This window comes from Mesorhizobium sp. GbtcB19 (assembly GCF_019091085.1).
Taxonomy (GTDB): domain Bacteria; phylum Pseudomonadota; class Alphaproteobacteria; order Rhizobiales; family Rhizobiaceae; genus Mesorhizobium.
This window is the reverse complement of record NZ_JAGXJY010000003.1, coordinates 344646-400887: the sequence shown is the minus strand read 5'-3', so window position 1 is coordinate 400887 and position 56242 is coordinate 344646. Positions and strand designations below refer to the sequence as shown.

Sequence of the window (56242 nt, the reverse complement as noted above, 5' to 3'; positions counted from 1 at the left end):
TTCGCCGCGAACCATTCGACGCCGATCGTCGCCTCGATCCTGGCGATCTTCGGCCTTGGACTGCCGGCCTTCGTGCTGATCAAAGCCTTCACGCCCGGCTATTTCGCGCGCGAGGACACGCGCACGCCGATGATCTTCGCCGCCATCTCGGTCGGCGTGAACGTCGCCACGGCGCTCAGCCTGTTCCCGTCGATGGGCGCGCCGGGGATCGCGGTGGCTTCGGCGATCGCCGGCTGGGTCAACGCGCTGATGCTGCTCGCCATGCTGATCAGGCGGGGACATTGGGGCCGCGACATCCCGCTCTTGAAGCGCATCCCGCGTCTGGTGCTGTCGGCGGTGATCATGGCCACGGCGCTTTATTTCGCGGAGCACTATTTTGCCGCGAGGCTCGGCCCCGGCTCGCCGCTGGTGGTCAAGGCGACCACGCTGTTCGCGCTGGTCGGCGGCGGTGCCGCGCTCTATTTCGTCACCGCTTTCGGCACCGGCGGCGCGGACTTCGGCATGATCCGCAGGAACGTCAAGCGCGGTTCAAAGGTGACACCGCCTGTCACGGAACAGCCTCCAAATCCGTAAGCCGAACTAAGGCGGCACCGTCGACGGGCGCCCGGATTCACGTCAAAGCTGATCATATACTGAGCGGGGCAGCACTTCGCGCGCTTGCTCGCTCAACTCGATTCCAAATTCAGCCCTAAGCCGCGCAGCGGTTTCCAGGGGCGTCTCGGCAACGCGCCGGCATTCAAGCGCCTCCCGCATCGCGATGATCACCGCTTCCGTAAGGTTGACGCCCTCTACCGCTGCGAGGGCTCGTGTCAGCCTATCCGCTTCCTTGCTTTTGATATTGAAAGCCATTCTTGCATCCCCACTCCATCTTCGCAGCCGCCTATCCTTGTCTCACCCACGCTCCAGAGCCAACCTCGCGCCAAACAAGATGAGCAGGCCGCCGGCCACGCGGTCGATGGTGCGCCGCAGCTTTCGATAGCCGTTCGAGACGGCTTCAGCGGCAAACAGCCAGACCACGCAGGCATACCAGCCGACCGAGATCGCCACCATCAGCGCGACCGACGCGGCGCCCAGCCACAGCGAAGGCTGCGCCGGCAGGGCGACGGCGAAGATGCTGGCCACCGAAAGCGCGGAACGCGGGTTGGCAAGGCTGGTCGCGAGACCGATCCAGAAGGCCCTGCTTGCCGGGAAAGCCCTCGCGCCGGCAGGCAATGCGGCATCGGCCGCGCTGCGCTTCTCAGCCAGGACGATCAGCCTTATGCCCGAGTAGATGAGATAGCCGGCGCCCGCGAGCTTCAACGACGCATAGGCCCAGGGCGCGGCGAGAAACAGCGCCTTGACGCCGGCGAGCCCGCAGACGCCCCAGACGGCGGTGGCGATGCCTATGCCGCAGACGGCGGCAAGGCCGGCGCCGCGCGAGCGCGCCACGGCAATGCGCGCCGTCATCAGGAAGTTCGGCCCTGGCGAGACGGCCGCGACCAGCCACACGGAAGCGACGGCAATCAGATGTGAAAGCATGATGAAGATTCCAAGCGAGACCACCATGCTAAGGCAGATCGACACATGCTGGCTAGGCCACTCCAGGTTCCGGAACGAGCTGACCTCTTGATCCCGAAATCGCCTTCGTCCATAAGCGCGCCGTCGAAAGACTTTCGCCGCGCGCGGTTTCCAGCCGCATGATTGGCTCCAAAAAGTCAGCAACTTTTTGGAATCATGCTTAGACGGCCCTCCACAAGCCATGAGGAACTCATGTCCGCCTTCAAGCCACTCGTCTTCTCGGGCGTCCAGCCGACCGGCAATCTGCATCTCGGCAACTATCTCGGCGCCATCAAGAAATTCGTCGCCCTGCAGGAACAGTCCGACTGCATCTATTGCGTCGTCGACCTGCATTCGCTGACGGCGCAGCTCGTCCATCAGGACCTCGGCGACCAGACGCGCTCGATCACCGCGGCGTTCCTGGCCTCCGGCATCGACCCGAAGAAGCACATCGTCTTCAACCAGTCGCGGGTCATGCAGCATGCCGAGCTCGCCTGGATCTTCAATTGCGTGGCGCGCATCGGCTGGATGAACAAGATGACGCAGTTCAAGGACAAAGCCGGCAAGGACCGCGAGAACGCCTCGCTCGGCCTGCTCGCCTATCCGAGCCTGATGGCGGCCGACATCCTGCTCTACCGCGCCACCCACGTGCCGGTGGGCGAGGACCAGAAGCAGCACCTGGAGCTGACCCGCGACATCGCGCAGAAATTCAACAACGACTTCTCCGAGAAGATCGAAGCACTTGGCGTCGGCGTGAAGATGAGGATAGGCGAGGAGACGGTGAACGGCTATTTCCCGATCACCGAACCGGTCATCGGCGGCCCGGCGGCGCGCATCATGAGCCTGCGCGACGGTTCCAAGAAGATGTCGAAATCCGACCCGTCGGACCTGTCGCGCATCAACCTGACCGACGATGCCGACACCATCTCGAAGAAGATCCGCAAGGCCAAGACCGATCCGGAGGCGTTGCCGAGCGAATTGGACGGACTTGAGAGCCGGCCCGAAGCGGAGAACCTGGTCGGCATCTATGCGGGCCTTGCCGAAATCTCGAAGGAAGACGTGCTGAGAGAATATGGCGGGCAGCAGTTTTCCGTGTTCAAGCCGGCGCTGGCCGATCTTGCCGTGGAGAAGCTGGCGCCGATCGCTTCCGAGATGCGCCGCATCGAGGGCGACCGCGCCTATGTCGACGCCGTGCTCAAGGATGGCGGTGACCGCGCCCGCACGATCGCCGAGGGCACGATGAAGACGGTGCGCGACATCATCGGCCTGCTGCAGGACTGATCCCTCCTGTCTCGCTGACCTTCCATCACCACGCCGGCGGCTTGCCGCCGGTTCATGGCGGTGGCAGATTGCGGCCGAATTGATACCGAGCAGATAGACATGGTCTCCAAACGCCTCAGCCGCGAAGCCGGCCATCGCCGCAAGTTCCTGGCGATCATCGACGACACGCCCGAATGCGAGCGCGCCGTCGCCTATGCCTCGAAGCGGGCGCAGCACACCAGCGGCGTGCTGGTGCTGCTCTATGTCATCGAGCCGGACGACTTCCAGCATTGGCTGGGCGTCGAAAAGATCATGCGCGAGGAAGCAAACGCAACGGCGCGCGGGGCGCTCGACGGATACGCCAACAAGGTGCGCCAGAATGTCGGCATCGAGCCGGAACTGGTGGTGCGCGAAGGCAAGCCGACCGAAGAGATTCACAAGCTGATCGAAGACGACCAGGACATTGCCATCCTGGTGCTCGCGGCCGGCGCCGGCAAGGAAGGCCCGGGACCGCTGGTCAGCGCGGTTGCCGGCCGAGGCGCGGCATTTCCCATTCCGGTCACAGTCGTCCCGCAGAATCTGTCGGATGAGGAGATCGACAGCTTAGCTTGATCTGCCTCGGTCGCGACGCCGCCGGCCTGATCGCCCAGAGCACTTCAAAAGGCGCGGCGGACGCTGTAAAAACATTCCGCCAGCCAGCCGTTCCTAGCGACGTGTTTCGCTTGAATGTCCAGCCGATAGAGCCTATTTAGAATTATTCCAAACTATCGGCCCGAGAAGGGCCTGGAGATACCCATGTTCATCCAGACCGAATCGACGCCGAACCCGGCGACGTTGAAGTTTCTTCCCGGCAAGGAAGTGCTGCGCGAAGGTACCGCCGATTTCCGCAACGCCGAAGCCGCGGCGGAAGTCTCGCCGCTGGCCGGTCGGCTGTTCGAGATCCCGGGCGTCACCGGCGTCTTCTTCGGCTATGACTTCATTACCGTGACCAAGGACGGCCCGGACTGGCAGCATTTGAAGCCGGCGATCCTCGGCGCCATCATGGAACACTTCATGTCCGGCGCGCCGGTCATGGCCTCGACCGCCCCGGCGAGCGAAGCCGGCGAGACCGGCGAGTTCTACGACAAGGCCGACGAGGAACTCGTGCTGACCATCAAGGAACTGCTCGACACGCGCGTGCGCCCGGCGGTTGCCCAGGACGGCGGCGACATCACTTTCCGCGGCTTCGAGAACGGCACCGTGTTCCTGCACATGAAGGGCGCCTGCGCCGGCTGCCCGTCCTCGACGGCGACGCTGAAGCACGGCATCCAGAACCTGCTTCGCCACTTTGTCCCAGAGGTCCAGCAGGTCGAACAGGTCGCCTGACACTTTCCAATCGCCTGCCGCACAACCGGCAAATCGCTGATCGCAAAAACAAAAAACCGGGCCCCAACAGCCCGGTTTTCTGTTTTTGGACGTCTTGTTGTTGCCTAGACGGTCCGCTTGCGAAAGCTTTTCGCCGCGGCCTTCGTGATCACATCACGATGACCTTGGCGCCGACCGACGTGCGGTCGTAGAGATCGATAATGTCCTGGTTCATCAGCCGGATGCAGCCCGACGACATCGCCTTGCCGATCGAGAACCATTCCGGGCTGCCATGCAGGCGGTAGCCCATGTCGCCGCCCTTGTTGAAGAGATACATGGCGCGCGCGCCGAGCGGGTTCTTCAGGCCCGGCTCCATGCCGCCGGCGAACTTGGCGAGCTCGGGCTGGCGCTTGATCATCTGCGAGGGCGGCGTCCAGGTCGGCCATTCGCGCTTCAGCGCGATATGGGCGGTGCCGTGCCACTCGAAACCCTCGCGGCCGACGCCGATGCCGTAGCGCATCGCCATGCCGTCGCCCTCGATGAAGTAGAGGAACTTGTTCTGGGTATCGACGATGATGGTGCCGGGCTTCTCCGGGGAATCATACCGCACTTCCTGGCGGTGATACCTGGCGGGAACCTTCTCGATCGGGATGCGCGGCAGCTGATAGCCGGCATCGGTCATCGCGCCATAGTTGTTGGTGAACAATTGCCCGCCGATGGTGCTGCACCCGCTGATCGCGGTCGACAGCGCAAGAGCGGCGAGGATTGCAAGTGACTTCAAGCGCATGAAAAAGGTCCGACGCCCTGTCTGTGTATCAGCGGCACGAGTCGGCCGCTTTCTCGCCATCATTCATGCTGGCATTTCTTTTGCTTGCCAAGCGCGCACTGCCTATATGCAAGGCCTTACGTGCCGGTAAGTGCCGAACTGCGGCATTTCCGCAACAGGCCTCACAGGATTGTGAAGCAAAATCAATGGGGCAGCCCGAAGGCTGCCGGAAACCAGGGAGAACGCCATGAATGTCGGTGATGCCGCCGAGCGTTCCGGCCTGCCGGCCAAGACCATTCGCTATTACGAAGAGATCGGCCTGATCCGTCCGGCGCGGGCCGAGAACGGCTATCGCGATTACTCCGGCGACGACGTGCACCGGCTCGCCTTCCTGCGCCGCGCGCGCAATCTCGGCTTCTCAATCGACGATTGCAGGCAGCTTATGGCGCTCTACCAGGATCGCGACCGCGCCAGCCACGACGTGCGCGAGATCGCCGCCGCCCATGTCAGGGCGATCGAGGACAAGGTGCGCGAATTGCAGTCGATGCGCTCGACGCTGCAGAAGCTGATCCGTGCCTGCCATGGCGACGACCGGCCGGACTGCCCGATCCTGGATGACATGGCGGGAGCGGCGGACCAGGTATCCGCCTGACAGGGCCGGGCCGCCCCCGCTAAGCTATCCGCCGCGATATTGCGTGGGCGAAGCACCGAAGCGGACCCGGAAGCGCCGGTTGAAATAGGACACGTCGTTGAATCCCGCGGCGAGCGCGATGTCGCTTACCTTTGTGGCGTCGTTGCGGATATCCGACAGCATGGCGCATGCCTTCTGCAGCCGGAGTTCCAGGACACGTTCGGCAAAGGTGCGACCGCTTTCGAGCAGAAGGGTGTTGAGGTAGCGGCGCGAAAGCCCGACCGCCCGCGCCACCATCTCCGTCGACAGCGCCGGGTCCGCGAAACGAGCCTCGATCACCGCCAGAGCTTCGCGCAGCCGCGCCGCGCGCAGGCCGCGGCCGGCGGCGATTTCCGCGGCATCGCCTTTGGCGCCCAGCGCCAGCACGATCAGATCGGAAAGAGCCGCTCCGGCCTGGCGCGCGAGAGCAGGCTCCGCGTCCACCTCCTCGGATTGGAGCAGAAAATCGATCGTGCGTTCCAGATGGCGGACGGCGGGGCTTGCCGGGTCGAGCCGCGTCACCGGGCGATCGTCGGCATGCGGCACCATGCTAAGCAACGCGGCGCGGGGGATCGAGGCCAACACCCAGGAGGTCACGCCGTCCGTGAAACTGCGGCAGGGTTGGGCGACGTTGTAGGCGATGCCGTTGCCGCGCTGCAGCGACAGATCGCAATCCGCGACCGTCCAGACCTGCGGCTTGGGGCTGCGGTAAAATCCCACGAAGATATCGTCGCGATCGTTGGCGACGTGCCGGCGCGTGCGCACATAATATTCTGTCGTGGTCTCGAACAGGCCGACGCGAAGGTCGCCAAGAAACCGCATCTTCGTTGCCGTGGCGAAGCGCTTGTCCTCGGCATGCCTGATCTCGGCTGCGCCAAGCTGCTCCATCCACATGTCGCGCCAGAGGCGAAAGCGATCCTTGTCGCTCAGATGCGCTGGTAGGCTGTCCGACGAAAAATCGATCTTCTGCATTGGCCTGACCGGCCGCCCCCAATCAAACCCTCGCCGGACGCGACGCGCGCCACAGGCCCCGAAGCCCATCCAACACGGAAATCATCCTTTTTCTCAAGAGGAAAATCGTCGATGGAGCCCGCCAGTCCTAGGATAAGGCTCCCGGTTCCAAGTCGCGATCCGGCGAGCATTCAACCGTTGCTGATACGCCACATTCGCTGGCGTTTTCCAGCTGCGCCCGCCTGTCCAATGCGAAGGCCCATGCTTCCAAGACGAGGGGCGAGAGATCGGCCACCAGTGCGGAAAACCAACCGAACCTGGGATTTCGCATGAAACTTATCTTTGCCGGCTGTATCGCGGCCATCCTCTCCTCGCCAGCCTTTGCCGACGATGTGAGCTCGGGTGGACCTGCTCCAGCCGCCACGTCTGGCTATGACTGGAGTGGATGGTATGGCGGCGTCAATGTCGGCTATGGCTGGGGCCGGCCAAAAGCGGCTTTCACCGGCGATGGCCTGTCCGACTATTGGACGACCGGCACAGGCCCCGGAGCGGGTACGGAATTCATTCAGAACCTGATGGCCTATGCCTATAACCTCGACCCGGAGTTCGATCCGTTCAGCCGGCCGCTGGTCTATTCGCAATCCTCCACCGCTTCTGGCGTCACCGGCGGCGTGCAACTCGGACACAACTGGCAGGTCGGCTCCAACTGGCTGATCGGCCTCGAAACGGACCTTCAATTGTCTGACATCGAGGGCGGCACGGACTATGTGGAACCCGACAAAGGTCCCCAGGGAGTCAGGCTGGGCGCGAGCTCGTCACAGCGGCTCGACTGGTTCGGTACGACGCGCGCCCGCGTCGGCTATCTGCCTGAAGAGCGCCTGCTGGTCTTCGGGACCGGTGGCTTGGCCTACGGCCAGACCAGATCCGCAGCATCGGTTTCTATCGTTGGCGATGCGGGTTGGACGATCGACGGTCCGACATGGGCCACCAAAATGGATTGTCCAGGTCACACCACCTGTTTTGCCGGCGAAGCATCACGGGTGACCGCCGGCTGGTCCGCGGGCGGAGGACTTGAATATGCGCTTTCCCCGCGCATCACCATCAAGGCCGAATATCTGCATGTCGATCTTGGCCGCCAGAAAGTCCATTTCACCGCGCAAAGCCCAGCCGTCGGCGATGCCTTCATAAACGTAGCGTTCAAAAGTGCCTATGAGGTGGTTCGGCTCGGAATGAACTACCGCTTCTAGCTTTCTCACAGGCGCGGTTTGGCGCGATGTGCCGGCCACGATTCGGCATCGCCCGTCTTCAACGAAGCGGGAAACGCCTGCTTCCGAGACCGCGTCAGCGTTTCCAGAAATCGCGGTGCGGAGCGAGCATCTCGTCGGCGATTTCGGGGAACGGGCCAAACACCTCGATCTTTTTCTGGCCGGAGGCGAACACGGTGCGCGAGGGCAGGCTCATCGTCGGATTCTCCGCGTGATCCCCGGTGAGGGCCAGGAGATCGGTCTCCTCGAAACCGTAGACCAGCCGCCCGATATTCGCCCAATACATCGTGCCGGCGCACATCGCGCAGGGCTCGCCGGTCGTGACCAGCGTGCATTGCCACAGGAACTCCGGCTCGTAGGCCGCCGCCGCGCGGCGGGCGAGCTCGGTCTCGGCATGACGCACCGTGTCGAGATTGCCCTGCCGCATCAGCACGCGATCGTCCGGCCCGACCAGCACGCAACCGAACGGATGATGCCCGTGCGCCGCCGCCTCGCGCGCGACGGCGTCGGCGGACCGAAGGTGGGCGAGCATCTGGTCGCGGGTCATGGCAAGTCCCTCTCGCGCCGAGATTGCTGCCAAGGAATATGATTAGCAAGAACCAACCTTCGCCGAGCTATCATTCGAGCGTCCGCTTGGCTTTGCACTCCACCTGTTTGTGGTTTTGATGCTATTTTGACGTGCAACACAATGAGATTGCCGGGCATGAGCATCCAGGAAGATATCGAACGTGTCGAGCAGCACATCCGCGAGATCGAGCAGCGGATAGAGCGCCAACGCGCGGTGATCACCCAGGCGGAGGAAGGCGGCTTGCCGACGGATGGCCCACGCAACTTCCTATGGTTTTTGAAGGAAACGCTGAGCCTGAGCCGGGATCACCTGGCGAGGCTTCTGGCGGATGAATTTCGAGCGAAGGGCTCGCCATCCAAGTGATCGCCATTGTCGCCATAATCATAGTGCCGATATTGGGGCTGGTTGTCTTCCTATCGCGCAACCTCGAGACACATCAGCGCCTGTTCGTATTCATCTTGTCTGCCGTTTTGAGCGTCCCGGCTAGCTTCGCGCTCTATCTGTGGTTCATCCTGATGCTCTTTAACCACAATCCTCTATGAGCCGCGTTCATCCGAAGAGGCTTTGAATGGATCTGCAAGTCCTCAAAAACGAATTCGACGCGGGCGATGGGTCGTTTTTGATTTCCATCAAAGGCGACATGGTTTGGGATGTCGAAGCCTTCGACCGCCTGTGCAGCGCCATGGCGCAATATTGCCGGGAGACACCCGGCACCAGTGCCCAACTAGAACGATGGGCAGCACAAGGGTTTTGGTATGTCCCGTGGTTTGTCCGCGATTGGACAAGCCACCCCAAGTTTCCACGCGATTTGCCGGCGACGTACTACGAAGACGCATATCGTCTTCTGGACGATTTGGCTTTGTCGTTTTTCTTCGGCTTTGGCGACCCTAGAGACAGACAGGGTTTGTCAAATATATAATTGCCCTCGCTTCCCGGGTTCAAACCGTGAACAAAATCTGGCATGGTGCCTGCCATGCCACTCGTTTCGCCGATTCCCCTCAATCCGCTGATCGACGGCCGCCAGTCGGAGCGCGCCATGCTGGTGCGGCGCGGCGTGCAGCGGCTGCTCAGCGAAATGGGCGCGCATGTGCTTCCGGAGCTATCCCTGGCCACCGGGCGGCGCGCCGACCTCGTCGCGCTGACCAGGCAGGGCGACATCTGGATCATCGAGATCAAATCCTCGATCGAGGACTTTCGCGTCGACCGCAAATGGCCTGACTACCGGCTGCATTCCGACCGATTCTTCTTCGCCACCCATCCCGGGGTTCCGCAGGACATCTTTCCCGAGGAGTGCGGCTTCATCCTCTCCGACGGCTATGGCGCCGAGATCCTGCGCGATGCGCCTGAGCACCGCATGGCTGCCGCGACGCGCAAGGCGCTGATGCTGCGGATTGCGCGGGCGGGCGCCGCGCGGCTGCTGGCAGCCGAGCTTGCCGGGGTCGCGGTGCCGGCGCTGGATGGCGAGAGCGAGTAGATTTTTGCGACGGCGTGCCGCGCCTTGCCGTTGACTGCGGCATCAGGCCGGGGCCTCGAGCCCACCCCCGTCCAAGGCCGGCGAGAAATTTTCGGCCCGCACCGATGATTTCCAGTGATCCCGATTGTCTTCACCAGCAGGCGCGTCCGGATGGCCGGCGCCCTGGAAAAGAGGTGAGGTATGAAATCGTTGCACAATCAGAATGTGGTCGTCGTCGGAGGCAGCCGCGGCGTCGGACGCGCGATCGTGGAAGCCGCGCTTGGCGAGGGAGCGACCGTGCTTGCCGTCGCCCGTGGCGCCGCCGACCTGAAGCAGTTCGCCTGGGAACGCCCGGGCCTGAAAACCCTCAGCACGGATGCGACGGCGGAAGCCGCGCCGGAAGCGGTTTTCGATGCGCTGACACCCGACGTGCTGGTGGTCTGCGCCGGCGCGCTCGCCCCCGCCGCGCCGATACAGGAGCAGAGCTGGGAGGTCTTCTCGGCGAACTGGGAGATGGACGTCAAGGCGTCGTTCCTGTTCTGCCGCGAAGCCCTCAAGGGTCGGCTCAAACCCGGCAGCCGGGTGGTGCTGATCGCCAGCGGCGGAGCTTTTACCGGCGGGCCGCCGAATTCCGGCGGCTATGCCGGCGCCAAGCGCATGCAGGTTTTCCTGGCCGGCCATTGCCAGAAGGAATCGGACCGGCTCGGCCTCGGCCTGCGTTTCATGGCGCTTTCGCCGGCCCGCATCATGCCGGGCACTGGGGTCGGCGATCGCGGCATCGAAAGTATTTCCGCCTATATGGGCATCCGCCCGGCCGACTTCCTGGCCAGCATGAGCGACATGCAGACGCCGGACGATGTCGGACGGGCGGTGATCGAGCTCGCGACGGGCAAGCTGCAAGGCAGTTCGTTCACCGTGAGCGGCAGCGGCCTTGCGGCGGCGGCGTGAGGCGCGCAGGATGCCGGCCGACTTCAGCGCCCGGGCTTCCCATGACTGACGCCTTCGGCCCCATCGAACCTTTGGGTCGACCAGGCCAGCCGGCCCTCGACCGGCTGACTTTCGAGCGCCTGAGCGTCGCCCACCGCCGCGCGCTCAAGCTTCATTGCTACCGGATGATGGGCTCGCTCAACGAGGCGGACGATCTCGTCCAGGAGACGTTCCTCAGGGCCTGGCGCGGTCGGGCGCAATTCGACGGACGCGGCTCGGCGCGCGGCTGGCTCTACGCGATCGCCACCAACAGCTGCCTCAACGCGATCAAGGCACGGTCGTCGGCGCGGCGCATTCTCGAGCAACCCGGGCGGCCACCCGCCGAAGGCAGGGCGGCCGGCGGGCCGACCGCCGAATTCGCCTGGCTGGAGCCATATCCCGACGCGGAACTGCCCGACATTGCCGATGACAGGCCTGGCCCGGAAGCACGCTACGAGGCGCGCGAGGCGGTGCGGCTCGCCTTCGTCGCAGCGATCCAGCTTTTGCCGCCGCGGCAGCGCGCCGCCCTGCTGCTCCGCGATGTGCTCGGATGGTCCGCCATCGAGACCGCGCAATTGCTGGGTGGATCGACAGCCTCGATCAACAGCGCCCTGCAGCGGGCCCGCGCAACGCTGGGCGGGCACTACACGCAAGGCCGCCCACAGCGGCGATCAGAGCCCAGTCCGGACGAAGGCCTGCTGCTCGAACGCTATATGCGAGCCTGGCAGGCCGACAATCTGGACGGGCTCGTCGACCTGCTGCGCGAGGACGCCGTCTACCACATGCCGCCATGGCGGGAATGGTACCGCGGACATCAGGCAATCGGCGCTTTCCTCGGAACCGTCTGGGGTAATTTTGCCGGCTATCGAGCGGTCGCGATCGGCGCCAACGCCCAGCCGGCCGTGGGCGTTTACGCGCTCGGCCATCAGGATTCGATATGGCGGCCGCATTCGCTGCATGTCATCGAACCCTCGGACGGCAAGATCGCCTCGCTGACGATCTATGTCCCGCCGCTCGGCCCTGCCTTGTTCACGGCCTTTGGCCTGCCACCGGAGCCACTTGCTTGAGGGGTTAGTCCAAGTCCTCTTCCGCCCCGCCGGCAGCCGGCGCCGTCAGCAGCACGGCGGCGCCCAGCAGCGCGGCGATCAGCGAACCCGCGAGGATGCCGACCTTCACCGCGTCCTGCAGCGCCGGATCGCTGGCGAAGGCGAGCAGGCCGATGAACAGGCTCATGGTGAAGCCGATACCGCAAAGCAGCGAAATGCCCAGCATGTGCAGCCAGCCGGCATTGACCGGCAGGTCGGCGAGGCCGAACCGGATCGCAAGCGCCGAGGAGCCGAAGACGCCGACCAGCTTGCCGAGCACCAGGCCGGCGGCGACACCCAGCGTCAGCGGCTCGACCAGCGCCGCGAAGCTCAGCCCGCCGAGCGAGACGCCGGCATTGGCGAAGCCGAAGATCGGGATGACGATGAAGGGTACCAGCTTGTGCAGGCCGTGCTCGAGGCGATGCAGCGGCGAATGTTCAGTATCGTGGCTGATGCCGGGAGAGCGTTCGAGCGGAATGGTGAGCGCCAGCGCCACGCCGGCCAGCGTGGCGTGCACGCCCGACTTCAGCACGAGCACCCACAGCAGCGCGCCAAGCAGCAGATACGGCCAGAGCTTCATCGCCCGCATGCGGTTGAGCACGACCAGCAGGGCGATGACGACGAAGGCGGCCGCCAGATAAGCGAGCGACAGGCCGCTGGTGTAGAACAGCGCGATGATGATGACGGCGCCGAGATCGTCGATGATGGCCAGGGCGGTGAGAAAGACTTTCAGCGAGGCCGGCACACGGCTGCCGAGCAGCGAGAGCACGCCGAGCGCGAAGGCGATGTCGGTGGCGGTCGGGATCGCCCAGCCGCCCAGTGCCGCCGGATTGTCGCGGTTGACGGCGACATAGACCAGCGCCGGCACAACCATGCCGCCGGCGGCGGCGATGCCGGGCAGCACGCGGCGCGGCCAGGTCGAGAGCTGCCCGTCCAGCATCTCGCGCTTGATCTCCAGCCCGACCAGCAGGAAGAACACCGCCATCAGTCCGTCATTGATCCAATGCGAGACGCTGAGCGGCCCGAGATAGGCGTGGAGAACGGCGAAATAGGTGCCGGCCAAAGGCGAGTTGGCGACGACGAGCGCCAGGGCCGCGGCGACCATCAGGATGATGCCGCCGGCGGCCTCGCCATCGAGGAATTCGCGCAGGATCGATTTTGGCCGCTCGTCTCGCATGGATACCCCTCCAAAACCCTGGCCTGTCGGCTGGAACCTGTTGTCCAATGATGCGCAACGTCAGTGGCGATGCAAGGCCGAACGTCCGTCTCTTCGTCATCCACGGCGAAGCAAGGAGCGAAGCGACGCAGCGCAGACCCGAGGATCCATTCCGTTACATCGGAGCGGAGCCAACGGTGCAGAATTCTGCTCCGCTGCATCCTTCGGCCAAGGTCACGGCACGGATCCTCGGGTCTTCGCGCCGCTTTGCGGCGCTACGCCCAAGGATGACGACGTCGGTTCAGCGCGGCGCCCGCTTGGCAAGGATCCGCTGCAGGGTCCTGCGATGCATGTTCAACCGCCTCGCCGTCTCGGAAACGTTGCGGTCGCACATTTCGTAGACGCGCTGGATGTGCTCCCAGCGCACGCGATCGGCCGACATCGGGTTTTCCGGGGGCGCCGCGCGCTCGCCGGAGGTGCGGGTGAGCGCGGCGAAGACGTCGTCGGCATCGGCGGGCTTCGACAGATAGTCGACGGCGCCGAGCTTCACCGCCGTCACCGCGGTGGCGATATTGCCGTAGCCGGTCAGGATGATGGCGCGGGCGTCGTCGCGCTTCTCGCGGATGGCCGCCACGACATCGAGGCCGTTGCCGTCGCCGAGCCGCATGTCGACCACCGCATAGGCCGGCGGGTGGGCGCGCGCCTTGGCGACCGCCTCCTCCACGCTCTCCGCCGTCTCGACCACGAAACCCCTTGTTTCCATGGCCCGGGCGAGCCGGGTGAGGAAGGGCTTGTCGTCCTCGACGATGAGCAGCGAGGTATCCTCGCCCTCAACCATTGCGCCAGTCGTCTCGTCTCCGCTCATCTTATCGGTATCCTGCTGACCAAAAGCACTTCGCACCAAAAGAAATTCTGCCGAATACGCCTTAAGTCCTTGTTTCCGGGCATGTCGCTTTCCCAAACGCGGCAGGATTTTAAGCGAAATGCCTTACTTTTACGCAGATACAGTCCCGCAACGGCAATGTCCAATTTTTACAGCCGGCAACAGAGCTGCCCTGCGACAATTGCAGGGCTTCGTTCGCTGTTCCGCAATCATCGGACGGACGGCTACTGGGAACTGCCAGCCTCCAAGGTGTGTTGAGATTCAGGTCAGGCCGAGTCGAAAATGGTGGCTTCCGAGAACCGGAGCGGAGCGTACTCAAAGTACGTGAGCACCGGAAGCGCAGGAAACCGCCATTTGCAGGCCGGCCTCACCTGAATATCGACATACCTTAGGCATTGTCGAACATGGTGGCTGAGGCCTGGTCCTGGTTGAGGAACAGGCCGCGCGGCCAGGCGATCTGCACCACCGCGCCCTCGCCGAGCCCGCTCGAATTGCGGAAATCGATGGTGGCGCCGGAACGCTCCAGCAAGGTCTTGGCGATGAACAGCCCAAGCCCCAGGCCGCCGCCGGCCTCCGTGCCCTGGCGCGTCGACATATAGGGCTCGCCGATGCGGTCGATGATCTCGGCCGGAAAACCCGGCCCGTCATCGATGATCGCGAAGATGACCTTGTCACTGTCCCAGCTCCAGCTGACCGTCACCGACTTGCGGGCGAAATCGACGGCATTCTCGACCAGATTGCCGAGCCCGTAGATGACGCCGGGGCTGCGCTGGCCGACCGGTTCGGGACCGATGCGCTCGCCGGGACGCAGCCGGATCGAGATGCCGAAATCGCGATGCGGCGCCGTCACCTCCTCGACCAGCGAGGTGAGCGGCATGCGCGACAGATGCGCTTCGCCTTCCGAGGAAAGGCTGGTCAGGCGCTTCAGGATCTCGCGGCAGCGTTCGCTTTGCGAGCGCAACAGCTTGACGTCCTCGCCGAACTTCGGGTCCTTGCCGAGCGCCTTTTCCATCTCCTTGGCGACGACGGTGATGGTGGCCAGCGGCGTGCCGAGCTCGTGCGCGGCGGCGGCCGCCAACCCGTCCAGCGCCGACAGATGCTGCTCGCGCTGCAGCACCAGCTCGGTGGCGGCGAGCGCGTTGGCGAGCAGGCGCGCTTCCGCCGCGACGCGGAAGGCATAGATGGCGGTGAAGGCGATCGAGGCGAAGACCGCCATCCACATGCCGGCGACATAGATGAAGGGCATCGGCAGCGGCGAGCCCTCATACCAGGGCAGCGGCAGGTGGAAGAACACCAGAAGCGTGGCGGCAATCATGACCAGCGCGCCCAGCACCGCGGTCATGCGCAGCGGTAGCGAGGCGGCCGAGATGACGACCGGCACCGAAAGCAGCACGCAAAACGGATTGGTGAGGCCGCCGGTCATGTAGAGCAGGCCGGTAAGCTGGATACCGTCGAAGGTCAGAATGGCGAAGGCCGAGGGCGGCGTCAGGCGGTGCGCGGCGGGGTAACGGAAGGTGAGCCACAGATTCATCCAGGCCGAGCAGGCGATCAGCGCAAAGCACATCGAGACCGGCAGCGGGAATTTCAGCCCGTAGGCGACGACGAGCACGGCGACGCTCTGGCCGACGATGGCCAGCCAGCGCAGGCGGATCAGCGTGTTGAGCCGCAGCCGCTGGCTTTGCTGGGAATCGGGCGCGCGCAGGATGTTGATCATCGACTTACGATTATAACCGCAGGAGGGTAAGCGCTAGTAGCCAGTGGGGGCGACTTGACCCGGTTGGCAGCAGCCGGTGTTTCGGTTCACCATTATGAGCGCGACTTTGTCATCCACGGGCGGAGCGACGCGAAGCGGAGCGCAGACCCGAGGATCCATTCCGTTACCTCGACCGCAGAATGCAGCGGAGCAGAATTCTGGATCGCCGCGACACTTCGCAGTCACGGAATGGATCCTCGGGTCTACGCGCGTCGCTTCGCTCCTTGCTCCGCCCGAGGATGACGACGTGGTGGGCGTTTGCGCCAATCGCAAAGGTACGCGGTTCGCGACTGTGAGCCCGTCACTACGTTCCCCGCGGCTTGGCGCGGCTGGTGGCGGCCGCCAGAAGCGGGTTTTCCGGCCAGACATGCCTGGGATAGCGGCCGCGCATGTCGGTGCGCACATCCGCCCAGGAGCCGCGCCAGAAGCCGGGAAGATCACGCGTCGTCTGGATCGGCCGGTGCGCCGGCGACAGCAATTCGAGCGTCAGCGGCACGGTGCCGTTGGCGATCGCCGGATGCTTGTCCATGCCGAACAGCTCCTGCACGCGGATCGCCAGCACCGGCCATTCGCCGTCATAGCGGATCGGCACATGGCTGCCGGACGGCGCGTCGAAATGCGTCGGCGCCAGCGTGTCGACCTTGCGCTGCAGGTCGTGCGGGACCAGCGCCATCAGCGCCGACGACAAAGTCGCCGGCTTGATGGCCGCGAGAGAGGCGTCGCCGGAGAGAAACGGCAGGAGCCAGTCGTCGAGGCCCTCGACAAGCGCTTCATCCGAAACGTCGGGCCAGGGCGCGCCGAGGCCACGATGCAACCAACCGAGCCGCTGGCGGAGCACCTCCGCCTCCTTGCCCCAGTCGAGCAGCGACAGGCCGTGCTCGCGCAGCGCATCCAGGATGGCGCGGTCGGCATCGGCACCCGACGGCGGCGGCAGCATGCGCTCGGAAAGCGTGATGGCGCCGAGCCGCGCGGTCTCGCGCACCCGCACCGCGCGGCGCTCGCGGTCGAAGCTTGTCTCGCGCCTGGTCTCGATTCTGTCGGCAAGGGCGGCGCGGATGTCGGCTTCGTCGACCGGCGCGGCGGCGGTGATGCGGGCGTTCTGCGCCTTGCCCTGCAGATCGGCGACGACCAGCCAGGTTTCATTGGCGAGCGGATCGGCGGCATCGACCATGGCGCCCGAACCGTTGGCCAGCACGAAGCGGCCGCGCTCGCCGCGCGCCCTTGCCACACGGTCCGGCCAGGCATGGATGAGCAGCGAACCGGCGCCGGCTGGGGTGTCGTTCCTCTCTCCGCCAGCCTGCCTGGCCAGGCGCTCCGCCAGTTGCCGGGCGGCATTGGCGCGTGGCGATCTTTCACTGGCGAAACGCATCAGCCGGCGTTCGAGGTCGGCACTGTCGCCGCCGAGCCCGCGCTCGGTCAAAAGCCCGGCGAGCGTCGCCGCTTCCCGCGCATGGCCGGTCTTCGCCGCCTCGGCCACCATATGCGCCAGCCGCACCGGCAGCGCCAGCTTGCGCATGGCGGCGCCCGCCTCGGTCAGCCGGCCGGCATCGTCGATGGCGTGCAGCGCCTGCAGCAACGTGCGGGCCTCGTTGAGCGCCGGCGCCGGCGGCGGATCGAGGAACGACAGGCTCGACGGATCGGCAACGCCGAAGGGAGCGCAGTCGAGCAACAGGCCGGAAAGATCGGCCTCGAGGATTTCCGGCGGCGTGAAGGCGGGCAGCGACGCCGTCTGCTCGGCGCGCCACAGGCGCACGGCCAGGCCGGGCTGCGTACGGCCGGCGCGGCCAGCGCGCTGATCGGCCGAAGCCCTGCTGACACGCACCGTCTCCAGCCTGGTCAGGCCGCTCGCCGGCTCGTAGCGCGGCAGCCGCGACAGGCCGGAATCGATGACGACGCGCACGCCGTCGATGGTGATGGAGGTCTCGGCGATCGAGGTCGCCAGCACCACCTTGCGGCGGCCGGCTGGCGCCGGCTTGATGGCGGCGTCCTGCGCCTTGTTGTCGAGTTGGCCGTAGAGCGGAACGATGTCGGTGTCGGCACTGAGGCTGCCCGCGAGCCGCTCGGCGGTGCGCTCGATCTCGCGCTGTCCGGGCAGGAAGGCGAGCACGCTGCCCTGTTCGGTGCCCAACGCGGAGCGGATGGCCTTGGCCATGGCGTCCTCGATCGCCACGCCGGCGGGACGTTCGTCGTAGCGGATTTCGACCGGGAAGGCGCGGCCCTCGCTTTCGATCACCGGTGCCTGTGACAGAAGCCTTGCGACGCGCGCGCCGTCGAGCGTCGCCGACATGACCAGCAGGCGCAGATCCGGCCTGAGCGCGCCCTGCACGTCGAGCGCCAGTGCCAGGCCGAAATCGCCGTCGAGCGAGCGCTCGTGGAATTCATCGAAGATCACCGCCGAGACGCCTGGCAATACCGGATCGTCGAGGATCATGCGCGAGAGCACGCCTTCGGTGACGACCAGGATTTTCGTGCGCGCCGAGGTGCGGTTCTCCATGCGCATGGCGTAGCCGACGATGCCGCCCGGCTCCTCACCCAGCAATTCGGCCATACGGCGGGCGGCGGCGCGGGCGGCGAGCCGGCGCGGTTCGAGCAGCACGATCCGGCCCTGCCCCAGCCATGCAGCGTCGAGCAGCGCAAGCGGCACCAGCGTCGTCTTGCCGGCGCCGGGCGGCGCCACCAGCACGGCGCTGTTGCGCCCGGCAAGTGCCGCGCCAAGCGCCGGCAGCACGGCTGTGACCGGGAGGTCCGGCAAGGGTTTTGTCGTCATGTCGCCCGCATATCAGCGGTCACGGTCATCACGCAATGTGAGACCAGCCGCTCAAAGCCTTGTGCGCGAAAACGGGTTCCAGCGCACGGTGCCGAGCCTGACTTCTTCGCGCACCATCGTCAAAAGGCCGGACGCGCCGACCACCGTCAGACCGACCAATGACAGCCAGTCGGGATATTCCTGGAAGAACAGCGCGCCGAGGATGACCGCCCAGACGATCTGCGAGTAATGCGTCGGCGCGATGCGGTTGGCGGGCGCGTATTTGACCGCGAGCAGCTGCAGCAGCTGTCCGCCGGCGGTGAAAATGCCGGCCATGATCAGCCAGACCAGTTGCCCGAGGCCGGGGAGCGTGAAGGATGTCGCGGCGGCGCCCACCCCGTTGAAGACCAGGCCGTAGCCGACCAGCGCGCCGAGGATCGTCGTGCGCTTCTCCTGCTGGGCGAGCGAGCGCATCAGGATGACGCTGGTGGCGGCGAGGAAGGCATTGGCAAAGGCGGCGAGATGGCCGAGATGCAGTTCGCGAAAACCCGGCCGCACGACCAGCATGACGCCGATAAAGCCAGCGACCACTGCCAGCCAGCGCCAGGGACCGACCCGTTCCTTCAGGATGAGGGTCGACAGGATGGTGACCAGCAGCGGCGCCAGAAAGATCAGCGCGTAGACTTCCGCCAGCGGAATGGTGGTGAAGGCAAAGACGCTGAGCACTCCCGAAGCGATGCCGGACAAGGCGCGCGCTTGCACCGCCCAAGGCCTCTTGGTACGCCACGCGTCGCGCCAGCGCTCGTCCCTGGGCTTGGTGAAGAACAGAAAGCAGGCGGCAAACAAGGTCGAGAAGAAGCCGATCTCGAAGACGGTGAACTGCCCGCCCAGGCTCTTGATGACGGCGTCGCTGAACGAATAGCTTGCATAGGCGATCAGGGCGAGCAGGATTCCGTTCGGCACAGTTCCATTTCCGGGAGAATTGACGTGAAAATACTGGCGCTGGGGGCGCATCCCGACGACATCGAGATATTCATGTTCGGTACGATGGCCGCCTATGCCGCGCTAGGCGCAGAACTGACATTTGCCATAGCCACCGACGGCGCAAAGGGCGGCAAAGGGGATCCGGCGGCACTTGCCCGCCTGCGGCGCGAGGAAGCGGCCGCGGCAGCCGGATTGCTCGGCATCGAGCCGCGCTTCCTCGACTTTCCCGACGGAGCGCTCATCGCCGATGCCGCGTTCATCTCAGTGCTGAAGACGCTGATCGGCGAGGTGAAGCCTGACCTCGCCATCACCCATGCGCCCTATGACTATCACGGCGACCATCGCGCCTTGTCCGACGGCGTGCGCATCGCGGCGTCCTTCGCGCTACCGGTGCTGCATGCCGACACGCTCGGCGGCACCGGCTTTTCACCGACGCATTATGTCGAGATTTCCCACCATTGGGACATCAAGGCGAAAGCGATCCGCGCGCACCGCTCGCAGGGCCCGGAGCATTATGTGCACAGGGCGCGCCTCCAGAACGAGTTTCGCGCCGGACAGTGCAATGGCGCCTCCGGCGCGCTGGCCGAGGCCTTCCGCTTCGAGCCGACTTTCCCCTTCGCCGACATTCGCGCGCTGCTGCCGCCGGCGCCGCCGGTTAGGCCGGTGACGGCGAGCACTGGACGGGTCGACTGAGCCACATTGATTTTTCCTGGGCAACGCCATCTGTGACTGGCGGGACTGATCAGGCCGAAGGCTTGATTGCCAGGTGGTTCCCCCAATCCGTCGCTGCTTCGCAGCGCCACCTTTCCCCCCTCCGGAGGGAAAGGAAGGGAGCGTTGCAGGACGAGCGTTGACGCAAAAAAGCTCGGCGCCCTTCCTCTACCCCGTCGATCGGGGGAGAGGTGGCTCGGCGAAGCCGAGACGGAGTGGGGGTCGACCAGCGCCACGGTCCGTGCCATGCGGCGTAACAGCCGACGCTTTTCCCGAACGATTTCAATGACCCTTCCCGCCATGCTGCGACGCAGCAACGAATTCGCTTGCGTTGTTTAGTAAAAAGAGCATCACTAAACAAATTACTAAACATTGGCCGCGCGTCGCGCGCCATGTTTGGGCCCTCGGAGGAGCGAGGGTTGAGGGCTCTTGAAACCGTCATCCGGACGCGTTTCGCAAATGGGAGGTAAGGCATGAAATCGACCTTGAAACTGGCGTTGGGACTGGCCTCGGCGATCTTTGCGTCGACAGCCGTCTCGAATGTCGCGCATGCGGAAGACCTGACGCTGTGCTGGGCGGCCTGGGATCCGGCCAACGCGCTCGTGGAACTGTCCAAGGACTTCACCAAGCAAACCGGCATCGGCATGAAGTTCGAGTTCGTGCCGTGGACCAACTACGCCGACCGCTTCCTCAACGAGCTCAACTCGCACGGCAAGCTCTGCGACCTGATCATCGGCGACAGCCAGTGGATCGGCGGCGCCGCCGAGAACGGCCACTACGTCAAGCTGAACGACTTCTTCGACAAGGAGCATATCAGCATGGACGACTTCGTGCCGGCGACCGTGGTCGGCTATTCCGAATGGCCGAAGAACACGCCGAACTACTGGGCGCTGCCGGCCATGGGCGACGTCGTCGGCTGGACCTATCGCAAGGACTGGTTCTCCAAGCCCGAACTGCAGAAAGAATTCAAGGAGAAATATGGCTGGGAGCTTGGGCCGCCCAAGACCTATGACCAGCTGATGCAGATCGCCGAATTCTTCCAGAAGCGGCAGATCGACGGCAAGACGGTCTATGGCGCCTCGATCTATACCGAACGCGGCTCGGAAGGCATCACCATGGGCGTCACCAACGTCCTCTACGACTATGGCTTCGACTATCAGAATCCAAAGAAGGCCTACGAAATGCAGGGCTTCGTCAACTCTGCGGACGCGGCCAAGGGCCTCGAATTCTACAAGAAGCTATATGATTGCTGCACGCCTCCCGGGTCGTCGAACGTCTACATGGGCGAATCGGCCGACGCCTTCAAATCGGGCCAGGTTGCCCTGCATATGAACTTCGCCTTCACCTGGCCGGGTCTCTACAAGGACGAGAAAGTAGGTGGCGACAAGATCGGCTTCTTCGCCAACCCCGCCGGTCCGAAGGGGCATTTCGCCCAGCTCGGCGGCCAGGGTATTTCCGTGGTCTCCTATTCCGACAAACAGGAATCGGCGCTGAAATACATCAAGTGGTTCGCCAACAAGGACGTGCAGGCCAAATGGTGGGCGCTGGGCGGCTACTCCTGTCTCAATGCGGTGGTGAACGACCCCAAATTCCCTTCCAGCCAGCCCTACGCTTCGACCTTCCTGGAATCGATGGCGATCGTGAAGGATTTCTGGGCCGAGCCGAGCTACGCCACGCTTTTGCAGGCGATGCAGAAGCGCGTTCATGACTATGTGGTGGCCGACAAGGGTACCGCGCAGGAAGCGCTCGACAGTCTGGTCAAGGACTGGACGCAGACCTTCCAGGACGATGGCAAGATGTAAGGCTCCTCCCGAGCCGTGACCCGCGCGTCCCGTGCCGCCCTTGGCACGGGACGCAGTTCAGATAAATTCCATTGTCGAGACTTGACGTGACCGAAGCAGGACTCACCATGCTTGATCGGACTGCGGACAACGTTGCCCGGGCGACCCCGGAGCCGTTGGCCAAGAAGATCCGGGGCATCAGCGATAAGGGCCTCGCCTGGCTGTTCATTTCGCCGACGATTCTTTTGTTGCTTGCCATCAACATCTTCCCGCTGTTCTGGGCGATCTATCTGTCGTTCACCAACTACCGCGCCAACCGCCCCAACGAGGTGGTGAAGAACCTCGGGCTCGCCAATTACCAGCGCATCCTCGGCGACCAGGACATCTGGATCGCCATGCAGACCACGGCGCATTTCGTGTTCTGGACGATCCTTTTGCAGACGGTGATCGGCTTCACGCTCGCCTGGCTGATCGACCGCAAGTTCCGCGGCCATGCCTTCTGGACCACCGTGATCCTGGTGCCGATGATGCTGTCGCCGGCGGTGGTCGGCAATTTCTGGCGCTTCCTCTACGAACCGCAGATCGGGCTGTTTTCCTATGTCGTCTCCTTCGTCACCGGCATTCCGCCGACGAATGTGCAGATGCTGTCCAATGTCGAATTGGCGCCATGGTCGATCATCATCGTCGACACCTGGATGTGGACGCCCTACGTCATGCTGATCTGCCTCGCCGGCCTGCGCTCCATCCCGGAATATATCTATGAGGCTGCCGAGGTCGACCGCGCCTCCAACTGGCGGCAGTTCTGGTCGATCACGCTGCCGATGGCGCTGCCCTTCATTATGCTCGCGGTGCTGTTCCGCGGCATCGAGAACTTCAAGATGTTCGACATGGTCAACCTCTTGACCGGCGGCGGGCCCGGCTCGACCACCGAGGTCGCCTCGATCACGTTGAAGCGGCAGGCCTTCGAAAGCTGGCGCACCGGCTATTCCTCGGCCTTCGCCATCATCTTGTTCGTCGCGGTGTTTGGCCTCGCCAACATCTACGTCAAGGCACTCAACAAGGTGAAGCAGAGATGAGCCTGACCACCGCCCATTCCGTCGTCGCGCCGTCGTCGAACGCGAAGCTGATCGCCGGCACGATCATCATAGCCTATGCGCTGATCTCGATCGTGCCGCTGTTGTGGATCTTCGCCACCAGCTTCAAGACGCCGCCGGACTCGATCGCCTATCCGCCGAAGATCGTCTTCCAGCCGAGCATCGAGGGCTATTGCAACCTGTTCACGACCCGCACCCGGCAAACGCCGGAATACATCAACTCGCTGGGGCCGGCGACAGGCTTCTGCGACGAGACGGTGCGCAAGCGCAATATGGTGATCGCCGGCCCATCGAACTTCCTGCCGCGTTTCGTCAACTCGCTGATCATCGCCTTCGGCTCGACCTTCTGCGCGGTGTTCCTCGGCACGCTCTCGGCCTATGGCTTCTCGCGCTTCAAGGTGCCATTGGCCGACGATCTTTTGTTCTTCATCCTGTCGACGCGCTTCATGCCGCCGATCGCGGTGGCGATCCCGATCTATCTGATGTACCGCGAGCTCGGCCTGTCCGACACCGCGCTCGGCATGATCCTGCTCTATACCGCGGTCAACGTCTCGCTGGCTGTCTGGCTGCTCAAGGGCTTCATCGACGAAATCCCGCGCGAGTACGAAGAGGCCGCGATGATCGACGGCTATACGCGGTTGCAGGCCTTCTGGCGCACCGTACTGCCGCAAGCGACGACCGGCATCGCCGCGACCGCCATCTTCTGCCTGATCTTCGCCTGGAACGAATATGCGTTCGCCGCGCTCCTCACCTCCGGCACCGCGCAGACCGCGCCGCCGTTCATCCCGACGATCATCGGCGAAGGCGGCCAGGACTGGCCGGCGGTAGCGGCGGGCACGACCATCTTCCTGGTGCCGATCCTCGTCTTCACCATCCTGCTCCGCAAGCAATTGCTGCGCGGCATAACCTTCGGCGCGGTGCGCAAATGAGCACGATCCAGACTGCAAAACGTAAATCGCGTTGGCCCGTCTGGGCAAGGCGCGGCCTGATGGAAAACATCGCGACGGCGATCATCGCGATCGGCTTCCTGATGCTGTTTCAGCCCTTCGCGCTGTCGCTCTACACCTATTCCTTCATCACCATGCTTGCCGGCACGGTGATGTTCATCATCGTCTCGAAATTCCCGGAATAACTATGGCCGAGATCCGTGTTCAGAACCTGAGGAAGGCCTTCGGCGCATTCGTCGCCGTGCAGGATTCCAATTTCGTCGTCGAGGATGGCGAGTTCTTCGTCATGCTCGGACCGTCCGGCTGCGGCAAGACGACGACGCTGCGCATGATCGCCGGCCTCGAACTGCCGACCGGCGGCAAGATCCTGCTCGGCGGCGAGGACGTCACCATGCGCCGGGCGCGCGAGCGCGACATCGCCTTCGTGTTCCAGCTCTTCGCGCTCTATCCGCATATGAATGTGCGCAAGAACATCGGCTTTCCGCTGCTGGCGCAGGGCATGGCTTCGGCGGAGATCCGCGAACGGGTCGAGGAGACAGCGAAGCTGTTGCGTATCGACCATTTGCTCGACAAGTCGGTCTCCGGCCTTGCCGGCGGCGACCGGCAGCGCGTCGCGCTCGGCCGCGCCATCGTGCGGCGCCCGAAATGTTTCCTGATGGATGAGCCGCTCGGCACGCTCGACACCGAGTTCCGCGACTTGATGGTCCACGAACTGCGCGAGCTGCACAACCGCATCCACGCCACGACGGTCTATGTCACGCATGACCAGATGGAAGCGATGTCGATGGCCGACAAGATAGCGGTGATGAACCATGGCGTCATCGAGCAGTTCGGCACGCCGCGCGAGATCTACGACCGGCCGGCGACCATGTTCGTCGCCGATTTCATCGGCTCGCCGCCGATGAATTTCCTGAAATTCGGCGGTGGGCTCGCCAAGGGCGCGAAGGAGATCGTCGTGCAAGGCGCCAAGGTGGCGGTGCCGGAAGTGCGCGAGGACGTGGCACCCGCCGACATGGCGCTCGGCATCCGGCCCGAGCATATCCGCTTCGACGACGGCTCGAGGCTGCGCGGCGCGATCTACGGCACCGAATATCTCGGCACCACGCAGATCGTCGCTGTCGAGACGGCAGACGGCATCATCAAGGCGCGGGTGCCGGCAGGCATCCACCTCAGTCCCGGCGAGCAGGTCGGGCTGGCGCTGAGCAGCGCCCGGCTGTCGCTGTTCGAGAAGGGTACGGGACGCGCGGTCAGGACCGCCATGTATGATCAGGCAGCGGAGGCGCGCCATGGCTGATGTCCGTATCCAGGGCGTGACCAAGAGTTTCGGCGGCACCGTCGCGATCGACGATCTCGACCTCGCGATCAAGGACGGCGAATTCGTCGTGCTGCTTGGGCCCACCGGCGCCGGCAAGACGACGACGCTGAGGCTGATCGCCGGGCTGGAGCGGCCGGACAGCGGCACGATCCATATCGGCGGCCATGACGCGACGGCGCTGTCGCCAGCCGAACGCGACACTGCCTTTGTCTTCCAGCAATATTCGCTCTACCCGCATCTTTCGGTGTTCGACAACCTCGCCTTCCCGCTGCGCTCGCCGGCGCGGCGCTTTCCGGAGGAGGCGGTGCGTCGGCGTGTCGAGGAGGTGGCCCGCATGGTGCGCATCGACCACAAGCTCGACAACCGCTCGACAAAACTGTCGGGCGGCGAGATGCAGCGCGTCGCCATCGGCCGCGCGCTGGTGCGCAAGCCGGCGATCTATCTGATGGACGAGCCGCTGTCGTCGCTCGACGCCAAGCTGCGCGCCGATCTGAGGCTCGAGTTGAAGCGCATCCAGTCCGAGCTCGGCGCCACCATGCTCTATGTCACACACGACCAGATCGAGGCGATGACCATGGCCGACCGCATCGGCATCCTCGCCGACGGCGTTTTGGTGCAGATCGGCACGCCGCGCGCGATCTACTCGGAGCCGGCAAACCTTCATGTCGCCGCCCGCCTCGGCCAGCCGGCGATCAACCTTCTGCCGGCCGGGCTGCTGCCCGATGGCGGCGCGCCGACCGGAACGAAAACGATCGGCGCCCGCACCGAGCATCTCGCGATCGAGAAGGCGGCGAACGGCCATGCCGACGGCGTCGTCGACTGGGTCGAGCATCTCGGCGACCAGAACCACCTGCATGTGACGGTCGGGGCGAAGAAACTGGTGACGCTGACCGATCCCGACACGCCGCTGGCAAAGGGGGACAAGGTGACGATCCGCTACGTCGCGCCGCTTTATTTTGGCTCGGACGGGCAAAGACTGATGTAGCCGCCCTCGCGCCCATATTCGCACACCGATTGACGACCGCAGATACGGACTGGACGAAATCCATGAAGCACTTTTTCAACCGCAAGGACACGATCGTCACCGAAGCGCTCGACGGCTTCCTGGCCACCTCCGGTTCCGGCGCGCTGGCGCGGCTCGACGGCTATCCCGAGATCAAGGTCGTGCTGCGCGCCGATTGGGACAAGACCAAGGTCGCAGTCGTCTCAGGCGGCGGCGCCGGGCACGAGCCCTCGCATGCCGGCTTCGTCGGCGCCGGCATGCTGACGGCGGCAGTCTCCGGCGAGATCTTTGCCTCTCCGAGCGTCGAGGCCGTGCTGGCGGCGATCCGCGCCACGACCGGCCCCGCCGGCTGCCTGCTGATCGTCAAGAACTACACCGGCGACCGGCTGAATTTCGGACTGGCTGCGGAGAAGGCGCGCGCCGAGGGCCTCGCGGTCGAGATGGTGATCGTCGGCGACGACATCGCGCTGCCCGACATCGCGCAGCCGCGCGGCGTCGCCGGCACGCTGTTCGTGCACAAGATCGCCGGGCACCTTTCCGAAAGCGGCCGCGACCTGGCGTCGGTGGCGGCCGCGGCACGCGCGGCGGCCAAGGACATTGTTTCGCTCGGCATCTCGCTCTCGTCGTGCTCGATCCCCGGACAGGCGCATGAGGAGCGGTTCGGCGCGAATGATGGCGAGCTCGGCCTCGGCATCCATGGCGAGCCGGGCGTCGAGCGGATCGCGCTGCAGAGCGCCGGTGCGCTGGTGGCGATCATGGCGGAGCGCCTTGCCGCGCGGCTCGATCCCGGCAGCCGCTATGCGCTGTTGATCAACAATCTCGGCTCGGTGCCGCCGCTGGAAATGTCTTTGATCGCCAATGCGGTGCTGGCCTCGCCGCTGGCGAAGACGGTGGCGCTGACCATCGGCCCCGGCCATCTGATGACCGCGCTCAACATGAACGGCTTCTCGCTGTCGCTGATCAGGTTGGACGCGGAGCGCGAGGCGGCGCTGCTGGCGCCTGTCGGCCCGCATGCCTGGCTGCCGGCAAAGCCGGTTCGCGCTCCGGTGGTCGTGACGATGGCCAAGCCGGCTATCGGCTCGACCGCAAAGGCTGCCAGCCGCGATGCGGCCACGGAGCGGCTGATCACGGCCGCCTGCCAGAAGCTGATCGCGCTGGAAGAACCCCTCAACGCTCTCGATGCCAAGGCTGGCGATGGCGACACCGGCTCGACCGTTGCGACCGGCGCGCGCAGCGTACTTGACCGTGTCGACACACTTCCGCTTGCCGACAAGGCCGCAACGCTCGCTACAATCGGTGATACGTTGGGCGCATCCATGGGGGGCTCGAGCGGCGTGCTGCTGTCGATCTTTTTCACCGCCGCCGCGCAGACTTTGGGGTTTGGCGCAACTTTGCCCAAGGCGCTGCTCGCTGGCCTCGACCGCATGACCTTCTACGGCGGCGCCAAAGTCGGCGACCGCACCATGGTCGACGCGCTGGAGCCGGGGCTGAAGGCCCTCGACGCGAGCGGGCTGGAAGCGGCCGCCAAAGCGGCGCGGCAGGGCGCCGAGGCAACCGCGGCGATGCAGAAGGCAAAGGCCGGCCGTTCCGCCTATATCGGCCGGCAGCTCGACATAGCGGATCCCGGCGCCTTCGCGGTCGCCGAGGTTTTCGCTGCCGTGGCGGCGCTGTTCGCCCCGGCATGAAGGGTCAATAATGACCGCGTCCGATTTCTCCCGACTGATCGCGGCGGCGGCCGATACGATCGCGGCGCATGCCGAGGAATTGACCGCGCTCGACCAGGCTATCGGCGACGGCGACCACGGGTTGAACATGAAGCGCGGCTTCGAGGCCGTGCGCGCCGAGACGAATGGTTTTGCGGCAAAGCCGCTGCCCGACGCGCTGAAAGCGGTCGGCACCAAGCTGGTGATGACCGTCGGCGGCGCCTCCGGCCCGCTGTTCGGCACGCTGTTCATGGCGCTCGGCAAGGAACTGCCGGCCACGCCGGATCGCGCCGCGCTGACGGTGGCGTTTAACAAGGCGATCGAGGCGGTCGCGGCGCGCGGCAAATCGCAGCCCGGACAAAAAACCATGCTCGACGTGCTGCAGCCGGTGTATGAGGCGCTGGCGCAAGGCAAGACGGCTGGCGAAATCGCCGACGCCGCCGACAAGGCGGCCGAGGCCACGGTGCCCTTGAAGGCCCTGCGCGGGCGCGCCTCCTTCCTGGGAGAACGCTCGATCGGGCATATGGATGCCGGAGCGCGCTCGACCGCGCTGCTGGTGCGTGCAGTCGCGGAAGCGATAGAGGGTCATTGATGAGCAATGTCGGTATCGTCATCGTGTCGCATTCGCCCCTGGTTGCCGAGGGCACGGCCGACATGGTGCGCCAGATGGTCGGGGACGAAGTGCCGCTTGCCTGGTGCGGCGGAAACGGCCATGGCGGGCTCGGCACCAGCGTCGAGGCGATCATGGGTGCGATCGACAAGGCCTGGTCGGAAGCGGGCGTCGCGATACTGGTCGATCTCGGCGGCGCCGAGACCAATTCGGAGATGGCGGTCGAGATGATCGGCGAGCCGCGCTCGCACAAGATCATCGTCTGCAACGCGCCGATCGTGGAAGGCGCGGTGATGGCGGCGACCGAATCCTCCGGCGGCGCCTCGCTCAAGGAAGTGGTGGCGACGGCGCATGAATTGTCGCCGTCGTGAACAAACGGGAACCGACTGAATGTCCGCATCCGCCGAAGCAACCGTTCTGATCACCCATGCGGTCGGCCTGCACGCGCGCCCTTCGGTGAAGTTCACCAAGCTCGCCAAGACGTTCGCGGCCGAAGTGGAGGTGGCGGTGGCGGCGAACGGCCCCTGGTTCGACGCCAAGAGCATCGTCAAGGTGATGGCGGCCAAGGCGCCGAAGGGAACGCTGCTGCACATCCGCGCCAAAGGCGACGGCGCAAGCAAGGCGGTCGAAGCGCTGGTCGGTCTGGTGCAGCGCGACTTCGACGAGGGCGCGGATCATGCCCGGTCCGCTTGAGACGGGTCCGCACGCTCTCAGACCCGCAAGGAATGCGAGCCATGCGGATTGACGGCATTCCCGCCTCTCCCGGCTATGCCGAAGGGCCGCTGTTCGACCTGGACTGGCCGCCGGCCGCCTATCAAGACAAAGCGAACACGACCGAGGAAAGAGCCGCGCTGGAAACGGCGATCGGCAAAGCCGTCAGCCGGTTGGCGGCTCTGGTCGACACCGCCGACGGCGATGCCGCCGGCATCCTCGAATTTCACATCGCCATGCTGGAGGACGATGCGCTGAGCGGTCCGGCCTTCGCGTCGATCGGTTCCGGGCAGCCGGCGGATGTCGCCTGGCGCGCGGCGCTCGACGGCGAAATCGCCGGCTATGACGCGTCCGACCAAGACTATTTCCGCGCGCGCGCCGCGGATCTGCGCGACATCCGCGACCAGGTGTTGCGAGCGCTGAGCGAGGACGGCGAAGCCGCTGTACCACCCGGCGCCATTCTTTACGGCGAGGACATCGCGCCGACGCGCTTCCTCGAAACCGACTGGAGCAAAGGCGGCGGCATAGCGCTCAAATCCGGCAGCACCGCCAGCCATGTCGCGATGCTGGCGCGCTCGCGCGGCGTGCCGATGGTCGTCGGCCTGGGTGCCGCGGCCGCACCGCTCACCGGCGCCGCGCTGCTCGATGCCGAACACGGCGCGATCATTGTCTCGCCATCCCCGGCCGAGGTCGAAACCTTCCGGGTATCGGCCTCGTCCTTCGCGGACCGCCAGGGCGCGGCGCGGACATTCCTCACGGAACCGGCGGTGACCAAGGCCGGCACCGCGGTGCGCGTCCAGGTCAACATCGCCTACCCTTCGGATGTCGACGGCATCGATATCGCGACCTGCGACGGGGTCGGCCTGATGCGCACGGAATTCCTGTTCGGCAAGACGCTGCCGGACGAGGAGACGCAATATCAGGCCTACCGCAAGGTGCTGGAATGGGCCGGCAACAAGCCGGTGACCATCCGCACCGTCGATGCCGGCGGCGACAAGCCGGTGCCGGGTTTAACCGTCGAGGAGACCAACCCGTTCCTCGGCCTGCGCGGCATCCGGCTGTCGCTGGCGCGGCGCGATATCTTCCGCGTGCAGATACGGGCATTGCTGCGCGCCGCCATCCACGGCAATCTGAAGGTGATGTTCCCGATGATCGCCACACCTGACGAGTACAGCCAAGCCGCCGCGCTGTTTGCGGAAGAACAGGCCGCACTTGCCGCGCAAGGCGTGGCGCACAGGCTGCCGCCACTCGGCATCATGGTCGAGGTGCCGTCGGTGGCGCTGGCGCCGGAAGCCTTCGCCGACGTCGCCTTCTTCTCGATCGGCTCCAACGATCTGACGCAATATGTGATGGCGGCCGCGCGTGACAACGCAGCTGTGGCGCATCTCAACTCAGTCCACCATCCGGCGGTGCTGCGGCTGATCGCTGCCGTCGCCGCCTTCGGGCGCGACACGGGAATCCCGGTCAGCCTCTGTGGCGATGCCGGCGGCGACCCGGCCGCCATCCCTGCGCTGCTCGAGGCAGGCTTGCGCGACCTGTCGGTCGCCCCTGCCCAGCTTGCCATGGCCAAGGCGGCCATCGCGGAGGCGGGGGTATAGGCGCATGGCCGAGCTTGCCAAGACACCGGAGCCGGGATCGGAAGAGGCGATCCGCGCCTACAAGACGATCCTGTCGCATGTCATCGACCAGCGCCCGTCCGGCATGCGCCAGCGCCTGGCCGACGCGCTCGGCAAGCATCGCAGCTTCGTCACGCAGATTTCCAGCCCGGCCTACACGATACCCATTCCCTCAAAACATTTGCCGGCGATCTTTTCCGTCTGCCATTTCAGCCAGGCCGAGCGTGACCATTTCCTCGCCGCCTATCATCTGGCGCACCCCGGCAAAATGTCGGTAGCGGCGGGCACGCGCAAAACCAGGCATGTCTCGGTCATCGTTCCCGATTTCGGCGATGACAAGCAGAACGCCGCGCTCGACCGGGCGATCAACGATTTCATCCAGAAGATCACCAGCATCGCCGGCAAGAGTAGCGGCTGATCAATATCGCGTAAGGCTGTGTCGGGAGGACACATGAAGAAGTTCCTGAATTCGGTCGATACGGTGCTGACCGAGAGCCTCGACGGCTTCGCGGCCGCGCATGCCGATATCCTGGTCCTCGGCGAGGAGCACAAATTCATCCGCCGCAGGGGGCTGAAACCCGGCAAGGTGGCGCTGATCTCGGGCGGCGGCTCCGGCCACGAGCCGCTGCATGGCGGGCTGGTCGGCCACGGCATGCTGGATGCCGCCTGCCCCGGCCAGGTCTTCACCTCGCCGACACCCGACCAGATGCTCGCGGCCGTTGCGGCCGTCGATACCGGCGCCGGTTGCCTGTTCATCGTCAAGAACTACGAAGGCGACGTGATGAATTTCGACATGGCGGCCGAGATGGCGGACGGCGTGCTGCAGGTAGTGACCAATGACGACGTCGCCGTCGAGAACTCATCCTACACGACCGGGCGGCGCGGCGTCGCCGGCACGCTGGTGGTGGAAAAGATCGTCGGCGCGGCGGCCGAGCAAGGCATGGCCCTGTCCGAACTCAAGGCGCTGGGCGACCGGGTCAACGCCGCGACGCGCTCGATGGGCGTGGCGCTGACCAGCGGCACGGTGCCCGCCGCCGGCAAGCCGACCTTCGAGATCGGCGACGGCGAGATGGAATTCGGCGTCGGCATCCACGGCGAGCCCGGCCGCCGGCGCGACGCTCTGAAGAGCGCCGACGCCATCGCCGAGGAGGTCTGCGCGGCGATTGCCGGCGACCTCGCCGATCGCGCTAAAGGGCCGGCGCTGCTGTTCGTCAATGGCTTCGGCGGCACGCCGTCGATGGAGCTCTATCTGATGTACAACAGCGCCCGCAAAATGTTCGAGAAACAGGGCGTGACGGTGACCCGCTCGCTGGTCGGCTCCTATGTCACCTCGCTCGACATGGCTGGATGCTCGATCACGCTCACCATGCTCGACGACGAAATGACGGCGCTGTGGGATGCGCCGGTGCATACCGCGGCGCTGCGTTGGGGGATGTAGAGCAAGTCCAGGAAAAGTGTGAAGCGGTTTTCCGTCCGGAATTGCGTAAAAACAAAAAGATAGAGCGGTTCGCCGTTTCCGTGAAACGGTGAACTGCTCTGGCCGTCACTGGCTTCCCTGGTGCTTTTCTGGCAAGCATGCGCGAAACCTCGTTGCTGTTTGCCGAACCAATGCTGCCCGCGCTTTCGCCTGCCCAGGAAAAACTGCTGATCAGCCTTGCCGATCCCGAGGCCGCGGCCGATTGGGGCGTGGATGTCTCTGGGGCCAGCCTGATGGCGCTGCTGGCCAATGCCGAATTCCACGGCGTTCTACCGATTGTGCTGCGCAAGCTCAGGGAACGCGGTGACGCCAATCTGCCAAAAGACGCCGGCCTGCCGCAAAAACTAGCCGAATTGCGCGACCAGTCGACGACGGCGACTGGCCAGTCGATGCTGCTGCAATACCATGGCGACCGCATCATGAAGGCGCTGGCGGCGAAGGGCGTTGCGGCCCGGATCGTCAAGGGGCCGGTGTTCGCGCGCAAGCTCTATCGCCAGCTTGCCGACCGGCCCTTCACCGACATCGATATCCTCGTCGACCCCGCCAGCATCGAGGCGGCCAACAGAACGATCGCCGAATGCGGCTTCAAGCTCGGCAGCGGCGAGGCAGAATCGCATGAGTTGCAGGAGTTCAAATGGCTGGAGAAAGATAACTCCAGCCTGCTGGTCGAATTGCACGGCAATCTGGTGCACGACACCGGCATGCGCAGGCGCCTGTCGCTCGGCTTCCGCGAGTTGCAGGCGATCGACAATGGCGAAACCGACACGCCGGCCGCGCTGCTCACCATCGGCATCGTCCATGCCGCCGGCGGCCATAAGTTCCACCGGCTGCAGCTCTGCGTCGACGTGCTGCAAGGCGTGCGGGCGCTGAAATCGCCGGACGAGGAAGCCCGGCTGCTCGAGGCCGCCCGCATGACCGGCATCGAGCTCGAGTTGGCGACGGTCCTCAATGTGACGGGACGCCTGTTCGGCGCGCCGCGCGCGATCGAGCTTGCCAATCGCATCAAGCCGGACCTTTCGATACGGCTGGCGAAATGGTTGATCACCGGCAACATGCTGCTGCGCGTCAACTCGCGCGAAAAACTGCGCTCGCGCCTCAGCCGCGACGCTTTTCGTTGGGTGCAAAGGTTGGCGCGGCCGAGGCCTTACCCGGCCTGAGCGCGGGAAGCACGATCCGTTAAGGACGCATCGCGGCTTGGATCAGCGCCGCCGCCTCGACCGGCCTCGCTCCGACTCGCAGCGTGAAAGTCGGCACGGTCTTGACCAGGGTCGCGATCGTCGCCATCCGCCTTTTCTGCAGCGGCAAGAGGCCGGTCATGCCGGTCCGCACATTGTCGGTGGCCAAAGCCACCATGGCGTCGGTTCTGGCCATGGGCACGAGCCGGGTCTCGCCGTCCACCGAGCGGGCAAGATGCAAAAGCGCCGCGATCGGCCTTGCCCGAACATCCTCGACACGGATGATCTCGCCAAGGCGATCGAGCGAGACGGCCTGCTCGCCCTCGGCGTCCCATGTCTCGCCGAGGCAGGGCGCCACGAAAGGCAGCATCGCCGCGGTGTGGCGATGGACCTTCACTTTGCGTGGCATGCCCCAGGCGGTGACGCCATCGGCCGTCGTCTTCAGGATCATGACGTCGTCGGAGCAGAGGCCGAAGCCCTGCGAGGCGAGCGCCAGCGACGTCGTCGACTTGCCGGTGCCGCTCGGCGCATGGATCAGGACCAGCGCGTCGCTGCCCGGCAGCGTCAGGCCGGCGGTATGGAGCATGTGCTGGCGGCCGGCATCGAGCGCGGCATCGAGCACAATCATCAGCAGCGTCCACTTGATCTTGTAGTCCGGATGAACGCGGATTTCGGCCCAGCCTTCCCCGTCGTGGATCGCCACCGTCTGCTGGCCCGGAAAGACGAGGTGGAAGATGCCGCCGGCGTCGATCATCCGGCAATGGCCATCCAGCGGCACCTCGCCGTCGAAAGCAAGTTTTCCTTCCGGATTCTCCTGCAGCTGCGGCGTCTCGACGATGTTGACGCGAAAGCCGGGCTGGACGGGCTCGTCCAAACGCAGGGTGCCGAGCATCAGGTCGAAGCTCGGCCAGAGGTCGGCGCGCGCGGCGGTGATGCCGATGACCTGCCCTTTGAGGTCGTAGCAGAACGTGGTTGTCCGATCGCTCAAGCGGCGGGCGCCTTCATGCTGGACGGGTGGCGGTAGATCTCCACCATGCCGGGCTGGCTGTCGCTGACAACCGGCTTGCCGTCGAGGCAGACCCAGCAATGCGCCGACAGGCGCGGCTCATGCATCGACCTGGCATCGACGCCGAAACGCAGCTCCGGATCGAGACCGGCCATGCGCAGGAAGCGAAAGCCGAGGAGCCCTTCCCGGAGGCACCTGCGGTCGCGCATGAACCATGGGCGCCGGACCGTTCGGTTGACGCGCTGCACGATGTAAGTCCAGGGCAGGTCACGATAGGGCGCAGGCGACCGCAGCGGCGCCAGTTTCAACACGCTTTCGAAATCGCGCCGTCCGACCAATGCCGGCATCAGCCGGGCGCTGAGCCACAAATGGGCGCGGAACAGGACGCGCAGGAACGGTCCGTCGGTCATCACACGCCCGGGTCGGCGAGAATGCCTTCGGCCACCAATTCGGCGACCAACGCGGCCATATCCTCGTCGAGCGTTGCCTTGTCGACGTCGAACTCTTCCGACAACAGGTCGACGATCTGGTTGAGGTTGCGCGCGCCGTCGACCTTGCCGAGAAAGGCCTCGGTCGTGTCATTGCAGGTGTAAAGCTGGCCGCTGCGCGCCAGGAGCACGACGGCGCCATCGCCGACATGCTGCACGGAAGCGTCGTCCGCCATCCGCAGCACCGTTTCAGAACCAATCTCAGCCATGCGTCCGCTCCCCTTCGCCCGGGAGCAAATAGCGCGCCAACCCCACGCTGTCCATTATCTCGCGCCGAAGTTGCGCCGTTACGGCGGCCGTCCTGCCGCAAATGGCCGGAACCTCAGCCGGCTGGACCGGTCGGACCGCTTGCGGTCGCCGCCACGAGGCTCGACAGCTTCTCACGCTTTGCCAGCACTGGCTTTTCGTAAGCTATCTTCATCGAAAATTCCCGGAAAAACATCCACGGCGGCAGGATGACGGGCGGTCGCGCCCACTGTCAAGCCGGCCGGTCCCGCCAGGATTGCGTTCCTTCCCTTAAGTAAGCTATGAGTCCGCCGGGCTTTGGGGAGTGATGTTTTATGCGTTACAATTGGGAACGGGCTCCGACGGCGTTCGAGCGCCATCGGAAAGCGCTGGCGGCGGCTATCCTGATCGCCGGCGGTGTCGGGCTGATGCTGGCGGCGCTGCCGCTCTAAGCCGGCTTATATCACAGACAGTGACAGCGAGGCCTCCGCTCGGGGCGCCGAACAGGGACGTTTGCCCGCGATGTCGACCAAAATGCAGGAAGACATGGCCGCCGCGCGCGGCTTAGTCTATGGCAGGGCGGCAGAACGTTTCTTGGGAGGAAGCCGGATGGCCTCACGCTACCACGAAGTCTATGAGGGCTGGAAACGCGACCCCGTAGGGTTCTGGGCCGAGGCGGCCAAGGCGATCGACTGGTACAAGCCGGCCGAGAAGGTCTTCGATCCGTCGGAAGGCGTCTATGGCCGCTGGTTTGTCGGCGCTTCCTGCAACACCTGCTACAACGCAATCGACCGTCATGTCGCCGGCGGCCGCGCCGACCAGCTGGCGCTGATCCATGACAGCGCCATCACCGGCACGATGCGAAAATTGACCTATGCCGAATTGAAGCGCGAGGTGGTCGCGCTGGCCTCGGTGATCAGGCATCGCGGCATCGGCAAGGGCGACCGCGTCATCATCTACATGCCGATGGTGGCGGAAGCGGCGATCGCCATGCTCGCCTGCGCGAGGCTGGGCGCCGTGCATTCGGTGGTGTTTGGCGGCTTCGCCTCGCATGAGCTCGCCACCCGCATCGACGATGCCAAGCCGAAGCTGATCATCACCGCGTCCTGCGGACTGGAGCCGGGTCGTGTCGTCGCCTACAAGCCGCTGCTCGACAAGGCGATCGAGATATCGAAGCATAAGCCGGACGCCTGCCTCATCCTGCAGCGCGAGCAGCTGCGCTGCGACATGAAGGACAATTACGACTTCGACTATGCCGATGCCGTGGCGCGCGAGCGCGCCGCCGGCGCCAATGTCGACTGCGTGCCGGTGCTGGCCACCGACCCGCTCTACATCATCTACACCTCCGGCACGACGGGGCAGCCGAAGGGCATCGTGCGCGACAATGGCGGCCATATGGTCGCGCTGAAATGGACGATGGACAACGAGTTCGGCGTCAAGCCGGGCGAAGTGTTCTGGGCGGCCTCCGATGTCGGCTGGGTGGTCGGCCATTCCTACATCGTCTACGGGCCGCTTTTGCATGGCTGCACCAGCATCCTGTTCGAAGGCAAGCCGGTCGGCACGCCGGATGCCGGTACTTATTGGCGGGTGATCTCCGAGCATGGCGTGGTCGCGCTGTTCACCGCGCCGACCGCCTTCCGCGCCATCAAGGGACAGGACCCCAAGGGCGAGTTCGTGCCGAAATACGATTTGTCGAAATTCCGCACGCTGTTCCTCGCCGGCGAGCGCGCCGATCCCGAAACCATCAAATGGGCCGAGCAGAAGCTCGACCGGCCGGTCGTCGACCATTGGTGGCAGACCGAGACCGGCTCGCCGATGACGATCAACCCGGCCGGTCTCGGGCTGCTGCCGGTGAAATACGGCTCGCCCGGCGTGCCGATGCCGGGCTACGACATCCGCATTCTCGACGATGCCGGCCATGAGGTAACTCGCGGCACGCTCGGCAATGTCGTGGTCAAGCTGCCGCTGCCGGCCGGCTGCCTGCCGACGCTGTGGAATGCCGATGCCCGCTTCCGCCAGGCTTACCTCGAAGAGTTTCCCGGCCACTACAAGACCGCCGATGCCGGCATGATGGACGAGGACGGCTATCTCTATGTCATGGCCCGCACCGACGACATCATCAACGTCGCCGGCCACCGGCTGTCGACCGGCGCCATGGAAGAGGTGCTGGCGGCCCATCCCGATGTCGCCGAATGCGCCGTCATCGGTATTGCCGACGCCATGAAGGGCCAGGTGCCGCTGGGCTTCGTCGTGCTCAATGCCGGCGTGGCGCGCGACACCGGCGCGATCGAAAGCGAAGTGGTGGGGCTGGTGCGCGAGCGGATCGGCCCGGTCGCCGCCTTCAAGACGGTGGTGACGATCAAGCGGCTGCCCAAGACCCGCTCCGGCAAGATCCTGCGCGGCACGATGCAGAAGATCGCCGACAAGGAGGAATGGACGATGCCGGCGACCATCGACGATCCCGCGATCCTCGACGAGATCACGGCGGCGTTGAAGGGACGTGGCTTCGGGGTGTAGTCGAAAGACGGCAAGTCGCGATTTCTCCCGCAGCGCAATCGTCTATTGTGCAATGCAGCAATAGCGCCTAGAGTTCACTTGGGGGGCCATACCGAAGGCACGGCATGGCTCAGCATAAGACGACATTCGGCGGCGTCGACATTCTACGATTCCTGGCTGCCGTCATGGTGATGTTCTATCACTATGGCTTCTGGGTCTGGGCCTTTCCCGACGGCATTTCGGCGCGCGCGACCGGCGGCATCCCGCCGCATCCCGAAATGGCTTTTGCCGGTTCCGGCTGGGTCGGCGTGCAGGTGTTCTTCGTCATCAGCGGCTTCGTCATCGCCTTCAGCGCCGAGAACGCGACACCGCTGAAATTCTTCGAGGCGCGCTTCAGACGGCTGGTGCCGGCGGTCTGGATCTGCGCGCCGCTCACCGCGATCGTGCTGCTTATGGTCGGCCTCTCCTGGCCGACGGACGCCGTGATCCGGCTTGTCCGCACCGGACTGTTCGTGCCCTTCGAGCCATGGGTTGATAGCGTCTATTGGACGCTCGGCATCGAGATTGCCTTCTACGCCATCGTCTGGGTGCTGCTGTGGCTCGGCCGCTTCGACCTGATGGAAACGGCCGCCATCGTCATCGGCCTGATGAGCACGCTGTTCTGGTGCCTCTATTTCGCTTTCGGCTGGACCGACCTCGCCGAAACGCGCTGGCTGCAGCTAACTCTTGTGCATCATGGCGCCTTCTTCGCCGTCGGCGTGCTTTTGTGGCTGATGCGCTTCAAGGCGACAACCGTCACCCGCCTCGCCTTCACCGCCCTGTTCCTGTTCGCGGGCGCGCTGCAGATCGCGAGCTCGGTCGACGTGCACAGCAGCAAGGTCGGAGCCGCCATGCCTTACGCGGCGCCGATCATCATCTTCCTCGCTGCCGTTCTCCTGATGGCGTGGTCGCTCAGCCTCGACCTTTCCTGGCGCGGCTGGCGGCGAATCGGGCTGATGACCTATCCGCTCTATCTCATCCACGACGTCGTCGGCGCGGCGATGCTCGGCACCCTGATGCGCGCCGGCGTGCCCTATCTTGTCGCGATTCCTGCCGTCGGCGCCGCCATGATCGCGGCGAGTTGGTTGATCGCGGCCGAGGCCGAGCCGCGCGTCCGGCTGCTCTTCGACCATACGCTGTTCCGCTACCGGCTGAAGGCCGCCTGACCCCGGGCTAGAGCAATTCCAGGAAAAGCGTCCGGAATTGCCTAAAAACAAAGAGATAGAGCGGTTTGCCGTTTCGGTGAAATGGTTAACCGCCCGGTGTGGAATTGTTTGCATTCGGCGTGATAATCGAGGCGCAAACCAGTGCAAGTACCCGAGCCTCAATCCGTGAGCCTGTTCCAGCGTTCGAGACGACCCCGACCCGTGCCGCGCGAAAGGCTGGTCATGGATATGCGCGGCACCGTGGTCTACGCGGTCGGCGACGTGCATGGCTGCCTCGACGAGTTGCGGGCACTGGAAGGAAAAATCCAGCTCGACGCGCTGCGGTTCAGCGGCCGCAAGATCATCATCATGCTGGGCGACTATATCGACCGCGGGCCGCATTCGCGGCGCGTGATCGAACATCTGATGGCGCCGGCGCCGAAGGGCTTCCTGCGCGTGTGCCTGGTCGGAAACCACGAGGTCGCGCTGCTCCTCTATCTGGACGGCTATCTCTCGCGTGAAACCTGGCTCGGCTATGGCGGCCGCGAAACCCTGTTCTCCTACGGCGTCGACCCTGACCGGCTGATAAGCCTCTACGGTTCGAGCGAGCAGGCGGACGCGCACATCCGCGAGGCCATCCCGGCCAGCCATGTCGATTTCCTGCGCACGCTGCCGGCGATGGTCTGCTCGGATGAATGGGTCTTCGTCCATGCCGGCATCCGGCCCGGCGTCTCGCTGGAGGCGCAGGACGAGGCCGATCTCCTCAACATCCGCGAAGAGTTCTTCCAGGCGTCACACCGCCTCGACCGCTGGGTGGTGCACGGACACACGATCGTCGATGTTCCCACCCTCGACGGACGCCGGCTCGACATCGACACCGGCGCCTTTCAGACAGGGCGGCTGACCGCGCTCAGGATCGTCGGCAAATATGGCCGGCTGCTGTCATCACAAGATTAGGGCGGCTCGCCGTTTCAGGCTGAGCCGCCCCATGTCTTTTTTCCGATCGGAACCCGCCTCAGGCCGCCTGCTTGGGACGCTGCTCGGACTTCTCCAGATAGTAGCTCGAGTAGCGGTCGAAGAAGCGTTCCGAGCCGCCGAGCGAGCCGTATTTGGCCAGCTTCTTCAAATCGACCTTGTTGAGCACCGCGCCGATCACCTTGTTGGCGATATAGGGCTCGGATTCCAGCATCGAGCGCACCATCTTGCGCGGCGTGCGGCCCCATTCGGCCACCAGCACGAAACTGTCGACCAGCGGCGCGAAGGCCTTGGCGTCGACGACGGGGCCGAGCGGCGGCAGGTCGACGATGATGTACTCGAACGTTTCCTTGGCGTTCTCGATGAAGCGGCGCATGCCGGCCGAGCCCAGAAGCTCGCTGGTATGCGAGAACTGGCCGCGCAGCACGGCTGGAATGATCGCAAGCTTGGTCTGGCGGTCAACCTTGCCGACCGACTGCCAGGTTTGGCCGTTGACCACCGCTTCCATCAGCCCCTGTTCGGCCTCCATGCCGAGGCTGCGGCTCAAGCCCGGATTGCGCAAGTCGCCGTCGATGAGCAAGGTCCTGGCGCCGTTGGCGGCGAGCAGGCCGGCGAGGTTCGCGGCCACCGTCGACTTGCCTTCTCCGGGCAGCACCGAGATGACGCCGATGACCCGGCTGCCACGATCCTCCATCACGACGTCAAAGGCGATCTTGGCGTTGCGCAGCGTCTCGGCGAACATCGAGGCCGGGGCGTCGATGCTGACGCGCATGCGCGCCCGTTTCTCGGCGGCGGAGAGGCTGGCCACCTTGCCATCGACCGGTAGATCGTCGGCGGCCTTGGCCTCCTTGGCCTTGCCGCCGCCGATGGTCGGCAGATAGCCGAGGAATTTCAGGCCGACGCGGTCGCGAATGTCCTCGCCCGTCCTGAAGAAGCGCTCATTGAACTCGTTGAGCCCGCCGAAGCCGGCGCCGAGCATCAGGCCGAGCACCAGCGACAGCGCCAGCACGCGCATGGTGCGTGGGCTGGAGGCCGTGAGCGGCATCGTCGCATCGGAAATGATACGGACCTTGCCGACCGGGAAGGACTGCTGCTGCGAGGCTTCCTCATAGCGGCTGAGGAAGGTCTGATAGAGCGTGGTCAGGGCCTGCGCCTGCTGGTCCAGCTCCTTCAGCTTGACCTGCGACTGGTTGTCGATCGAGCTCTTGCCGGCGGCGGTGGAGATCTTGTCGCGCAGCGCGGTCTCGCGCGCCTGCGCCACTTCGAAGTCGTTGCGGTAGCTTTCGGTGAGCTGCTTCAGCTGGCCGAAGATCTGCGCCGAGACATCGGCCTTTTCCTTGGTCAGCGCGACCGCCTGCGGATGGTCCTTGCCGAAATTCGTCTCGACGTCCTGCAGGCGCTTGGCAATCGCCAGATAGCGGGTCTTGAGCGCGATGATGACCGAACTGCTCGGCTGGTCCGAGCCGATGGCCGAATCGTTGAAGGCGCTTTCGGAGCCGCTGTCGACGATCGCCTTGTATTGCTGGTAGCGGGCGCTGGCTCTAGCGGTGTCGGCCTGGGCGACGATCAGCTGGGCGTTGAGATCGGCGAGCTGCTTGTCGCTCAGCAACTGGCCGTCGCTGTTGGCGGAGAGCCCATGTTCGGCCCTGAATTTCTCGACCGCCATCGCTGCCTGCTGCGAGCTCTCCCGCAATTCGGTGAGCCGGCCCTGCAGCCACAAGGCGGCGCGTTCGGTGGCGTCGAAGCTGGCATTGAGCTGGTCGGCCAGATAGGCATCGGCATAGGCCTTGGTGATGGCCGTGGCCAAGGCGGGATCCGGCGCCTGGTAGCCGATGGAAATCACGTAGCTGCGGCCGTTACGCTGCGCCAGCACCTCGCTTTGCAGCTTCAGCACCGCGTAGTCATGCGTCGCCGTCTTGATCATGGCCTGGCGCGTCGCTTCGTCGACATTCTGCAAGCCGGGGATGTCGTCGGCCGAGCTGCCGCGGAAATAGCCGACGACGCCGCGCAGGAAGCCGACGCCCTTGGCCAGGGCCGACTGCGGCGGGTTCATGAACGCTTCGTTCTGGTCGAGCTTCAGCTTGTCGACGACCACCGATGCCAGGCGCGCCGAGGTCAAGATCTCGATCTGGCTGAGCAGCGAGGCGTCGGTCTGCATGGTCTGCGACGCGGCCGAGATGTCGTCGACGACCTTGTTCAGGCCTTCGTCGATCAGGACGCTCGCCACCGACATATATTGCTTGGGCGTGGTCTGCAGATAGATCACGCCCAGGAACAGGCCGATGATGGCGCAGACCGCCACCACCTTGGCCTGCCGGGCGGCCATGCCAAGCAGACGCTCGACGTCGATGAAGTCTTCACCCTTTTCCTGATCGGTGTTGGGCAACGGCATCCTCTTGTCGAGAGGGAAGTTGGCATAGTTCATCTTCGGTCCAATTCCAGGTTTGAGGCGCTATCGGCCTTGGTAGATCGGCGTCGTGACCAGAAAAGACCGCGCAACGTTGTTGCCAGGATGCGCCGGGCCGGAAGGCCCGGGCGCTGTTGTGGCTGTCGCGCCATCGCGAGTTCGCATATGCACCCGAAAGATGGGCATTATGCGGCTACTTCCCGGCGCTCATGCGACCGGACGAATTGCTGCAGCATCTCGAAGACAGGGCCTTTCATGTCGTCGCGTGCCAGGGCAAAGGCGATGGTGGCCTCGATGAAACCTTCCTTGGAGCCGCAGTCGAACATGCGGCCGTCGAAAGGCTGGGCATAGAAGGGCTGGCTCTGGGCCAGACGCACCATGGCGTCGGTGAGCTGGATTTCGTTGCCGGCACCGCGCTGCTGGTTGCCGAGCAGGGCAAAGATCTCCGGCTGCAGCACGTAGCGGCCGTTGATGTAGAAATTCGACGGTGCCTTGGCGGGCGCGGGCTTTTCGACCATCTCGGTGACCTTGAAGCCGGAACCGACCTCGTCGCCGCGGCCGACAATGCCGTATTTGCCGGTTTCGGCCGGGTCGCAGCGCTCGACGGCGATCACATTGTCGCCTGTACGCTGATAGAGATCGACCGTCTCGGCAAGGCAGCCGCGCGCGCCGAAGGACACCATGTCGGGAAGCAACAACGCGAAGGGCTCATTGCCGATCACGTCGCGCGCGCACCATACGGCGTGGCCGAGGCCCTGCGGCGACTGCTGGCGGATGAAGGAGGTGGCGCCGGCCTCCGGCAGCAGGTTCTCCAGCGATTCGAGCTGGGCCTTCTTGCCGGTCTGCTCCAGCGTGCCGATCAATTCAGGATGCAGGTCGAAATAGTCCTCGATGACCGCCTTGTTGCGGCCGGTGACGAAGACGATGTGCTCGATACCGGCCTCGAAGGCCTCGTCGACGGCATATTGCACGACGGGCTTGTCGACGACGGGCAGCATTTCCTTGGGCATCGACTTGGTCGCCGGCAAGAACCGCGTTCCGAGCCCCGCCACCGGGATGACTGCCTTCCTGACTTTCTGCATCTGGTCTTCCTTCTGAGAGAAAAAGATTTCTACCTATCGCCGGCTATCAAAAACTCGCCCGCATGCTTCGTCTCCCCACCCCCGCGGCAAACCTTGCCGCAACCCTTCTCAGCCGGACCGCGATCGGCATCGACATATGCCTGACCGCGGCCGGATCCCTGAGCGCCGCGCCTATCGCCTTGAGCAGCGCGCGCGCCTTGATGTGTTGAACCAGGGCCAGGAACGACGCTGCCTTGCGCAGGCTGCGGCCGCGTCTGGCGAACGCCGCCCGGGCGCTGCTGTCCATGGGATATGCCGCCGCGAACGCTGCGTCGGCGCGCATCATCGCCTCGACATGGTGCAATTCGAGCACGCGCGAGATCGAGCCGGAGCGGATGTGATAGACGTAGCCGACGGTCGGCTCGACCACGCAACGGCCGCCGCTGGCCAGCGCGCTTGCCAAGAGAATGTAGTCCTCGCCGATGCGCAGTTCCTCGTCGTAGCGCAGTCTGTTTTCGTCGAGGAACCGGCGCTGGAAGATCGGCTTGAGATAGCCGAAATTGAAGCGCGATTCGAAGACCAGATTGCCGGCGATGTAGTCGGCCAGCGAAATTTCGCGCAAACCTTCCAGATAGCCGGTCGGGAACATGATGTCGTCGGGCGTGCCGTCCTCGCGTACGACCTGGACATTGTCGACGGCGATCTCGGCGCCGGCCGCTTCCGCCCGCGCGATCATCGCCGCCAGACGGTCCGGATGCACGGCATCGTCGGAATCGAGCACCGCCACCCAGCGGCCGCGGGCAAGGTCGAGGCCGGCATTGCGGGCGCCGCCCGGACCGCGATTGGCGGGTAGCGCCACCACCTTGACGATGTCTTGCGGATAGGCGCGCGCCACATCCAGCGTGCCGTCGCGCGACTGGTCGTCGACGACGATGATCTCGACAGTCACGCCGCGTTGCGCGATCGCGGCGGCGATAGCGCGGTCTAGGGTCGCCTCGGCATTGTAGGCGGCTATGACGAAGCTGACGTCAGGCTGCACGTTTGTTCCCTTGCTCTGGCGAAGTGAGGCCGTACTGGCGGATTTCGCGGACGCCGACCAAACCGCTGACGACACCAACGTGCATAATGCCGCGCAGCACGCTGCGGTTCCGCCGCACCGGGCTGATCGCGGTCAAAACCGCCATGCCGAAGCAATAGGCGGCCTTGGCGGAAGCGAGCCCGACCTGGCCGGCGCGTCGCACGCCGCCCGTGTTGTGGCCGATCAGGTGGCCGTGGGTCTGACCGAAGCGGAAGCGACGGCGGCGCAGCCAATCGAACGCCGCCCTGGAGCGCGGCACCACCTCGTCGACAAAGGCTTGCGGCGCAAAGGCGATACGGCCGCCGGCCTTGACCATGGCATCGAAGAACTCGGTGTCCTCGCCGCCGGTCTGGCCGCGCGCCAGGCTGAAGCGCCGGCCGCGCAGGCTCGCATCGGTCGTTCTGAGCAGGACGTTGCAGGTGTAGCCGGTGCGGATCTCGCCACGCACCCAGACCGGCAAGGTCGAGTGGAAATCGCCCTTTCGCATCCAGTCCGGCGCGTCCTGGCGATAATGCGCCCGCACCGGTCCGAGCACCGCCGCGGCGCCGGTGGCATCGGCCGTCGCCATCAATTCGACGAGCCAGCCGGGCGACGCGGTCTCATCGTCGTCGATGAAGACGGCGAAGTCCGAAACGCTGGCATCGAGGCAGGCATTGCGGGCGATCGAGATGTTGCGCGCTGGCGCGTGGCGATAGCGGATCGGCAGCTTCAGCTCCTCGGCCAATGCCTTCACCAGCTTCTGGGCGCTGGGCTCATCGTCATTGTCGGCAATGACGATGCCGATCTCCAACCCCTCGGGCTTCTCCAGCGCGGCGACGGAGCGCAGCGTGTCGGCCAGCTCCGGCCGACGGAAGGTGCAGATGCAGATGTCGATCGAGCGGCCGGTCATCACGCCACCTTGCGCTGCGAGCGCGGCGTCAAAAGCTGCTGCCAGAAGCCGACGGACCAGCCGAAATGCATGACCATCGCCGAGACGCCGGCCAGGGCGATGCCGGCATTGCGCTGGCGTATCGCGGTCGCCAGGCCGTAGCCGAGGCACACGGACGCCCACAAAAGGAACGGCACCGCCGCCAGCCAGTGGACAAAGGAGAACAGGGCGAGCAGCACCACGGGCGCGACCAGAATCGGGATCATCTGCCGGACCTTCGGCACCATGCGGTGCTTGAGCACATTCCTGGCGCGGCCGCGGCCATAGCCGAGATACTGGAAATACAGGCTCTTCAGCGTCGAGCGCGGATAATAGACCATCTGCGTCCTGCCGCTCATCCAGATGCGGCAGCCGGCCTGGCGCAGGCGGTAGTCGAGCTCGGCGTCCTCGTTGTGGCTGAAACTCTCGTCATAGCCGCCGACCTGCCTGAAGGCGGCGATGCGCATCAGCGCGTGGTGGCCGTGATCGACCCATTCGCCTTCGGACATGTGCCGGTGCTTCGAGCCGCCGGTGCCGAGCTTGGAGTTCTGCGCCGCCGCGACGGCCTTCTGCACGGCGCCGGTGCCGGCGGTCAGCATCGAAACGACGACCGAATCGGCGCCGGTGGCAAGCGCTTCCTCGACCAGCCGGTCGCAGTAATCGTCCGGATAACCGCCATGCGCGTCGATGCGGATGAGATAGTCGGCGCCTTCGCCGAGGCTCGCGACCGCCAGATTGATGGCGGCGCTCTGGATGCGCTTCGGGTTGGCGAGCAGGAGGACGCGGGGATCCAAGGCCACGATGTTTTCGACGATGGCTTGCGTGCCGTCGGTGCTGCCGCCGTCGGCGACGACGATGCGGCCGCCGAGTCTGGCCGCGGCGGGCCGCAACTGGTCGAGCAGACCGCCGATATGCGCGGCCTCGTCGAGGCAGGGAATGACGATCAGGATCGATGGAATGGCCTGCGTCATCGGTCTTTGCACGTCCTCCGTCATTACGCCGCCGCCGCAAAAGTCGAAGGCATGGCAGCGAGGCCGCGCAGTTTTTCGACGAAGGCCGCGCAGTCGCCGCGGTCGTAGCTCCAGGTTCGCGGATTGCGGGCCAGCACCCGCGACTTCAGACCGCGATATCCATCCTGGTCGATCCGGCCCAGCATCGCCTCGATGCCCTCAACCGTCGCCTCGGACAGAAGCACGCCGATATCCTTCTGTTTCAGGAACCGGCCGGTTTCGGTGTCCGCCATCGAGATCGGCACGGCGCCGAAGCGGCAGCCCTCATAGAGGCGGTTCGGCAGCAGCCATTCGGAATTCTGGCCGGCTTCGAAGAAATCGATCGCCCAGGAGAAATGCACCTCCTGGTAGATTGCCGCCATGTCCTCCGGGTTGCGGTAAGGGCCGCCGAACGAAAGCCAGGGCTCGGCTTGGACGAAACCATGAAAGTCCGGGAATTCGGACAGTGCCGGACGGCCTCTGAGCACAACCTCGAAACGGCCTGACTGCCGGCGGGTGAAATCGGCCAACAATTCCAGCGAGCGGCGGCAGCGCAGGGCGCCGAACCAGCCGATGCGCCAGGGCGGCGACGCCGGGCCGGCGTCGTCGAAAGAAGGCGCTGCGGCAATAGATGCTGCCTCGAAATATTTGTTCTCGATCAGTTCGACGGGTGCGACGATCTGCCCGAACGGCTCGAAATAATTGGCGATGAAGGCCGGCGAGCTCGTCACCAGAAGCTTCACGTCGCGGGCAAGGCGGCGCTCGGCGCCGCGCAGGGTCCTGCCGACAAAATCGTCGCGCAGCACCAGGCGATGGATATCCAGGCATTCATAGACAATCGGCACGCTCGCCCCGAGCGCGGCATTGGCACGGCGGGCGAGCGCCAGCATCTCGAGGTTGCGCGCGATGATGAGATCGGGCCTGGGCATGGCGCCCAGTTTCGCACCGATCGACATGGCAGCCTTGGCGACCGCGCCGATGCGCTGCGCGAATCGGCCGTCGCGCGTCGCGCCAAGGTCGACAGGCTCGATACCCTCGATCGCGGCGACCGGATTGGTGGTGCGGCGGAAGCCCGCCAGGGTAACTCTGGCGCCGCCTGCCTTGAGCATCTGTACCCTCCGGCGCACCGCCGGGTCGGATACGTCATGCACAAGGTACAAGACATGCAGCATGAAACTCGACCGCTGTTGGGCCCACCCATCGGGGATGCTAGTACAGCTTTTGCTGCATCGCAACAATTTTGGTGCTGCGGAGCAACCGTCCGCACATTTTTTGTTGCACTGCAAAAAGGTCTTGCGGTAGTTTACGCATGGCGGCGGGCGCCGGTCGTGACGATGTCGGATCGGTAGCAAGATCAGGGATCCTGAATTTGGAAACCAGTGCATTCGATCCGCCTGAGGGCTCTCTGCGCAAATCGGTCGGACGCGGCGCGGTCGTCACCGCGATGGCGCAAGGCGTGCGCGTGGCGACGCAGATCATCTCCGTCATCGTGCTGTCGCGGCTTTTGTCGCCGCAGGATTTCGGTGTCGTGGCGATGTGCGCGCCGGTGCTTGCCTTCATCGCGCTGTTCCAGGATTTCGGCCTGACCCAGGCGACGATCCAGAAGACCGGCATCCGCCACGAGGAGGTCAACTACCTCTTCTGGATCAACGTGGCGGTGAGCGCGGTGCTGGCCTGCGTGCTCGCGGCTTCGGCGCCGCTGGTCGCCGCCTTCTATGGCGAGCCGCGCGTGACGGGCCTCGTCGCCGCCTTCGGCCTGCAGATCCTGGCCTACGGTCTGGGAGCCCAGCATGTGGCGCTGCTGACGCGCCGCATGGAGTTCACGCGGCTGGCCATCATCGACATCGCCAGCGCCATCATCGGTGTCGCGGTGTCGATAGGCTGGACCTTCATCGACCGCTCCTACTGGGCGCTTTTCGCCGGTACGCTGGCAAGCGCCGTGCTGCCGACGCTTTGCTACTGGTATTCGTCGCGCTGGCGCCCCGGCCTGCCGCGCAAGGTCGAAGGCATCGGCGCGCTGATCAATTTCGGCGCCGGCATCACCGGCTTCAACTTCGCCAATTTCTTTGCCCGCAACCTCGACAATGTGCTGATCGGCAAATACTGGGGCGAGGCGCAGCTCGGCCTCTATGACCGCGCCTACAAGCTTTTGCTGTTCCCGCTCAGCCAGATCACCAACCCGCTGGCGAAGGTGATGGTGCCGGCGCTGTCGCGGCTGAAGGACGAGCCGGACCGCTACCGCAGCGCCTATCTGCGGGTCATGCCACTGATCCTTCTGGTGGCGCTTCCGGGCGTCGCCTTCGCCACCGCCATGTCCGACACGCTCATTCCCTTCGTGCTCGGCGAGCAATGGCGAGGCAGCGCGCCGATCTTCCTGGCGCTGGGCTTTGCCGGCCTGCTGCAGCCGCTCAACAATCCCGCGGGATGGCTGTTCGTAAGCCAGGGCCGTTCAGGCGACTTCATGCGCTGGGGCATCATCACAGCGGTGACCTCGGTGGCGGCCTTTGCCATCGGCCTTCCCTATGGCGCGCTTGGCGTCGCCGTCGCCTATGCGATCAGCGAATATATGCGCACGCCGTTCCTGTGGCTCTATGTCGGCAGGAGCGGACCGCTCAAGGCCAGCCATGTGCTTCACGCGGCGCTGCCTTTCGTGCTCGGCGCGCATCTGGCGCTCGGCCTGGTCTGGCTCGCCAAACCATTGCTGCAAGCGCCGCCCGTCGTCGCGCTGGCCGGCGGCGCGGCGCTCTCCTATGCCGTCACCATCATCGTCGCGCTTGCCTTCGGCGCCGGCCGCGAAGCGCTTCGCGAGGCGTTGCGGCTGATCCCGGCACGCGGGTTTTCCGCCACTCCAAGCGAGGCGAAATGAACCGCACCGCTCGCGACACGCCGATCTCAGGACAGGAATAACCGCATGAACTACCGATCGATCTCAGACATGAACGACGCGATCGTGCGCAACCTGCACCGGCTGCCGCGCGACATCGACCTGGTCGTCGGCGTGCCGAGGAGCGGCATCCTCGCCGGTACCATGGTCAGCCTGATCGCGAACATCCCGATGACCGACCTCGACAGTTTCCTGGCCGGCCGGATCTACACGTCGGGCATCACGAAACGCTGGGCGGGCCTCGACCGGCAAGCCTCCGAGATGCGCAAGATCCTGGTGATCGACGACAGCATCATCGGCGGCACCGCCATGCGCGACGCGCGCGAAAAGATCGCGGCCAGCGGCATCAAGGGCGATTTCATCTTCGCCGCCGTGTTCGGGCTGTCGCTGCAGCATGAGGAAACCGACATGGTCTTCGAGGCCGTGCCGCATCCCAGGATGTTTCAGTGGAATTTCATGCATCACATGTTCCTCGAGCAATGCTGCGTCGACATTGACGGCGTGCTTTGCCTCGATCCGACCGAGGACGAAAACGACGACGGCCCGGCATACGAGAAGTTCCTGGCCGAGGCGCGGCCGCTGCTCGCGCCGACACGCAAGATCGGCTGGCTGGTGACGAGCCGGCTGGAAAAATACCGCAAGCTGACCGAGGCCTGGCTCGCCGGCCAAAACATCAAATACGATCATCTCATCATGCTTGACCTGCCGAACAAGGCCGAGCGACAGCGGCTCGGCGCGCATGGCAGCTTCAAGGCCGAGTTCTACCGCAAGTCGGACGCCATCCTGTTCATCGAGAGCGAGCACGAGCAGGCGCAGAGGATCGCCAAGCTCTCCGGCAAGCCGGTGCTGTGCGTCGAAACCAACATTGTGAGCCTGCCCGACCCGCTGTCGCTGCCGGCACTGCAGCAGGCGGCGCGCAACCTTCCGGCGCGGCTCAGGCAGATCAATTCGCTCGATGGACGCAAGCAGGCCGTCAAGGCGACCGCCCGCGCATTGCTCGGCGAGCGCGGCTATGAGGCGCTGAAGAACCGGGTGAAGCGCCCGGCATAAGGGCGTTTCACACTTCCTGGAATTGCTTACGCGGCGCGGCGGGCGCCTTGCCGGGCCGCTCTTTCGAGCAGATCGAGAAACACCACCAATTGCCGCGCCGGGTCGAGCTCCGGGCGTTTGGAGAAGGCGAGCGCCGCGGCCGAGAGCCGCTCATATTCCTGGCGGTCGGTCCACAGTCGCCGCACCGCCGAAGCCCAGTCGGCCACCGGAGCGTCGTAGTCGAGCACCACGCCGCCGGGACCGATCGCTTCGGGCAGGCCGCCACGCCGTGATCCGACGACGGGGATGCCGCTGCAATGCGCCTCGGACGCGACGCGGCCCCAGGCTTCCTCCCATTTGCTCGGCGCGAGCAGGATCCGGGTGCGGCCATAGACCGTCTTCATGTCGTTGGTGCGGTTCTCCAGCGTGACATTCGCAAGCGGCGCGATGGTCTTCTCGATGCGGGCACGATGGTCGTCCTCGAGCTTCCAGCTTTCCACGAACAGGAACGGGATCTCCGGGCAGGCCGCAGCAATCTTCACCGCAAGATCGAAACCCTTCTCCTCATAGGGGTTGATCATGGTGACGAATTCGCCGCTCGTGTGGGTGCAGTAGAGCGCGTCGTTGATGGTCGGCGGAAGCACGATCGACTCGATGCCGAACTTTTCCTCGTAGGTGCGCGCCGTGAACTCGGAATTGGCGATGTACAAGGCCGAACCGAGCTCGCGCGGATCGCCGGCGAGCTCATGAAATTCGACGTTGTGGAGATAGACGACCAGCGGCACGCCTTCGGCGAGAAGCGCCTTTCCCAGCAGGACGGACTTGTGGCACTGCACGACGGCGACGTCGGGTCTGGTTTTCTCGACGGCGAAGGCGGCCGCGTCCCAGGGGAACCAGGCGCGCATCACCGGATAGCCGGGAAAATTGTCGACCACCGCCGGCTGCCGCAACAGTTTCATCTTGGCCCGCGCCTTGAAGCCGAACATGCCGTCACCGAACAGCGAGGCAAGCACCGACGCCTGGTGCCCATGCTCGATCAGCTGTTCGACCAGATGATGAGTGTTGGATTGCACGCCGCCGGTGAACTCGGGAATGTATCCGTTGCCGCTCGCAAAAAGCACTTTCATCGATCGTCTCCTATCCGGCCCAGCGAGGCTGATCAGCTTGCGCTACGCAGCAATGGAAGCTTCGAGGTCATCGCCTGGTACAAGCGACCGACCGAGGCGGAGAGCGACAGCGTCGAATATTCCCGCAAGAGCTTCGATGCCGGGATCACCTTTCCGGCCTTCAGGTCCCGCGCCAGATAGTGAGGGAAGGAATGCATGTACTCCCTGACGATATCGGCCTTTAACGGCCCGGACTTCCATCCCTTCACCGCCGAAACGAATGCGTCGGCGGGGGCGGATGCCAGACCAGTGTCATAGGCTTCGAAGGTGCGCCGCACGATGGCGCGCTCCTTGTCGCTGAGCGACGTCTTGCCGGCTCGTTCGGCGAGCAGGGCGTAGCGGCGGATGTCTTCGGCCGCGTGGTGCCATAGCCCCTTCCTGGCCATGATGCTCGAACGCTGCAGCAGTGCCTGCATCTCCAGAGCCGCCGTTTTCGGCAGGGCCTGTTCAGAGCGATCGAGATACTCATGCAGGTCGACCGACCTGTAGATCTCCTCCATGATCACCCGGTCGTATGAACCCCAGGCCTTTATCCGGTCGGTATAGGAAATCACCACCTTGGTGCTGCCGCGAACCATGTCGTGCTGGCGCTGGAAGAACATCAGGCCGTCGACCCTGGCAGCCTTGAACCGGCGCGCCAATCTCAGCATCATCTCGTAGTCCTGCGACCGGACCAGGGTTTCGTTGAAGCCTCCGACCTCGTCGTAGCATTCGCGGCGCACCAGCAGGCCCGGCTGATGGACGTGGCAATATTCGAGATGCGACGGGAAGAAATTGTCCTGGCCGACATGGCCGAAGGCGACGATCTCGTAATTCTGGTCTTCGATCTGGGCCGATTGCTGGAAGCGCGCATATTCGCCGAAAGCGAAATCGGCGGCCGGCTCCCGCTCGAACGCGGCGAGAAACCGTTCAAGCGCCGTCGGATGCGCGACATCGTCGTCGTCGAACACCCAGACGAAATCCCCTGTGCAGCGCTTCAGGGCGAAGTTCAGCGCCGTCGACTTGCCGCCATTTTCCTTGCGGTAATATTCCACCGGCGCGGGGAAAGAGGCGGCCACCGCGCCGGTGTTGTCGGTCGAGCCGTCATCCACGATCAGGATCTGGTCCGGCACCACAGTCTGCCCGAGCAGGCTGGCGATGGCTTCGGGCAGGTACTTCTCGCGGTTGAAGGTGGGGACGATGACGGTGACCGTCGGTTTCGGCTGTGCAGCCATTGGTGACCTCATACTATTGCGGATGCGCCGTTCGCCGGCGTGATTTTGGAAACGCGCAAACATGCATGGCGCGCAACTTTTGTTCCGCCTGCCTTACGCATTCTGCTGCTCCAAGTTGGCGAAGGGGTTGGTGCATGGATGCCAGCCGGTGAAGCGGATCGGATCGCTCGGCGAGCTGCGCCAGGCATAATCGGTCAGCATGTGGAACTCGGCGATCACCCAGCGCTCGAAGTTCCCGACATCCTGCTGCCTCTGGCTGGGCAGGAATTCGCGCGCCTTGTCGAGCTTCACGGTTTCCAAAAGCGTCATCGCGTCGGCCAGCCTGTCGCTCGGGAAAATCCACGGGTTGCGGTTCTGGAATTCGAGCACGAATTGCTGCAAGTGCTCGATGCGCATGTTGAGCGGCCCGAAATATTTTTCCAGCGTGACGCGAACCAGATCCTCGTCCGAGAAGGACGAGACGGCGGCGGCCGCGATGCCGGTCGAGGCAATCCCGCCGGCGACGATGGCAAGCGCGGTGCGGCGCGTGATCTTCATCGACCCCTCCCTCATGCCGCCAGCTTGCCCGCCGCCCGCAGGGACAAGGCAGCCGCGGTCAGGCTTGGATTGGCGCAGGAACAGCTCGGATAGGTGCTGGTGCCGACGACCACGAGATTCCTGAGCTGATGATGGATCATGTCGCGGTCGACCACGGAGTCGGCCGGGCCGGTGCCCATGCGCAGCGTGCCCTGCACATGCGATTCGGTCGGCCTGATGCCGCGATCGAAAATCTGCTCGATCGGTAGCGGCTTGAGCAGTTCGGGCAGCCGTTCGAGCGCTTTCGCCATGCCCTTGGTCGCGTAGTCCGACGCGCCCTTGAAGCTCACGAAAGCGTTATCGTCCTTGTCGAGGATGACACGGTTTTCGGGGTCGAGCAGGTTCTCGGTGACGATGACCAAGGGCAGCACCTGGCGCAGCCTGCCCTTCTCGGCGCGCATGCCGTGCTGCCAGCGATTCTCGAAATAGACGAGCGCCGCCGCATGCTCGGCCCGGTGCGGCCCGTCATAGAGGCCGAAGTTCAGGCCGGTGGTAATAGTCGAGCCGTCGAAATTGTCGACACCGCCGAGATAGGCCTCGTAATTCCATCCATAGGACTCGTGCAGGCCCAGCCCGACGAACTCGCCGCCAAGTCCGGAGCGCAGCATGATCGCCGGGCTCTGTATGGCGTTGGCGCCGAGGATGAAGAGGTCGCCGCCGACCGAATATTCCTTGCCGTCCTGCATGAAGACGACGGAACGGACAGCATTGCCGGCATGGTCGAAGCGGCGCACCTCGGCTCCCAGGCAGACCGAGACATCCGGATGCTGGAAGACATGCATCAAACCGTTGTTGACTGTGAACTTGGCATCCGCCGGACACAGCCAGCATCTGAGATTGGCGCAGCACGAGGCGCGCTGCGCCGTCGCCACGCGTGCCCGGGCGGTCGGCATGACGAAGTGCTGATCCGGCTGCGCCGCCTTCATCATGCGGTCGGGCGTCGACATGCGATGCGGCGGCTGCGGAAACGGCCGCGAGCGCGGCAGCATGCGCGCCATGTCGGGATCGCCGGAGATCGACATGACCTCCTCCGCATCGCCATAGAACGGCTCGAGTTCGTCATAGCTGATCGGCCAGTCGTTGCCGACGCCGTAGGTGCTCTTCAGCCTGAAGTCGTTGGGATGGAAACGCGGCGTCTGCGCGAACCAGCAATTGGTGCCGCCGCCGAGGCCGATCGTGTAGTTCCACGGCTTGTCGGCATTGTCGGTCTTGTAGGTGCTCTCGTCGTCGATGTCGGTGTTGGCGTTCTGGCTGAGCTGCCACTCATGCGTGTTGTGGCGGCCCCATTCCAGCACCAGGACGCGGGCTTTGCGCCGCTTCAGGAATTCGTGCAGGAAGAAGGACGAACCGAAGCCGGATCCGATGACGACGAGATCGAAATGCTCGTTGGCGATTTGTTCGGGCCGAACGTCGAGCACCATCAGATCGAACCCTCCTGCTTTGCGCGCATGGTCATTGTCGGCCCCGCTGTCGTTCGCGGCGGCTGCGGTTCTCCCTGAGACAAGCGACTGCCGTCATGCCGCCATCCTGCCGATCGAGAAATACTCGATGCCGTAGCGCGCGATCACCTTGGGATCGTAGAGGTTGCGGCCGTCGAAGATGACCGGCGTGGTCAGCGCATCCTTGAGCGCATCGAAGGAGGGCGCGCGGAAGCTCTTCCATTCGGTGCAGATCAGCAGCGCGTCGGCGCCGCGAAGTGCTGCTTCCTTGGTGCCGCACAAAAGCAGATCGTCGCGCAGGCCGTAGATCGCCTGGCACTCCTGCATGGCCTCGGGATCATAGGCCTGCACCTTGGCGCCGGCTGCCCACAGCGCTTCCATCAGCGTGCGCGACGGCGCCTCGCGCATGTCGTCCGTGTTGGGCTTGAAGGCCAGGCCCCAGACGGCGAATGTCTTGCCCTTGAGAGCGCCCTTGAAATAGTGGTTGACCTTGTCGAACAGGACCGACTTTTGCGCATTGTTGCGCTCCTCGACGGCGCGCAGCAATTTGGCGTCGAACTTGACGCCCTCGGCGGTCTTGATCAGCGCGCGCACGTCCTTCGGGAAGCACGAGCCGCCATAGCCGAGGCCGGGATAGATGAAGTGGTAGCCGATGCGCGGATCCGAGCCGATGCCCTTGCGCACCTCCTCGATGTCGGCGCCCAGCTGTTCGGCCAGATTGGCCATCTCGTTCATGAAGCTGATCTTGGTCGCCAGCATGCAGTTGGCGGCGTATTTGGTGAATTCGGCGCTGCGCACGTCCATCACGATCATCTTCTCGTGGTTGCGGTTGAACGGCGCATAGAGCTCGCGCATCACCATCTCGGTGTCCTCGCTGGAGGTGCCGACGATGATGCGGTCCGGCTTCATGCAGTCGGCGACCGCCGAGCCCTCCTTGAGGAACTCCGGATTCGAGGCGACGTCGAAGGTGAGATCCTCGCGGCCGCGCTTCTTCAGCGTTTCGGCGATCCTGGCCTTCACCTTTTCGCAGGTGCCGACCGGTACGGTCGACTTGCCGACGACGATCTTGGCGCTGTCCATCTCGCGGCCGATGGTCTCGGCCACCGCCAGCACATATTTCAGATCGGCCGAACCATCTTCGCCGGGCGGCGTGCCGACCGCGATCATCTGGATCTGGCCATGCCTGACCGCCGCCGCCGCGTCGGTGGTGAAGCGGATACGCCCGGCCGCGTGGTTTTCCTTGACGAGGCTTTCGAGGCCCGGTTCGAAAATCGGGATCAGGCCCTGGTTGAGCCGCTCCACCTTCTTCTCGTCGATATCGACGCACACCACCTCGTGGCCGACCTCGGCAAGCACAGCGGCCTGGACGAGACCGACATAGCCAATCCCAAACACCGTCAAATTCATTCGGTTCTATTCCTGTCAAAGGCCGGGCCACAAAAGCGACCCGGCCGGTTCAGATATCCCCCAGGCCCAACGGCCTAGTTACTGTTACTTATGCTGCATGCCAGCGATTCCGGGAACTGGCATGGCTGACCCAGAGCGGTGAAAGCGACGCGCTTGACCTCCATGGTCACCTTGTTGCCGGG

General features: G+C 64.7%; 56 protein-coding genes (2 of these 56 only partly in view). 31 read left to right on the top strand and 25 right to left on the bottom strand.

Going from position 1 to position 56242, the window contains the following annotated elements:
- Window positions 1-573 carry the 3' end of a murein biosynthesis integral membrane protein MurJ gene (murJ, locus tag KVT37_RS08610; protein ID WP_217571660.1) on the top strand. 1032 nt of this gene lie to the left of the window's left edge, so 573 of the gene's 1605 nt are visible here — the last part of the coding sequence; its start codon lies off the left edge, out of view; it ends in the stop codon at window positions 571-573.
- Between the two features lie 42 nt (window positions 574-615).
- Here the strand turns inward: murJ and KVT37_RS08605 are convergent, their stop codons facing one another.
- Window positions 616-849: a type II toxin-antitoxin system VapB family antitoxin gene (locus tag KVT37_RS08605; RefSeq protein WP_217571658.1), complete on the bottom strand. Its 234-nt coding sequence runs from the start codon at window positions 847-849 to the stop codon at window positions 616-618.
- Window positions 850-891: 42 nt separating this feature from the next.
- Complete coding sequence (locus tag KVT37_RS08600) at window positions 892-1518, bottom strand: LysE family transporter (RefSeq protein WP_217571656.1); 627 nt, start codon at window positions 1516-1518, stop codon at window positions 892-894.
- 231 nt (window positions 1519-1749) lie between these two features.
- On the opposite strand from KVT37_RS08600, the gene trpS reads away from it, so the two are divergent.
- The 3 genes from trpS (at window position 1750) to KVT37_RS08585 (ending at window position 4161) form a co-directional block, all read left to right on the top strand.
- Window positions 1750-2817 carry a tryptophan--tRNA ligase gene (gene trpS / locus KVT37_RS08595; protein ID WP_217571653.1) on the top strand — a complete coding sequence of 356 codons (1068 nt, stop codon included), beginning with the start codon at window positions 1750-1752 and terminating at the stop codon, window positions 2815-2817.
- Window positions 2818-2916: 99 nt separating this feature from the next.
- A complete protein-coding gene (locus tag KVT37_RS08590) occupies window positions 2917-3408 on the top strand; it encodes a universal stress protein (RefSeq protein ID WP_217571651.1) in 492 nt (163 codons plus the stop codon).
- Between the two features lie 183 nt (window positions 3409-3591).
- Window positions 3592-4161 (top strand): NifU family protein, encoded by a 570-nt coding sequence (locus tag KVT37_RS08585; protein ID WP_217571649.1) that lies wholly within the window; start codon window positions 3592-3594, stop codon window positions 4159-4161.
- 148 nt (window positions 4162-4309) lie between these two features.
- Here the strand turns inward: KVT37_RS08585 and KVT37_RS08580 are convergent, their stop codons facing one another.
- The gene (locus KVT37_RS08580) at window positions 4310-4927 is read right to left on the bottom strand and encodes a L,D-transpeptidase (RefSeq protein WP_217571647.1); all 618 of its coding nucleotides are present in this window, start codon (window positions 4925-4927) and stop codon (window positions 4310-4312) included.
- Between the two features lie 226 nt (window positions 4928-5153).
- Between KVT37_RS08580 and cueR the strand changes: the two genes are divergently transcribed.
- A complete protein-coding gene (cueR, locus tag KVT37_RS08575) occupies window positions 5154-5558 on the top strand; it encodes a Cu(I)-responsive transcriptional regulator (protein WP_217571645.1) in 405 nt (134 codons plus the stop codon).
- A gap of 24 nt (window positions 5559-5582) precedes the next feature.
- On the opposite strand, the gene KVT37_RS08570 is transcribed toward cueR, so the two are convergent.
- Entirely contained in the window at window positions 5583-6548 is a 966-nt protein-coding gene (locus KVT37_RS08570; RefSeq protein ID WP_217571644.1) for a helix-turn-helix domain-containing protein, read from the bottom strand.
- Between the two features lie 308 nt (window positions 6549-6856).
- On the opposite strand from KVT37_RS08570, the gene KVT37_RS08565 reads away from it, so the two are divergent.
- Window positions 6857-7774: an outer membrane protein gene (locus tag KVT37_RS08565; protein ID WP_217571642.1), complete on the top strand. Its 918-nt coding sequence runs from the start codon at window positions 6857-6859 to the stop codon at window positions 7772-7774.
- Window positions 7775-7868: 94 nt separating this feature from the next.
- Here the strand turns inward: KVT37_RS08565 and KVT37_RS08560 are convergent, their stop codons facing one another.
- Entirely contained in the window at window positions 7869-8339 is a 471-nt protein-coding gene (locus tag KVT37_RS08560; RefSeq protein WP_217571640.1) for a nucleoside deaminase, read from the bottom strand.
- Window positions 8340-8495: 156 nt separating this feature from the next.
- On the opposite strand from KVT37_RS08560, the gene KVT37_RS08555 reads away from it, so the two are divergent.
- The 5 genes from KVT37_RS08555 to KVT37_RS08535 all read left to right on the top strand — a co-directional run bounded on the left by KVT37_RS08555 (window position 8496) and on the right by KVT37_RS08535 (window position 11846).
- Window positions 8496-8723: a hypothetical protein gene (locus tag KVT37_RS08555; protein ID WP_217571639.1), complete on the top strand. Its 228-nt coding sequence runs from the start codon at window positions 8496-8498 to the stop codon at window positions 8721-8723.
- Between the two features lie 205 nt (window positions 8724-8928).
- Entirely contained in the window at window positions 8929-9279 is a 351-nt protein-coding gene (locus tag KVT37_RS08550; RefSeq protein WP_217571637.1) for a hypothetical protein, read from the top strand.
- 54 nt (window positions 9280-9333) lie between these two features.
- Window positions 9334-9834 (top strand): MmcB family DNA repair protein, encoded by a 501-nt coding sequence (locus KVT37_RS08545; protein ID WP_217571628.1) that lies wholly within the window; start codon window positions 9334-9336, stop codon window positions 9832-9834.
- Window positions 9835-10014: 180 nt separating this feature from the next.
- The gene (locus KVT37_RS08540) at window positions 10015-10761 is read left to right on the top strand and encodes an SDR family oxidoreductase (protein ID WP_217571626.1); all 747 of its coding nucleotides are present in this window, start codon (window positions 10015-10017) and stop codon (window positions 10759-10761) included.
- A gap of 41 nt (window positions 10762-10802) precedes the next feature.
- Window positions 10803-11846: an RNA polymerase subunit sigma-70 gene (locus tag KVT37_RS08535; RefSeq protein ID WP_217571624.1), complete on the top strand. Its 1044-nt coding sequence runs from the start codon at window positions 10803-10805 to the stop codon at window positions 11844-11846.
- Window positions 11847-11850: 4 nt separating this feature from the next.
- On the opposite strand, the gene nhaA is transcribed toward KVT37_RS08535, so the two are convergent.
- The 5 genes from nhaA to KVT37_RS08510 all read right to left on the bottom strand — a co-directional run bounded on the left by nhaA (window position 11851) and on the right by KVT37_RS08510 (window position 19365).
- Window positions 11851-13041 (bottom strand): Na+/H+ antiporter NhaA, encoded by a 1191-nt coding sequence (nhaA, locus tag KVT37_RS08530; protein ID WP_217571622.1) that lies wholly within the window; start codon window positions 13039-13041, stop codon window positions 11851-11853.
- Window positions 13042-13321: 280 nt separating this feature from the next.
- A complete protein-coding gene (locus KVT37_RS08525) occupies window positions 13322-13885 on the bottom strand; it encodes an ActR/PrrA/RegA family redox response regulator transcription factor (RefSeq protein WP_040993706.1) in 564 nt (187 codons plus the stop codon).
- A 406-nt stretch (window positions 13886-14291) separates the two neighbouring features.
- Window positions 14292-15617, bottom strand: coding sequence for an ActS/PrrB/RegB family redox-sensitive histidine kinase (locus tag KVT37_RS08520; protein ID WP_217571620.1), 1326 nt, complete (start codon window positions 15615-15617; stop codon window positions 14292-14294).
- 343 nt (window positions 15618-15960) lie between these two features.
- The gene (gene hrpB / locus KVT37_RS08515; protein WP_217571609.1) at window positions 15961-18423 is read right to left on the bottom strand and encodes an ATP-dependent helicase HrpB; all 2463 of its coding nucleotides are present in this window, start codon (window positions 18421-18423) and stop codon (window positions 15961-15963) included.
- Window positions 18424-18474: 51 nt separating this feature from the next.
- Entirely contained in the window at window positions 18475-19365 is an 891-nt protein-coding gene (locus KVT37_RS08510) for a DMT family transporter (RefSeq protein ID WP_217571607.1), read from the bottom strand.
- A gap of 24 nt (window positions 19366-19389) precedes the next feature.
- Here KVT37_RS08510 and KVT37_RS08505 point away from each other — a divergent pair, with 24 nt between their 5' ends.
- The 15 genes from KVT37_RS08505 (at window position 19390) to KVT37_RS08435 (ending at window position 33511) form a co-directional block, all read left to right on the top strand.
- The gene (locus KVT37_RS08505; protein ID WP_217571605.1) at window positions 19390-20079 is read left to right on the top strand and encodes a PIG-L deacetylase family protein; all 690 of its coding nucleotides are present in this window, start codon (window positions 19390-19392) and stop codon (window positions 20077-20079) included.
- A 491-nt stretch (window positions 20080-20570) separates the two neighbouring features.
- Window positions 20571-21899 (top strand): ABC transporter substrate-binding protein, encoded by a 1329-nt coding sequence (locus tag KVT37_RS08500; protein WP_217571603.1) that lies wholly within the window; start codon window positions 20571-20573, stop codon window positions 21897-21899.
- 107 nt (window positions 21900-22006) lie between these two features.
- On the top strand, window positions 22007-22954 hold the full coding sequence (locus KVT37_RS08495; RefSeq protein WP_217571874.1) for a carbohydrate ABC transporter permease: 948 nt from the start codon (window positions 22007-22009) through the stop codon (window positions 22952-22954).
- Complete coding sequence (locus KVT37_RS08490; RefSeq protein ID WP_041001244.1) at window positions 22951-23901, top strand: carbohydrate ABC transporter permease; 951 nt, start codon at window positions 22951-22953, stop codon at window positions 23899-23901. Before KVT37_RS08495 ends, KVT37_RS08490 begins: the two co-directional genes overlap by 4 nt.
- Window positions 23898-24104, top strand: coding sequence for a hypothetical protein (locus tag KVT37_RS08485; protein WP_127258256.1), 207 nt, complete (start codon window positions 23898-23900; stop codon window positions 24102-24104). The genes KVT37_RS08490 and KVT37_RS08485 overlap by 4 nt, the downstream gene beginning before the upstream one ends.
- Before the next feature lie 2 nt (window positions 24105-24106).
- Window positions 24107-25213, top strand: coding sequence for an ABC transporter ATP-binding protein (locus KVT37_RS08480; protein ID WP_217571601.1), 1107 nt, complete (start codon window positions 24107-24109; stop codon window positions 25211-25213).
- Window positions 25206-26219, top strand: coding sequence for an ABC transporter ATP-binding protein (locus tag KVT37_RS08475; RefSeq protein WP_217571599.1), 1014 nt, complete (start codon window positions 25206-25208; stop codon window positions 26217-26219). Before KVT37_RS08480 ends, KVT37_RS08475 begins: the two co-directional genes overlap by 8 nt.
- A gap of 62 nt (window positions 26220-26281) precedes the next feature.
- Window positions 26282-27922, top strand: coding sequence for a dihydroxyacetone kinase subunit DhaK (locus KVT37_RS08470; protein WP_217571596.1), 1641 nt, complete (start codon window positions 26282-26284; stop codon window positions 27920-27922).
- Window positions 27923-27932: 10 nt separating this feature from the next.
- Window positions 27933-28532, top strand: coding sequence for a dihydroxyacetone kinase subunit DhaL (gene dhaL, locus KVT37_RS08465; RefSeq protein WP_217571594.1), 600 nt, complete (start codon window positions 27933-27935; stop codon window positions 28530-28532).
- On the top strand, window positions 28532-28921 hold the full coding sequence (gene dhaM, locus KVT37_RS08460; protein ID WP_095817697.1) for a dihydroxyacetone kinase phosphoryl donor subunit DhaM: 390 nt from the start codon (window positions 28532-28534) through the stop codon (window positions 28919-28921). Before dhaL ends, dhaM begins: the two co-directional genes overlap by 1 nt.
- A gap of 19 nt (window positions 28922-28940) precedes the next feature.
- Window positions 28941-29243, top strand: coding sequence for an HPr family phosphocarrier protein (locus tag KVT37_RS08455; protein ID WP_217571592.1), 303 nt, complete (start codon window positions 28941-28943; stop codon window positions 29241-29243).
- 41 nt (window positions 29244-29284) lie between these two features.
- Window positions 29285-30859, top strand: coding sequence for a phosphoenolpyruvate--protein phosphotransferase (ptsP, locus tag KVT37_RS08450; RefSeq protein ID WP_217571590.1), 1575 nt, complete (start codon window positions 29285-29287; stop codon window positions 30857-30859).
- A 4-nt stretch (window positions 30860-30863) separates the two neighbouring features.
- Window positions 30864-31295 (top strand): hypothetical protein, encoded by a 432-nt coding sequence (locus KVT37_RS08445; RefSeq protein WP_217571588.1) that lies wholly within the window; start codon window positions 30864-30866, stop codon window positions 31293-31295.
- Between the two features lie 33 nt (window positions 31296-31328).
- Complete coding sequence (dhaK, locus tag KVT37_RS08440; protein WP_217571586.1) at window positions 31329-32315, top strand: dihydroxyacetone kinase subunit DhaK; 987 nt, start codon at window positions 31329-31331, stop codon at window positions 32313-32315.
- A 170-nt stretch (window positions 32316-32485) separates the two neighbouring features.
- Window positions 32486-33511: a nucleotidyltransferase family protein gene (locus KVT37_RS08435; protein WP_217571873.1), complete on the top strand. Its 1026-nt coding sequence runs from the start codon at window positions 32486-32488 to the stop codon at window positions 33509-33511.
- 19 nt (window positions 33512-33530) lie between these two features.
- Here the strand turns inward: KVT37_RS08435 and KVT37_RS08430 are convergent, their stop codons facing one another.
- Genes KVT37_RS08430 through KVT37_RS08420 form a run of 3 tightly spaced genes read right to left on the bottom strand, consistent with a single transcriptional unit; the run spans window position 33531 to window position 35232 of the window.
- Window positions 33531-34517, bottom strand: a complete 987-nt coding sequence (locus KVT37_RS08430; protein ID WP_217571584.1) for a serine kinase — start codon at window positions 34515-34517, stop codon at window positions 33531-33533.
- On the bottom strand, window positions 34514-34945 hold the full coding sequence (locus KVT37_RS08425; protein WP_217571582.1) for a lasso peptide biosynthesis B2 protein: 432 nt from the start codon (window positions 34943-34945) through the stop codon (window positions 34514-34516). The genes KVT37_RS08430 and KVT37_RS08425 overlap by 4 nt, the downstream gene beginning before the upstream one ends.
- A complete protein-coding gene (locus KVT37_RS08420; RefSeq protein WP_217571580.1) occupies window positions 34945-35232 on the bottom strand; it encodes a PqqD family protein in 288 nt (95 codons plus the stop codon). The genes KVT37_RS08425 and KVT37_RS08420 overlap by 1 nt, the downstream gene beginning before the upstream one ends.
- Before the next feature lie 625 nt (window positions 35233-35857).
- On the opposite strand from KVT37_RS08420, the gene KVT37_RS08415 reads away from it, so the two are divergent.
- The 3 genes from KVT37_RS08415 (at window position 35858) to KVT37_RS08405 (ending at window position 39885) form a co-directional block, all read left to right on the top strand.
- Complete coding sequence (locus KVT37_RS08415) at window positions 35858-37765, top strand: propionyl-CoA synthetase (protein WP_217571578.1); 1908 nt, start codon at window positions 35858-35860, stop codon at window positions 37763-37765.
- Window positions 37766-37869: 104 nt separating this feature from the next.
- Window positions 37870-38949: an acyltransferase gene (locus tag KVT37_RS08410; protein WP_217571576.1), complete on the top strand. Its 1080-nt coding sequence runs from the start codon at window positions 37870-37872 to the stop codon at window positions 38947-38949.
- Window positions 38950-39150: 201 nt separating this feature from the next.
- Window positions 39151-39885 carry a metallophosphoesterase gene (locus tag KVT37_RS08405; protein ID WP_308642592.1) on the top strand — a complete coding sequence of 245 codons (735 nt, stop codon included), beginning with the start codon at window positions 39151-39153 and terminating at the stop codon, window positions 39883-39885.
- Between the two features lie 58 nt (window positions 39886-39943).
- On the opposite strand, the gene KVT37_RS08400 is transcribed toward KVT37_RS08405, so the two are convergent.
- The 6 genes from KVT37_RS08400 to KVT37_RS08375 form a co-directional block, all read right to left on the bottom strand.
- Window positions 39944-42328 (bottom strand): polysaccharide biosynthesis tyrosine autokinase, encoded by a 2385-nt coding sequence (locus KVT37_RS08400; RefSeq protein WP_217571572.1) that lies wholly within the window; start codon window positions 42326-42328, stop codon window positions 39944-39946.
- Between the two features lie 167 nt (window positions 42329-42495).
- Window positions 42496-43392 carry a UTP--glucose-1-phosphate uridylyltransferase GalU gene (gene galU / locus KVT37_RS08395; protein ID WP_217571562.1) on the bottom strand — a complete coding sequence of 299 codons (897 nt, stop codon included), beginning with the start codon at window positions 43390-43392 and terminating at the stop codon, window positions 42496-42498.
- 46 nt (window positions 43393-43438) lie between these two features.
- On the bottom strand, window positions 43439-44410 hold the full coding sequence (locus tag KVT37_RS08390) for a glycosyltransferase family 2 protein (protein WP_217571560.1): 972 nt from the start codon (window positions 44408-44410) through the stop codon (window positions 43439-43441).
- Complete coding sequence (locus KVT37_RS08385; RefSeq protein WP_217571557.1) at window positions 44400-45338, bottom strand: glycosyltransferase family 2 protein; 939 nt, start codon at window positions 45336-45338, stop codon at window positions 44400-44402. Before KVT37_RS08385 ends, KVT37_RS08390 begins: the two co-directional genes overlap by 11 nt.
- On the bottom strand, window positions 45338-46327 hold the full coding sequence (locus KVT37_RS08380; protein WP_217571555.1) for a glycosyltransferase family 2 protein: 990 nt from the start codon (window positions 46325-46327) through the stop codon (window positions 45338-45340). The genes KVT37_RS08385 and KVT37_RS08380 overlap by 1 nt, the downstream gene beginning before the upstream one ends.
- Window positions 46328-46350: 23 nt before the next feature.
- Window positions 46351-47517, bottom strand: coding sequence for a glycosyltransferase (locus KVT37_RS08375; RefSeq protein WP_217571553.1), 1167 nt, complete (start codon window positions 47515-47517; stop codon window positions 46351-46353).
- Between the two features lie 197 nt (window positions 47518-47714).
- On the opposite strand from KVT37_RS08375, the gene KVT37_RS08370 reads away from it, so the two are divergent.
- Both KVT37_RS08370 and KVT37_RS08365 read left to right on the top strand, forming a co-directional pair.
- On the top strand, window positions 47715-49211 hold the full coding sequence (locus KVT37_RS08370; RefSeq protein WP_217571551.1) for a lipopolysaccharide biosynthesis protein: 1497 nt from the start codon (window positions 47715-47717) through the stop codon (window positions 49209-49211).
- A 45-nt stretch (window positions 49212-49256) separates the two neighbouring features.
- Window positions 49257-50279, top strand: a complete 1023-nt coding sequence (locus tag KVT37_RS08365) for a phosphoribosyltransferase (RefSeq protein WP_217571549.1) — start codon at window positions 49257-49259, stop codon at window positions 50277-50279.
- A gap of 26 nt (window positions 50280-50305) precedes the next feature.
- On the opposite strand, the gene KVT37_RS08360 is transcribed toward KVT37_RS08365, so the two are convergent.
- From KVT37_RS08360 to KVT37_RS08335, 6 genes are all read right to left on the bottom strand, one after another.
- Window positions 50306-51385 carry a glycosyltransferase gene (locus KVT37_RS08360; RefSeq protein ID WP_217571547.1) on the bottom strand — a complete coding sequence of 360 codons (1080 nt, stop codon included), beginning with the start codon at window positions 51383-51385 and terminating at the stop codon, window positions 50306-50308.
- A gap of 32 nt (window positions 51386-51417) precedes the next feature.
- Window positions 51418-52638: a glycosyltransferase gene (locus KVT37_RS08355; RefSeq protein ID WP_217571545.1), complete on the bottom strand. Its 1221-nt coding sequence runs from the start codon at window positions 52636-52638 to the stop codon at window positions 51418-51420.
- A 93-nt stretch (window positions 52639-52731) separates the two neighbouring features.
- Window positions 52732-53175, bottom strand: a complete 444-nt coding sequence (locus KVT37_RS08350; RefSeq protein WP_217571543.1) for a hypothetical protein — start codon at window positions 53173-53175, stop codon at window positions 52732-52734.
- An 11-nt stretch (window positions 53176-53186) separates the two neighbouring features.
- Window positions 53187-54635 carry a GMC oxidoreductase gene (locus KVT37_RS08345; RefSeq protein ID WP_217571541.1) on the bottom strand — a complete coding sequence of 483 codons (1449 nt, stop codon included), beginning with the start codon at window positions 54633-54635 and terminating at the stop codon, window positions 53187-53189.
- Window positions 54636-54728: 93 nt separating this feature from the next.
- On the bottom strand, window positions 54729-56060 hold the full coding sequence (locus tag KVT37_RS08340) for a UDP-glucose/GDP-mannose dehydrogenase family protein (RefSeq protein ID WP_217571539.1): 1332 nt from the start codon (window positions 56058-56060) through the stop codon (window positions 54729-54731).
- 74 nt (window positions 56061-56134) lie between these two features.
- A protein-coding gene (locus KVT37_RS08335; RefSeq protein ID WP_254633874.1) for a glycoside hydrolase family 16 protein crosses the window boundary here: on the bottom strand, window positions 56135-56242 show its 3' portion. 777 nt of this gene lie beyond the right edge of the window; 108 of the gene's 885 nt are visible here — the last part of the coding sequence; its start codon lies beyond the right edge, outside the window; the stop codon is at window positions 56135-56137.

Coding starts and splice junctions, on each gene's coding strand:
- KVT37_RS08605 (WP_217571658.1), bottom strand. CDS start 849: ATGGCTTTCAATATCAAAAGCAAGGAAGCGGATAGGCTGACACGAGCC.
- KVT37_RS08600 (WP_217571656.1), bottom strand. CDS start 1,518: ATGCTTTCACATCTGATTGCCGTCGCTTCCGTGTGGCTGGTCGCGGCC.
- trpS (WP_217571653.1), top strand. CDS start 1,750: ATGTCCGCCTTCAAGCCACTCGTCTTCTCGGGCGTCCAGCCGACCGGC.
- KVT37_RS08590 (WP_217571651.1), top strand. CDS start 2,917: ATGGTCTCCAAACGCCTCAGCCGCGAAGCCGGCCATCGCCGCAAGTTC.
- KVT37_RS08585 (WP_217571649.1), top strand. CDS start 3,592: ATGTTCATCCAGACCGAATCGACGCCGAACCCGGCGACGTTGAAGTTT.
- KVT37_RS08580 (WP_217571647.1), bottom strand. CDS start 4,927: ATGCGCTTGAAGTCACTTGCAATCCTCGCCGCTCTTGCGCTGTCGACC.
- cueR (WP_217571645.1), top strand. CDS start 5,154: ATGAATGTCGGTGATGCCGCCGAGCGTTCCGGCCTGCCGGCCAAGACC.
- KVT37_RS08570 (WP_217571644.1), bottom strand. CDS start 6,548: ATGCAGAAGATCGATTTTTCGTCGGACAGCCTACCAGCGCATCTGAGC.
- KVT37_RS08565 (WP_217571642.1), top strand. CDS start 6,857: ATGAAACTTATCTTTGCCGGCTGTATCGCGGCCATCCTCTCCTCGCCA.
- KVT37_RS08560 (WP_217571640.1), bottom strand. CDS start 8,339: ATGACCCGCGACCAGATGCTCGCCCACCTTCGGTCCGCCGACGCCGTC.
- KVT37_RS08555 (WP_217571639.1), top strand. CDS start 8,496: ATGAGCATCCAGGAAGATATCGAACGTGTCGAGCAGCACATCCGCGAG.
- KVT37_RS08550 (WP_217571637.1), top strand. CDS start 8,929: ATGGATCTGCAAGTCCTCAAAAACGAATTCGACGCGGGCGATGGGTCG.
- KVT37_RS08545 (WP_217571628.1), top strand. CDS start 9,334: ATGCCACTCGTTTCGCCGATTCCCCTCAATCCGCTGATCGACGGCCGC.
- KVT37_RS08540 (WP_217571626.1), top strand. CDS start 10,015: ATGAAATCGTTGCACAATCAGAATGTGGTCGTCGTCGGAGGCAGCCGC.
- KVT37_RS08535 (WP_217571624.1), top strand. CDS start 10,803: ATGACTGACGCCTTCGGCCCCATCGAACCTTTGGGTCGACCAGGCCAG.
- nhaA (WP_217571622.1), bottom strand. CDS start 13,041: ATGCGAGACGAGCGGCCAAAATCGATCCTGCGCGAATTCCTCGATGGC.
- KVT37_RS08525 (WP_040993706.1), bottom strand. CDS start 13,885: ATGAGCGGAGACGAGACGACTGGCGCAATGGTTGAGGGCGAGGATACC.
- KVT37_RS08520 (WP_217571620.1), bottom strand. CDS start 15,617: ATGATCAACATCCTGCGCGCGCCCGATTCCCAGCAAAGCCAGCGGCTG.
- hrpB (WP_217571609.1), bottom strand. CDS start 18,423: ATGACGACAAAACCCTTGCCGGACCTCCCGGTCACAGCCGTGCTGCCG.
- KVT37_RS08500 (WP_217571603.1), top strand. CDS start 20,571: ATGAAATCGACCTTGAAACTGGCGTTGGGACTGGCCTCGGCGATCTTT.
- KVT37_RS08495 (WP_217571874.1), top strand. CDS start 22,007: ATGCTTGATCGGACTGCGGACAACGTTGCCCGGGCGACCCCGGAGCCG.
- KVT37_RS08490 (WP_041001244.1), top strand. CDS start 22,951: ATGAGCCTGACCACCGCCCATTCCGTCGTCGCGCCGTCGTCGAACGCG.
- KVT37_RS08485 (WP_127258256.1), top strand. CDS start 23,898: ATGAGCACGATCCAGACTGCAAAACGTAAATCGCGTTGGCCCGTCTGG.
- KVT37_RS08480 (WP_217571601.1), top strand. CDS start 24,107: ATGGCCGAGATCCGTGTTCAGAACCTGAGGAAGGCCTTCGGCGCATTC.
- KVT37_RS08475 (WP_217571599.1), top strand. CDS start 25,206: ATGGCTGATGTCCGTATCCAGGGCGTGACCAAGAGTTTCGGCGGCACC.
- KVT37_RS08470 (WP_217571596.1), top strand. CDS start 26,282: ATGAAGCACTTTTTCAACCGCAAGGACACGATCGTCACCGAAGCGCTC.
- dhaL (WP_217571594.1), top strand. CDS start 27,933: ATGACCGCGTCCGATTTCTCCCGACTGATCGCGGCGGCGGCCGATACG.
- dhaM (WP_095817697.1), top strand. CDS start 28,532: ATGAGCAATGTCGGTATCGTCATCGTGTCGCATTCGCCCCTGGTTGCC.
- KVT37_RS08455 (WP_217571592.1), top strand. CDS start 28,941: ATGTCCGCATCCGCCGAAGCAACCGTTCTGATCACCCATGCGGTCGGC.
- ptsP (WP_217571590.1), top strand. CDS start 29,285: ATGCGGATTGACGGCATTCCCGCCTCTCCCGGCTATGCCGAAGGGCCG.
- KVT37_RS08445 (WP_217571588.1), top strand. CDS start 30,864: ATGGCCGAGCTTGCCAAGACACCGGAGCCGGGATCGGAAGAGGCGATC.
- dhaK (WP_217571586.1), top strand. CDS start 31,329: ATGAAGAAGTTCCTGAATTCGGTCGATACGGTGCTGACCGAGAGCCTC.
- KVT37_RS08435 (WP_217571873.1), top strand. CDS start 32,486: ATGCTGCCCGCGCTTTCGCCTGCCCAGGAAAAACTGCTGATCAGCCTT.
- KVT37_RS08425 (WP_217571582.1), bottom strand. CDS start 34,945: ATGACCGACGGACCGTTCCTGCGCGTCCTGTTCCGCGCCCATTTGTGG.
- KVT37_RS08420 (WP_217571580.1), bottom strand. CDS start 35,232: ATGGCTGAGATTGGTTCTGAAACGGTGCTGCGGATGGCGGACGACGCT.
- KVT37_RS08415 (WP_217571578.1), top strand. CDS start 35,858: ATGGCCTCACGCTACCACGAAGTCTATGAGGGCTGGAAACGCGACCCC.
- KVT37_RS08410 (WP_217571576.1), top strand. CDS start 37,870: ATGGCTCAGCATAAGACGACATTCGGCGGCGTCGACATTCTACGATTC.
- KVT37_RS08400 (WP_217571572.1), bottom strand. CDS start 42,328: ATGAACTATGCCAACTTCCCTCTCGACAAGAGGATGCCGTTGCCCAAC.
- galU (WP_217571562.1), bottom strand. CDS start 43,392: ATGCAGAAAGTCAGGAAGGCAGTCATCCCGGTGGCGGGGCTCGGAACG.
- KVT37_RS08385 (WP_217571557.1), bottom strand. CDS start 45,338: ATGACCGGCCGCTCGATCGACATCTGCATCTGCACCTTCCGTCGGCCG.
- KVT37_RS08380 (WP_217571555.1), bottom strand. CDS start 46,327: ATGACGCAGGCCATTCCATCGATCCTGATCGTCATTCCCTGCCTCGAC.
- KVT37_RS08375 (WP_217571553.1), bottom strand. CDS start 47,517: ATGCTGCATGTCTTGTACCTTGTGCATGACGTATCCGACCCGGCGGTG.
- KVT37_RS08365 (WP_217571549.1), top strand. CDS start 49,257: ATGAACTACCGATCGATCTCAGACATGAACGACGCGATCGTGCGCAAC.
- KVT37_RS08360 (WP_217571547.1), bottom strand. CDS start 51,385: ATGAAAGTGCTTTTTGCGAGCGGCAACGGATACATTCCCGAGTTCACC.
- KVT37_RS08355 (WP_217571545.1), bottom strand. CDS start 52,638: ATGGCTGCACAGCCGAAACCGACGGTCACCGTCATCGTCCCCACCTTC.
- KVT37_RS08350 (WP_217571543.1), bottom strand. CDS start 53,175: ATGAAGATCACGCGCCGCACCGCGCTTGCCATCGTCGCCGGCGGGATT.
- KVT37_RS08345 (WP_217571541.1), bottom strand. CDS start 54,635: ATGGTGCTCGACGTTCGGCCCGAACAAATCGCCAACGAGCATTTCGAT.
- KVT37_RS08340 (WP_217571539.1), bottom strand. CDS start 56,060: ATGAATTTGACGGTGTTTGGGATTGGCTATGTCGGTCTCGTCCAGGCC.